The sequence below is a fragment of the Aeromonas sp. YN13HZO-058 genome (assembly GCF_001921245.1).
Taxonomy (GTDB): Bacteria; Pseudomonadota; Gammaproteobacteria; order Enterobacterales; family Aeromonadaceae; genus Aeromonas; species Aeromonas allosaccharophila.
Genome location: NZ_MQSY01000017.1, coordinates 1 through 52367 on the forward strand (window position 1 = coordinate 1; position 52367 = coordinate 52367).

45 protein-coding genes and 3 tRNA genes are annotated in these 52367 nt (G+C 61.1%); 27 read left to right on the plus strand and 21 right to left on the minus strand.

Features of this window, described 5'->3' with window-relative positions; all coding sequences use genetic code 11:
- Positions 1-148: 148 nt before the first annotated feature.
- The 4 genes from glpC to BSP75_RS02700 form a co-directional block, all read right to left on the minus strand.
- Entirely contained in the window at positions 149-1351 is a 1203-nt protein-coding gene (glpC, locus tag BSP75_RS02685; protein WP_058051589.1) for an anaerobic glycerol-3-phosphate dehydrogenase subunit GlpC, read from the minus strand.
- Between the two features lie 51 nt (positions 1352-1402).
- On the minus strand, positions 1403-2668 hold the full coding sequence (glpB, locus tag BSP75_RS02690; protein ID WP_075112126.1) for a glycerol-3-phosphate dehydrogenase subunit GlpB: 1266 nt from the start codon (positions 2666-2668) through the stop codon (positions 1403-1405).
- Positions 2658-4331 carry an anaerobic glycerol-3-phosphate dehydrogenase subunit A gene (gene glpA, locus BSP75_RS02695; protein ID WP_075112127.1) on the minus strand — a complete coding sequence of 558 codons (1674 nt, stop codon included), beginning with the start codon at positions 4329-4331 and terminating at the stop codon, positions 2658-2660. Before glpA ends, glpB begins: the two co-directional genes overlap by 11 nt.
- Positions 4332-4570: 239 nt before the next feature.
- A complete protein-coding gene (locus BSP75_RS02700) occupies positions 4571-5026 on the minus strand; it encodes a YchJ family protein (protein WP_075112128.1) in 456 nt (151 codons plus the stop codon).
- A gap of 123 nt (positions 5027-5149) precedes the next feature.
- Between BSP75_RS02700 and BSP75_RS02705 the strand changes: the two genes are divergently transcribed.
- From BSP75_RS02705 to BSP75_RS02720, 4 genes are all read left to right on the plus strand, one after another.
- Positions 5150-6817 carry a methyl-accepting chemotaxis protein gene (locus BSP75_RS02705; RefSeq protein ID WP_075112129.1) on the plus strand — a complete coding sequence of 556 codons (1668 nt, stop codon included), beginning with the start codon at positions 5150-5152 and terminating at the stop codon, positions 6815-6817.
- Between the two features lie 130 nt (positions 6818-6947).
- Complete coding sequence (locus BSP75_RS02710; RefSeq protein ID WP_075112130.1) at positions 6948-8159, plus strand: ROK family transcriptional regulator; 1212 nt, start codon at positions 6948-6950, stop codon at positions 8157-8159.
- A gap of 174 nt (positions 8160-8333) precedes the next feature.
- Complete coding sequence (locus BSP75_RS02715; RefSeq protein WP_075112131.1) at positions 8334-9089, plus strand: tRNA-uridine aminocarboxypropyltransferase; 756 nt, start codon at positions 8334-8336, stop codon at positions 9087-9089.
- A 203-nt stretch (positions 9090-9292) separates the two neighbouring features.
- A complete protein-coding gene (locus BSP75_RS02720) occupies positions 9293-10069 on the plus strand; it encodes a TSUP family transporter (RefSeq protein WP_021231324.1) in 777 nt (258 codons plus the stop codon).
- A 77-nt stretch (positions 10070-10146) separates the two neighbouring features.
- Here the strand turns inward: BSP75_RS02720 and BSP75_RS02725 are convergent, their stop codons facing one another.
- Together BSP75_RS02725 and BSP75_RS02730 are read right to left on the minus strand one after the other, a co-directional pair.
- On the minus strand, positions 10147-11013 hold the full coding sequence (locus BSP75_RS02725) for a LysR family transcriptional regulator (RefSeq protein WP_075112132.1): 867 nt from the start codon (positions 11011-11013) through the stop codon (positions 10147-10149).
- A gap of 59 nt (positions 11014-11072) precedes the next feature.
- Positions 11073-11990, minus strand: coding sequence for a DMT family transporter (locus tag BSP75_RS02730; RefSeq protein ID WP_075112133.1), 918 nt, complete (start codon positions 11988-11990; stop codon positions 11073-11075).
- 175 nt (positions 11991-12165) lie between these two features.
- On the opposite strand from BSP75_RS02730, the gene BSP75_RS02735 reads away from it, so the two are divergent.
- From BSP75_RS02735 to BSP75_RS02745, 3 genes are all read left to right on the plus strand, one after another.
- A complete protein-coding gene (locus tag BSP75_RS02735) occupies positions 12166-13044 on the plus strand; it encodes an AraC family transcriptional regulator (RefSeq protein ID WP_075112134.1) in 879 nt (292 codons plus the stop codon).
- Between the two features lie 262 nt (positions 13045-13306).
- Entirely contained in the window at positions 13307-14944 is a 1638-nt protein-coding gene (locus BSP75_RS02740) for an ATP-dependent endonuclease (protein ID WP_075112135.1), read from the plus strand.
- Between the two features lie 198 nt (positions 14945-15142).
- Positions 15143-15862 (plus strand): hypothetical protein, encoded by a 720-nt coding sequence (locus BSP75_RS02745; RefSeq protein ID WP_075112136.1) that lies wholly within the window; start codon positions 15143-15145, stop codon positions 15860-15862.
- Positions 15863-15982: 120 nt separating this feature from the next.
- On the opposite strand, the gene glgX is transcribed toward BSP75_RS02745, so the two are convergent.
- Entirely contained in the window at positions 15983-18046 is a 2064-nt protein-coding gene (glgX, locus tag BSP75_RS02750; RefSeq protein WP_075112137.1) for a glycogen debranching protein GlgX, read from the minus strand.
- A gap of 196 nt (positions 18047-18242) precedes the next feature.
- Between glgX and BSP75_RS02755 the strand changes: the two genes are divergently transcribed.
- The 5 genes from BSP75_RS02755 to yjjG all read left to right on the plus strand — a co-directional run bounded on the left by BSP75_RS02755 (position 18243) and on the right by yjjG (position 21028).
- Positions 18243-18319: transfer RNA gene (locus BSP75_RS02755), tRNA-Met, on the plus strand.
- A 94-nt stretch (positions 18320-18413) separates the two neighbouring features.
- Positions 18414-18490: transfer RNA gene (locus BSP75_RS02760), tRNA-Met, on the plus strand.
- Positions 18491-18578: 88 nt separating this feature from the next.
- Positions 18579-18655, plus strand: a tRNA-Met gene (locus BSP75_RS02765).
- A gap of 178 nt (positions 18656-18833) precedes the next feature.
- Positions 18834-20333, plus strand: coding sequence for a leucyl aminopeptidase family protein (locus tag BSP75_RS02770; protein WP_075112138.1), 1500 nt, complete (start codon positions 18834-18836; stop codon positions 20331-20333).
- A 14-nt stretch (positions 20334-20347) separates the two neighbouring features.
- Positions 20348-21028, plus strand: coding sequence for a pyrimidine 5'-nucleotidase (yjjG, locus tag BSP75_RS02775; protein WP_075112139.1), 681 nt, complete (start codon positions 20348-20350; stop codon positions 21026-21028).
- A 93-nt stretch (positions 21029-21121) separates the two neighbouring features.
- Here the strand turns inward: yjjG and BSP75_RS02780 are convergent, their stop codons facing one another.
- The 3 genes from BSP75_RS02780 to dusC form a co-directional block, all read right to left on the minus strand.
- A complete protein-coding gene (locus BSP75_RS02780) occupies positions 21122-21859 on the minus strand; it encodes a transporter substrate-binding domain-containing protein (RefSeq protein WP_075112140.1) in 738 nt (245 codons plus the stop codon).
- 125 nt (positions 21860-21984) lie between these two features.
- Positions 21985-22353 carry a TraR/DksA C4-type zinc finger protein gene (locus tag BSP75_RS02785; protein WP_042657497.1) on the minus strand — a complete coding sequence of 123 codons (369 nt, stop codon included), beginning with the start codon at positions 22351-22353 and terminating at the stop codon, positions 21985-21987.
- A gap of 97 nt (positions 22354-22450) precedes the next feature.
- A complete protein-coding gene (gene dusC, locus BSP75_RS02790; protein ID WP_075112141.1) occupies positions 22451-23395 on the minus strand; it encodes a tRNA dihydrouridine(16) synthase DusC in 945 nt (314 codons plus the stop codon).
- Between the two features lie 123 nt (positions 23396-23518).
- Here dusC and BSP75_RS02795 point away from each other — a divergent pair, with 123 nt between their 5' ends.
- The 5 genes from BSP75_RS02795 (at position 23519) to BSP75_RS02815 (ending at position 28247) form a co-directional block, all read left to right on the plus strand.
- Positions 23519-23896, plus strand: coding sequence for a YbaN family protein (locus BSP75_RS02795; protein ID WP_075112142.1), 378 nt, complete (start codon positions 23519-23521; stop codon positions 23894-23896).
- A gap of 134 nt (positions 23897-24030) precedes the next feature.
- The gene (gene apt, locus BSP75_RS02800; RefSeq protein WP_042058966.1) at positions 24031-24576 is read left to right on the plus strand and encodes an adenine phosphoribosyltransferase; all 546 of its coding nucleotides are present in this window, start codon (positions 24031-24033) and stop codon (positions 24574-24576) included.
- 172 nt (positions 24577-24748) lie between these two features.
- Positions 24749-27283, plus strand: coding sequence for a DNA polymerase III subunit gamma/tau (gene dnaX, locus BSP75_RS02805; RefSeq protein ID WP_075112143.1), 2535 nt, complete (start codon positions 24749-24751; stop codon positions 27281-27283).
- Between the two features lie 114 nt (positions 27284-27397).
- A complete protein-coding gene (locus tag BSP75_RS02810) occupies positions 27398-27727 on the plus strand; it encodes a YbaB/EbfC family nucleoid-associated protein (protein ID WP_033113565.1) in 330 nt (109 codons plus the stop codon).
- Between the two features lie 295 nt (positions 27728-28022).
- The gene (locus BSP75_RS02815) at positions 28023-28247 is read left to right on the plus strand and encodes a DUF3955 domain-containing protein (RefSeq protein ID WP_075112144.1); all 225 of its coding nucleotides are present in this window, start codon (positions 28023-28025) and stop codon (positions 28245-28247) included.
- A gap of 177 nt (positions 28248-28424) precedes the next feature.
- On the opposite strand, the gene BSP75_RS02820 is transcribed toward BSP75_RS02815, so the two are convergent.
- Complete coding sequence (locus BSP75_RS02820; protein ID WP_148140598.1) at positions 28425-28703, minus strand: hypothetical protein; 279 nt, start codon at positions 28701-28703, stop codon at positions 28425-28427.
- Between the two features lie 154 nt (positions 28704-28857).
- Here BSP75_RS02820 and nfo point away from each other — a divergent pair, with 154 nt between their 5' ends.
- Positions 28858-29700 (plus strand): deoxyribonuclease IV, encoded by an 843-nt coding sequence (gene nfo / locus BSP75_RS02825; protein ID WP_075112146.1) that lies wholly within the window; start codon positions 28858-28860, stop codon positions 29698-29700.
- Positions 29701-29803: 103 nt separating this feature from the next.
- Here the strand turns inward: nfo and BSP75_RS02830 are convergent, their stop codons facing one another.
- Positions 29804-30709: a LysR substrate-binding domain-containing protein gene (locus BSP75_RS02830; RefSeq protein ID WP_075112147.1), complete on the minus strand. Its 906-nt coding sequence runs from the start codon at positions 30707-30709 to the stop codon at positions 29804-29806.
- Positions 30710-30811: 102 nt separating this feature from the next.
- On the opposite strand from BSP75_RS02830, the gene BSP75_RS02835 reads away from it, so the two are divergent.
- The 4 genes from BSP75_RS02835 (at position 30812) to BSP75_RS02850 (ending at position 35247) form a co-directional block, all read left to right on the plus strand.
- Positions 30812-31804 carry a TDT family transporter gene (locus BSP75_RS02835; RefSeq protein ID WP_058051570.1) on the plus strand — a complete coding sequence of 331 codons (993 nt, stop codon included), beginning with the start codon at positions 30812-30814 and terminating at the stop codon, positions 31802-31804.
- A 255-nt stretch (positions 31805-32059) separates the two neighbouring features.
- Positions 32060-33049, plus strand: coding sequence for a lauroyl-Kdo(2)-lipid IV(A) myristoyltransferase (lpxM, locus tag BSP75_RS02840; RefSeq protein WP_075112148.1), 990 nt, complete (start codon positions 32060-32062; stop codon positions 33047-33049).
- A 151-nt stretch (positions 33050-33200) separates the two neighbouring features.
- Positions 33201-34196, plus strand: coding sequence for a lauroyl-Kdo(2)-lipid IV(A) myristoyltransferase (locus BSP75_RS02845; RefSeq protein WP_075112149.1), 996 nt, complete (start codon positions 33201-33203; stop codon positions 34194-34196).
- Positions 34197-34389: 193 nt separating this feature from the next.
- Entirely contained in the window at positions 34390-35247 is an 858-nt protein-coding gene (locus BSP75_RS02850; RefSeq protein WP_075112150.1) for a PA4780 family RIO1-like protein kinase, read from the plus strand.
- A 44-nt stretch (positions 35248-35291) separates the two neighbouring features.
- Here BSP75_RS02850 and BSP75_RS02855 read toward each other — a convergent pair whose 3' ends face one another.
- The 3 genes from BSP75_RS02855 to BSP75_RS02865 form a co-directional block, all read right to left on the minus strand.
- Positions 35292-35822: a GNAT family N-acetyltransferase gene (locus tag BSP75_RS02855; protein WP_075112151.1), complete on the minus strand. Its 531-nt coding sequence runs from the start codon at positions 35820-35822 to the stop codon at positions 35292-35294.
- Entirely contained in the window at positions 35819-37057 is a 1239-nt protein-coding gene (locus BSP75_RS02860; RefSeq protein WP_075112152.1) for a GGDEF domain-containing protein, read from the minus strand. Before BSP75_RS02860 ends, BSP75_RS02855 begins: the two co-directional genes overlap by 4 nt.
- A gap of 263 nt (positions 37058-37320) precedes the next feature.
- On the minus strand, positions 37321-37815 hold the full coding sequence (locus tag BSP75_RS02865) for a prolyl-tRNA synthetase associated domain-containing protein (protein ID WP_075112153.1): 495 nt from the start codon (positions 37813-37815) through the stop codon (positions 37321-37323).
- 165 nt (positions 37816-37980) lie between these two features.
- Here BSP75_RS02865 and BSP75_RS02870 point away from each other — a divergent pair, with 165 nt between their 5' ends.
- Positions 37981-40407 carry a DNA polymerase II gene (locus tag BSP75_RS02870; RefSeq protein WP_075112154.1) on the plus strand — a complete coding sequence of 809 codons (2427 nt, stop codon included), beginning with the start codon at positions 37981-37983 and terminating at the stop codon, positions 40405-40407.
- Between the two features lie 74 nt (positions 40408-40481).
- Positions 40482-40733, plus strand: coding sequence for a DinI family protein (locus BSP75_RS02875; RefSeq protein WP_005333426.1), 252 nt, complete (start codon positions 40482-40484; stop codon positions 40731-40733).
- A 175-nt stretch (positions 40734-40908) separates the two neighbouring features.
- On the opposite strand, the gene BSP75_RS02880 is transcribed toward BSP75_RS02875, so the two are convergent.
- From BSP75_RS02880 to dcuC, 5 genes are all read right to left on the minus strand, one after another.
- A complete protein-coding gene (locus BSP75_RS02880; protein WP_083617026.1) occupies positions 40909-41772 on the minus strand; it encodes a DUF2927 domain-containing protein in 864 nt (287 codons plus the stop codon).
- A gap of 26 nt (positions 41773-41798) precedes the next feature.
- Complete coding sequence (locus BSP75_RS02885) at positions 41799-42302, minus strand: M48 family metallopeptidase (RefSeq protein WP_075112155.1); 504 nt, start codon at positions 42300-42302, stop codon at positions 41799-41801.
- Between the two features lie 146 nt (positions 42303-42448).
- On the minus strand, positions 42449-44092 hold the full coding sequence (locus BSP75_RS02890) for a hypothetical protein (protein ID WP_075112156.1): 1644 nt from the start codon (positions 44090-44092) through the stop codon (positions 42449-42451).
- 189 nt (positions 44093-44281) lie between these two features.
- Positions 44282-45928 (minus strand): bifunctional UDP-sugar hydrolase/5'-nucleotidase, encoded by a 1647-nt coding sequence (locus tag BSP75_RS02895; protein ID WP_075112157.1) that lies wholly within the window; start codon positions 45926-45928, stop codon positions 44282-44284.
- A gap of 90 nt (positions 45929-46018) precedes the next feature.
- Positions 46019-47371, minus strand: coding sequence for an anaerobic C4-dicarboxylate transporter DcuC (dcuC, locus tag BSP75_RS02900; RefSeq protein WP_058051558.1), 1353 nt, complete (start codon positions 47369-47371; stop codon positions 46019-46021).
- 324 nt (positions 47372-47695) lie between these two features.
- Between dcuC and BSP75_RS02905 the strand changes: the two genes are divergently transcribed.
- Both BSP75_RS02905 and BSP75_RS02910 read left to right on the plus strand, forming a co-directional pair.
- The gene (locus BSP75_RS02905) at positions 47696-48031 is read left to right on the plus strand and encodes a hypothetical protein (protein WP_253186603.1); all 336 of its coding nucleotides are present in this window, start codon (positions 47696-47698) and stop codon (positions 48029-48031) included.
- Between the two features lie 183 nt (positions 48032-48214).
- Positions 48215-48811 carry a DUF922 domain-containing protein gene (locus BSP75_RS02910; protein WP_075112159.1) on the plus strand — a complete coding sequence of 199 codons (597 nt, stop codon included), beginning with the start codon at positions 48215-48217 and terminating at the stop codon, positions 48809-48811.
- A 104-nt stretch (positions 48812-48915) separates the two neighbouring features.
- On the opposite strand, the gene mnmC is transcribed toward BSP75_RS02910, so the two are convergent.
- Positions 48916-50934 carry a bifunctional tRNA (5-methylaminomethyl-2-thiouridine)(34)-methyltransferase MnmD/FAD-dependent 5-carboxymethylaminomethyl-2-thiouridine(34) oxidoreductase MnmC gene (mnmC, locus tag BSP75_RS02915; RefSeq protein ID WP_171971576.1) on the minus strand — a complete coding sequence of 673 codons (2019 nt, stop codon included), beginning with the start codon at positions 50932-50934 and terminating at the stop codon, positions 48916-48918.
- 90 nt (positions 50935-51024) lie between these two features.
- On the opposite strand from mnmC, the gene fabB reads away from it, so the two are divergent.
- Positions 51025-52236, plus strand: a complete 1212-nt coding sequence (fabB, locus tag BSP75_RS02920; RefSeq protein ID WP_075112161.1) for a beta-ketoacyl-ACP synthase I — start codon at positions 51025-51027, stop codon at positions 52234-52236.
- The last annotated feature ends 131 nt before the right edge of the window (positions 52237-52367 follow it).

A 52367-nucleotide genomic window follows, 5' to 3' on the forward strand; every position in this document is an offset into this window, starting at 1 on the left:
AATCCGAAACCAATCAACAGGTTTCGGATTTTTACACATCAGCAGGATCGGTCAATGGATCCTTAACTGATCGGCATTACGGCAATTGCCGGCTCTTTGTTTATCTCTGCGTGGATTGTTTTTTATGCGGCCGCAAGAGCCGGGGGATTCAGGCCAGCGCCTGGGCCAAAAGGTGGATCGGATGTTCACAGCGGAAGCTGGTGCTCATCTCAATCTGCCATTTGCAGGTCTCGCAATCGGTGATCACCAGATCGGGGGCCAGGCGGTTGATTTGATCAAACAGCCCCTCGCCGATGGTCTGGCTGGTTTCGTAGTTCTCCGACTTGAAGCCGTAGGTGCCTGCGATACCGCAGCACTGGGACTCCAGTACCGTCACCTTGACTCCGGGAATGGCGCGCAGCAATTCGAGGGTGTAGATGACGCCCCCCATCTTCTCCATGTGGCAGGGGGTGTGGTAGGCGATGTGCAGATTGAGCGGCTTCATCGCCGGTTTGTTGCCCTTGTAGAACTCGTTCCACAGGAAGCGGGTCACCAGCGAGATGCGATCGCGCACCTTGTGGTTGTCCTGCTCCAGCAGGTGAGGATATTCATCGCGCAGGGTGAAGCCACAGGTGGAGGAGGTGGCCAGCAGTGGCATCTCGTTGCCGAGCAGGGAGTTCTCCATCTGCTGGATGTTGAAGGCCGCCTGCTGTTTGGCCTTGTCCATAAAGCCGTTGGCAATCAGCGGCACGCCGCAGCACTTCTCCCGCTCCAGCAACTGCACGCCGATGTTCATGGCGTTGAGTACCTGCACCAGTTCCTTGCCGAGCTGCGGGTGGTTGTAGTTAACGTAGCAGCCGTGGAAGTAGGCTATTTGGCGCGCAAAGCGGGCCTGAGTCTCTTTCTGCTTCTTGTACCAGCCGCGGAAGGTGCCTTGGGAGTATTTGGGCAGGTCGCGGTGGGAGGAGACCCCCAGCGCCTTGTCCAGCACCAGTTTCATCGGCTTGAGGCCGGTGGTGAAGTTGACCACCGGCGCCATCAGGGTAGACATGCTGCCCATCAAGTCGGTGTGGGAGAGCACGAACTCGCGGATCCCCGGCTTGAAGCCGCTGTACTGGTGCTTGGCCTTGGCGATGATGTCGCCGATGCGTACTCCGCTCGGGCAAGCCACTTCGCAGCGTTTACAGTTGGTGCAGTGCTTGAGGGCGCTGTCAAACAGCTCCGGACTTTTGATCCGCAGCCGCTCCCCATCCGGGCCCGCCTGTTTCGGGCCAGGGTAGGCGGGGTTGGCCTTGGCCACCGGGCAGTAGGCGGTACAGACGGTGCATTTGATGCACTGATCGAAAGTTTGGTTGGCGTGATCCAGTAGCATGTCAGTTCTCCTCCCGGCGATGATGAAGACACGGGATATGGGACAAAGTAATCATTGGGCCGCGCCCAGAATATGGCCGGCGGCTTGCCAGCCGGTGGCAACGGCAACACCGGAGCCGGAGCCTTCACGAATTGGATCGTAATGGGCCAAGACACTGCCGGCACCATAGAGGTTGACCAGCGGCTTGCCACCGCGCAGCACTCTGAGCTTGTCGTCGGTTTTGACCCCGAAGCCCATGAAGGGGTGGTGGTCAAACAGGCGGCGACCGGCCCAGGCATCACGCTCCTCCAGACTCAGCACATCGGCATCGAAGATGGGCTCGCGAATGCCGCGCAGACGTGATTCCAACCCGCGACTGAAGAAGCTGCCAGAGGCGAGCACGAAGTTATCCGCTTCAAACAGCTGATCGTCGCCATTCTGGCTGTGTACGCCGATGACGCGATCACCCTCGTAGCGGGCGCCCAGCACCCGTTCACTGGTGAGGAAGGTGCCGCCAAGGGCCATAAAGCGGCGTTTGAGCGCTTCCTGCATCCGCATGCCGATCAGCGACGGCGGCATGGTGGCCACCTCCTTGATGGTGCAACCGGTGCGCTGCTCCAGCTCCGCCAGACGCGGGCCGACCAAACCAAGGGACAGGCAGGCGGGCAGCACGATATGGCGGCAGCCCGGTTCGCCACACTCCAGCACCATGCGGCTGATCTCGCGGGCCAGGTCCGCTACCAGATGGTGTTTGTCGCATAGGCGGGCGATGTCGGCGGAGCGAAACTCGTGGGGGTTGCGGCTGAATTCTGCCAGTTGGGGCAGGCGTACTTCGCCGGTCAGAATGCGGCAGTGGGCGAAGCGGGGATGGGTCGCCAGATTGGCGGCCGCCAGCGTCGGATGAAAGTCACGAAAGCCCTCGAGGGTGGCCAGCAGCAGTACATCCGGGATCGGCGCATCGGTGACGCAGGCACAAGTACCGGGGGAGAGCCAGGTGCGCTTGAGGGTGCCGATGGGGGTCAGGCGCTGGTGGTTGGTCTCGTGGCGAACCAGCGGCAACCCCTGCTCGGCGCAGTGGCGCTGCAGATCGGCAAGGCTCGCTTCGATATTTTGCATTCCGACTTTGCTGTAGGGGTGATCCGGATGGGCGGCCATAAAGGCGGGCAGGGCGGCGCGGGGATCTCCCTCGCTCTCCAGCAGATCGATCGAGCCGGAGGAGAAGTGCAGGGCACTCTGGCCGGAGGCCATCAGCAGGGTCTTCTGGCCCGCCTCTACCAGCCGCAGGGCGGCCGAGAGTCCCGCCATGCCACCGCCGATAACGATATTGTCAAACTTCATGACGGCTCTCCTTGTGAGTGGTCTCGCTGGTTGGGCCGCGAGGCGTATCGGCAACCAGCTGCGGCGCCGTCCATTCTCCCAGGCCAAACAGCCCTTCGTAGATCCAGTAGGTGAACTCGGCCTCGCGCAGGGCATCGCCCCACAGGACGGGGCGGGTCCCCTTGTAACGCTCCTCCAGGAACTGGCGCAGCATGACGCAGGCCTGACGACCGTCAGCCTTGCCATACTCCTGCATCAGACCTGCGGCGCGGTAGGCGCACAGCTCGCCCTGACAGGGCCCCATTCCCAGACGGGTGCGGCGGCGCAGGTCGATGAGGTTGTCCACATCCAGCTCGCGCAGGGCGTATTCGATTTCGCCTGCGGTGACCATTTCGCACTCGCAAATGAGGGCGTTGGCTTTCGGATTGTCACGGAAGAAGGCGATAACCCGCTCGCCGTGGCGGTAGTGGGCAGAGCCTTCGACCGGCACCGAGAGGCCGGGAGCGGAGACCTTTTCCGGATCCCGCGAGCCGGGCAGGCTCAGTTCGGCGGTCTGGCAGGGTTTGCTGTTGCCGAGTTTCTTGGCCAACAGATCGGTGGCCCACTCAGCCATCAGGCGGTAGGTCATCAGCTTGCCGCCGGTGATGGTGTTGAAGCCCTTGAGGCCGTCGCGCTCGGCGTGATCGAGCAGCACGATGCCGCGGCTGATGTTGCGGCCGGTGTCGTCACCGTCCACCGCCACCAGCGGGCGTACCCCTGCATAGGCGCGCAGCAGACGGGTGCGGGCCATAATGGGAGCGAGCTTGATCCCCTCGCGCAGCAGCACCTCGACCTCTTCGGGTTCAACGGTGAGCTGGTCAATTTTGTTGTAATCGATGCGACTCGACGTGGTACCGATAAGGGAGATGGTATCGCCCGGCACCAGAATGTCCGCATCCGCCGGTTTGCGGGCGCGGTTGAGCACCAACTGGTTGATGCGGTAATCCATGATGAGCAGGGAGCCCTTGGCCGGGAACATGCGGATGCCGAGATCGGCGTATTCGCAAATTTGCTGGCCCCAGATGCCGGCGGCGTTGATCACCTCCTGACACTCCACCTCGAACGCTTCGCCGGTGCGGGTGTTGATGGCCTTGACCCCGTGCACCCGATCCTGAGTACGCAACAGCCCCAGCACCTTGCTGTGGGTGAAGATGCGGGCGCCATGCTCTTTCGCGTCCAGCACGTTGGCGGCGGCGAGGCGGAACGGATCGACCGTGCCGTCCGGCACATGGATGGCGCCGATCATCGCCGGGTTGGCGTTGGGTTCGAGCAGCAGTGCTTCGCGGGGATCGAGCTGGCGGGTGTCGATACCGGCCAGGGCGCAGGCATCCATAAAGGTGCGTTGGAAATTGATGTCATCTTCCGGCAGGGTGAGGAAGAGGCCGCCCGTGTCCTCGACACAGTGGCTGGCAATCCGCTTGAGGATGCGGTTTTCCTGGATGCATTCGCGGGCGGACTCCTGATCCGTCACCGCGTAGCGAGCACCGGAGTGCAGCAGGCCGTGGTTGCGGCCGGTGGTGCCAGCGGCGATATCATCGCGCTCGAGCAGGATGCAGTCGATGCCGCGCAGTGCGCAATCGCGCATGATGCCGGCCCCTGTGGCACCGCCGCCTATGATGACGACTTGTGTGGTTATTCTTTTCATTGTGGCCCGTCTCATCTCTTCCAGATGAGGCCAGTGTGGCGCACTTCTGAGTGGAAATGTTTGATATGGGCCAAATTTGCGTTCGCAAACGCTCATTTTCTCGCGCGTTAATGAGCATTATGTGACATTTGTCACGCTTGTCATCGCATCGGTTTGTGGGCTGGTGGCGAATAAGAGGCACAAAAAAGGGCATCGGATGCCCCTTGTCACTGTTTGGCGAGTCTGGTGGGAGGGACGCGTCAGCCGCAGCACTTCTTGTGCTTTTTGCCGCTGCCACAGGGGCAGGGATCGTTGCGGCCGGTTTTGAGCGGCAGGGGATCGATCTCCCCTTCGGTGTAGACCCAGCGCCCCTGATAACGCACGAAGCGGGAGCACTCATGCAGGCAGTGGCGCTTATCCCCCTCCAGAAACCAGGCTTTGAACTCCACCATCCCGGTTTCATCCTGCGGGCCGCCCTGGCTGGCGATGATCTCGAGACCATCCCAGTGGGTATCTGTTTGGGAAAGCTCTGCCGCCGTGAGGCCGCCGAGGTGGGCCGGATGCCAGCTATGGACCAGATACTCCCCCAGCCCGAGCACGAAGGCGCTGTAGCGCGAGCGCATCAGCTGCTCCGGGGTGTCAGCCACAGCGCCACTGTGAAGTGAGCCACAGCACAATTCGAGAGAAAGGGTTGAGCCGCAAGGACAAAGATTCATGATTTTCACATTCTGGCCGATTTGTTTAAGTGAATTGTAACGAAAGGGGGGTTCGCCCTGCCAGCACCTATACTGATGAGTAGGCTAGGAATTCCAATAAAAACAGCTGCAAGGATGTGAAAGATGACGCTAAAACAGAAAATCCTGTTACTGGGTGCAGTACCCGTACTGCTGATGGCCCTGGTGGTCAACCTCAGTAACTACATGGTCTCCAAGAGCGCTCTGGAGTCTGAGCTGGTGGTGGCGAGGGAAGATGCCATCAAGGAGCGCAAGGCGCTGCTCAGCAGTTACATCATGATGGCCAAAACCGCCGTCGATGCCGTATATGCCCTGCCGGATTCACCGGAAAATCGTCAGAAGGTCAAAGAGTTGCTCAGGCCACTGCGTTACAGCAGTGACGGCTACTTCTTTGTCTATGACTTTGAGGGCAACACAGTACTGCTGCCGACCCGTGCCGAGCTGGAGGGAAAAAACCGCTGGAATGACAAGGATGCCAAGGGCAAGTTGCTGATCCAGGACATCCTCAAGGTGGCCCGTCAGGGGGATGGGTTCTCCGAGTACTGGACGGCCAAACCCTCCATCGGTCGTGATGCCCCCAAGCTGGCCTTTAACATGGTGCTGGACAAGTATCAGTGGGTCATCGGGACCGGTTTTTATATCGATGATATCGACAACGATTTGGCCGCCCTGCGCGCAGAGCGCGAGAGCAACATGTATGCGTCGCTGCAGAGCAGCGTGCTGGTGATCCTGCTGATCCTCGGTATCACCCTGGTCGTGACGGTGATCGTGGGTAACCGGGTGACCAAACCGCTGGCGGATGCGGTGTCGGCGCTCAATGACATTGCCGATGGTGAGGGGGATTTGACCCAGCGTCTCAAGGTGCAGAGTCAGGACGAGATTGGCCAACTGGCCAGCGCCTTCAATCGCTTCGTCGAGCGGATCCAGTCGGTGGTGAGCCAGGTGGGCGAGACCAGCAATCACCTTTTTAGCGCCGTTGAGAAGCTGCACAATCTGAGCGAACACTACGATCATCAGATGCAAGGCCATAGCCGCGAGACCGATCAGGTGGTGACCGCGGTGACCGAGATGAGCTCCACCGCGCAGGAGGTGGCGGCCAGCGCCTCCAATGCCGCGACAGCAACCAGCGATGCGGCCCGTGAGTCTGACGCGGCGCGTGGTGTGGTGAGTGGGGCCATCAACAGTATCAACCGGCTGGTGGGCGAAGTGCATACCGCCTCCGGCGTTATCGAGCAGCTGGCGCAAGAAACCGCCAAGATTGGCTCCGTGGTGGAGGTCATTCGCGGCATTGCCGAGCAGACCAACCTGTTGGCGCTCAATGCCGCCATCGAGGCGGCCCGGGCTGGCGAACAGGGGCGCGGCTTTGCGGTGGTGGCGGACGAAGTGCGCTCGCTAGCCGGCCGTACCCAGCAGAGCACCAAAGAGATCAACGAGATGCTGCAACGGCTGCAGGGCGGGGTGAAGCAGGCGGTGGATGTGATGCAGGCGAGCGAGGATCGCAGCCAGGAGACGGTGCAGGAAGCGGGACACATCGCCAGCTCCCTCGACAGCATGGTGATGGCGGTCAGTACCATCAACGACATGAACATCCAGATCGCCACCGCCGCCGAGGAGCAGCATGCGGTGTCGGAGGAGATCAACAAGAACCTGGTGGCCATTCAGCAGATCGTCAGCGAGCTGACCGATGCGGCGGTGGAATCCAACAGCACCACCCGCGATCTGGCCAATACCGGTGACAAATTGCGCAAACTGGTCTCCCAGTTCCGTTATTGATCCTGTCAGGGCCCGTGATGACAACCACAAGATGCGGTCTGAACTCCGGTTCAGGCCGCACTTTATTTGGGGATTGCCCAATAATGTGTGAAAATTGGCGGCCCCTGTGTCAGCCCTTAATCCATATCCTATGAATGAGATCGTGAAAGGCAGTATCGACTTGATCCGGCAGCTCAACTACGGCCTGGTGTACGCCAGTCTGGAGGAGCACAAGGAGCTGTCACGTACCGATCTCTCCCGCCTGACCGGCCTCTCGCCTGCCAGCATCACCAAGATCACCCGTGAACTGCTCGATGGCGGTCTGGTGGTGACCTGTGGCGAAAGTTCGGTGGGGCGCGGTCGTCGCCAGACCCTGCTGCGCATCAACGAGCGCCGCTTCCAGTTTCTCTCCATGCGTCTTGGCCGTGGTTACGTGGATATGGCGTTGTTCGACTTTTCCGGTCGCTCGCTGGCCCGCCAGCGCCACCTCTTTACCGAAGAAGAACGTGCCGATTTGCTGGGTAGTCTGGTGCACGCCATCAAGGTATTTTTGCCGAAAAAGTCCCTCAGTCTGGCCTGTATCGCCCTCTGTCTGCCGGGTCAGGTGGAGCGTCACTCCGGCATGGTCAAGCACTTCCCCTTCTACGATCTGCGCAACTGGCCGCTGGGGCCCACGCTGCAACAGGCGTTCTCGGTACCTGTGCTGGTGAGCGGTGACGTGCGCACCTGGATCCAGGCCGAGCGGGAGTGGGGGGCTGCCAAGAATTGCGCCGATGCGGTGCTGGTGTTTGTCCACAACGACATCGGGGTCGGCATGGTGGTCAATGGCCAGCTGATCGAGAGCGAGAATGCGCTGCTCGGGGATCTCAGCCACCTGCAGCTCGAGCCTTACGGCCAGCGCTGCTACTGCGGCGGTTTTGGTTGTGCCTGCACCCTGGTGACCAATCAGGCGCTGGAGGCGCAATACCGGGATCTGCGCGAGCGGATGCAGGAGCACGACTTGCCCGAGAGCGTCACCATCCGCGAGCTGTGCGAGCTGGCGCTGGCGGGCAACAGCCTCTGTCAGGATATTCTCCATCAGGCGGCGGGCCGCCTCTCCAAGGTGCTCTCCAACCTCATCTGCCTGCTCAATCCGGGCAAGTTGCTGCTGGGGGGCGAGATCACCCGTGCCGATCGGCTGCTGTTCCCTATGCTGCACCAGTCGCTGGCCAGCCAGTTGCCCGCCGAATATCTGGTGCGGCTGCAGATTGAATCCACCCACTTCTACGAAGATCCCACCAAGCCCACCTCGGTGCAGGTGCACAAGGCGCTGCGCGATGGCAGCCTGTTGCTGGAGCTGCTGCGCAGCTGTCAGGAGTCGTAAGGCAAGAGAGTTTGGCACTGTGTCTGGCGAAAGGGGCAGGGATTGCTGTTCCGCCAGCGCGTAACTCGGTACAATCTTGCGCTTTTCCGGCAGCGCCCCTGTTATTTGGCCCTGTGGCGCCGTGACATGTTGGCATTGCTGCCGTTCCTGTTTTGACTCCAGTTGTGAACCTAGATGAAGCCTGTTCCTGATCACGCCGTCAACCGCCTGCGGGCCTGGCGCAAGAGTATCTCTACCCGACCATTTCTTGCCCGTGGCGGCACCCTGGCCCGCTGTCCGGCCTGTCAGCTGCGCGAGGACTGGTGTGCCTGCGAGTGGCGCCCCGAGCTCAAAGCGGAGGCCGGTTTCTGCCTGCTGATGTATGACAGCGAGCCGATGAAGCCCTCCAACACCGGCCGCCTCATTGCCGATGTGTTGCCTGACACCACCTGGGCGTTTCTCTGGTCGCGCACCCAGCCCCATCCCGAGTTGCTGGCCCTGCTGGCCGATCCGTTCTGGCAGCCCTATGTGGTCTTTCCCGCCTGCGAGAAGGAGCCTGCCCGCCTGACCGGCGAGGTGACGCTGGCTCCCGGTAAAAAGCCGCTCTTTATCCTGCTCGACGGCACCTGGCCGGAGGCGCGCAAGATGTTCAACAAGAGCCCCTATCTGGACGGTTTTCCGGTGCTCGCCATCAAGCCCGATGCGCTCTCCACCTACGGCATGCGAGTGGCCAACTGCGATGAGCACCTCTGCACCGCCGAAGTGGCGGCCTGCGTGCTGGAAGTGGCGGGGGAGCTCAAGGCGGGGCAAGCACTGCAGCACTGGTTCAATCTGTTCAGCAGCCGCTACATGGCCGGTCGGGTCAGCCGTTTCCCCGGTGCCGATGAGGATCATCTGTGTGAGGCGCTGGCGGCCATCAAGGAAGCGGAAGTCCCGTCACCCGCGCTGTAACGGGCCCTCTGAGGGTTGGGGCAGGGGCGTGGCAGCGCACATCAATGAAAATCAGGAATCAATTGGCTGCCACTGTTTCGTTAGATTCATCGACGGTGTCCCGCTAGGATAGCGGACAGCCTGTGCAGCCCCTGCACAACCCCGTTTTGGTTATCTCCGGTTGCCCAACCCCTTCGGGCAACCCACTCTCGTGAGGTCTATGGATGGAATTGGAATTGGTTACCTTGTTTGCCCTGTTTGGTGTGGCGCTTGTCGCCGGCTTTATCGATGCCATCGCCGGTGGCGGCGGCCTGCTGACGGTGCCAGCGTTGCTCGCCACCGGCATGCCGCCCGCGCTGGTGCTCGGCACCAACAAGCTGCAGAGCAGTTTCGGCTCCTTCTCCGCCACCTGGTTCTATGCCCGCAAGGGGTTGCTGGAGTGGGCGATGATCTGGCCTGCGGTGATCTGCACCTTTATTGGTGCTGCCATCGGCACACTGGCGGTACAGACCATCGATGCCGCCATTCTTGAGCGCCTGCTCCCTTTCCTGCTGATGGCCTTTGCCTGCTACTTCTACTTCTCGCCACGGGTGAGCGATGCCGAGAGTTCCCGCCGCCTGACTCCCATGCTGTTTGCGCTGCTGGTGGGGGGCGGTGTCGGCTTTTATGACGGCTTCTTCGGGCCGGGCACAGGATCGTTTTTTGCCATCGGTTTCGTGGCGCTGGCGGGCTTTGGCATGGCGCGTGCCACCGCCCATACCAAGTTGCTTAACTTCACCTCCAACATCGCCTCCCTGCTGTTCTTTGCCCTCGGTGGCAAGGTGGTGTGGAGTGTCGGTTTTTGCATGGCGCTGGGGCAGTTTATCGGCGCCCGTTTTGGCTCCAAGATGGTGCTAAAGCAAGGGGTGAAGCTTATCAAGCCGCTGCTGGTGACCGTCTCATTGCTGATGTCTGCCAAGCTGGTGTGGAGCCAGTATCCCGAGCTGTTTGCCTGGATCTGAGCCGCGGCGGGTGGGCGACAAATCGGATGTTTACGGGGCCCTTGGGCCCCGTTGTCACATCTGGTGGGTTGAGACAGCTAGCGCGGCGTGCTGCTGCAGTGGCGAAAATGTTGCTGCAGGGCGCTGACCAGCTGGGCAATTCGCTCGCGCTTGAGACTGCTCTGCCGGTAGACCAGATGGAGGGGACGACCCAGTCCGGGCAGTGGACGGGCCATCTCCCCCTGTTCTCCCACCAGCGCCAGCAGGCCGGCGGGGAGTAGCACAGGGCCAATGCCCGCCTTGGCGAGTTCGATGAGCGCCAGATAGGAGTCGAGCTCCATGGCGGGCTCCAGCCCCATCTCTGCCAGCGGTGCGCGTAGGTAGCGGTTGGAGGGGTTCTCCAGATCCATGGTGAGGATCTTGCGCCTGCTTTCTGCGCTGGCTGGCGGCAGGCTCTGCTGCGCCTCGCCAACCAGATAGAAGGGCTCTTCCATTAGCAGCTCGGCTCCGAGGCCATGGCCGGGAGGGAGCCGACCGGCGCAGATGCCGAGCAGGGCATCACCGCTGCGCACCCGCGCCAGAATGACCGGGGTGTGGTGAGTAGAGAGGGCAAGATGGGGATCGCGGCCCAGATAGTCGCGCATAAAGTGGGCGAGGTAGCCCGCCAGCAGGGTTTCGGAGCAGGCGATGGGGAGGGGGCTGTGATCCGCCAGATCCTGGCTATCGGCCAGCACCCCCTTCATCTCGGCCAGACTCGGGGCCACTCGCTCAAGCAGCTCCTTTGCCTGCGGGGTGAGCCGGATCTGGCGCCCCTCCGGCTCGATCAGCTTCTTGCCAAGGCGCAGCTCCAGCTGGGCAATCCGCTTGCTCACCGCTGACTGGCTGATGTAGAGGCGACTGGCCACCTTGGCCATGGTCCCTTCGCTCGCCAGCAGGCTCAGCGTCTCCAGCCCTTCCAGTAACATCTCGCCCCTCGTATCGCCGTCATGCCTATCGAATGGCGCTACCTTAGGGGCTGACTGGCTCAGGAGCAAGGGTCGTTTGCTGCCTTGGCCGGGCGAATGCGCCATTCGCTTAAGGGCGGCGCGAAGATCAGCAGATTGCCAATGAGGCTCACCACCACCCCGGCCACCGAGACCGGCTGCCAGACAAAGCCTTCGTAGAAGGTGGAGAGGGTGAGCGCTACCAGCGGAAAGAGCACGGTAGCGTAGGAGGCCTTGCTGGCACCGATGCGCCCCACCAGGGTCAGGTAGGCGGTAAAGGCGATCACCGAGCCAAACAGGGCGAGATAGACCATGGCCGCCAGATAGTGGCTGTCGGTCGGCACCACCAGCTGTTGGCCGAGCAATGTGACCCAGCCCAGCAACAGCACCACGCCGTAAACCATGCCCCAGGGCACCAGTTGCAGTACGTGATAGCCGTGGCGCTGGCCCCGGGCCGAGACCAGATTGCCCAGCGAAAAGCAGAAGGTGCCGCCACAGGCGAGCAGCAGCCCCTTCCAGCCGTTTGCACCCAGTTGCGCATCCGCCAGCACCGGCCAGAACAGCAGCAGGGTGCCCAGGAGCCCCAGCAGGGAGCCTTGCAGCCAGCGCAGGGTGGGGCGCTTGCGCTCGAACAGCCAGAGGTTGAGGCCGTTGAAGATGCTGGCACTGGCAAAGATCACCGCCGACATGCCACTCGGGATGTAACGGGTGGCGTGGTAGAAGCAGAGAAAGTTGGTGGAAAAGAGCAGGGCACCGAGCAGTGCGGCATAGCGCTGGCCGTGCCAGGGGAGGCGTGGAAAGCGGCCGCTGGCGGTGAGCAGGGCAAACAGTGCCACCGCCGCCAGCAGGAAGCGGTAGAGCACCGACACCTCGATGGGGATGGGGCCAAGTTGCCAGGCGATAGCAATCCAGGTGCTGCCCCAGATAAGCACGGTGGCAAGATAGAGCATCAGGTTCATCACAGTTCCGGTGAGTCAGGGAGGATATGACCCACTATGGGGCGAGTCCTGATGGCTGGATTGCACCATCTTGCGGTTTTTCATCGTCACGCGCTGTCATCTGCGGGCGCGGTCGGTAAGATGGATGACAGGCGGGAGAGCCCGCGCAAATAACCGGAACAGGTGGCAGGGGCGAATGAAAACAGCAGGGGTATTTGATGCTCTGGTCAGCACCGGCGCCCGGCTGGAGGACGCCTGCTGGCTCGAACCCGGGCTCGGGGTGGCCAGCTGGCGCAACTGCTATGACCAGACCCGCTATCACAAGCCGGGCCACCATACCCTGAGCGTCTATTTGCAGGGGGGCGAGCAGACCGAGCGACTCGATGGGCCGGGTGGCCACGGCGGCACCGGCAAGGTGTGCATCATGCCGGATCACCACAGATCCGAGTGGCTGGTGCGTGAAGAGTTTCGCTTCTTTCATCTCTACTTCACCCCGGCTCACCTCACCCGTATCGCCGAGGAGGTGTGTGACAAGGAGGGGCGCCACCTGCAACTGGTGGACAAGACCTTTATCGACGATCCGCAGGCGGCCGGGTTGGTGCAGCGCCAGCTGATGCAGCTGGAGTGGCAGCACGGGGTCGATCGGCTGGCGCTTTCCCACGGCGCCTGGATGCTGATCCTCCACGCCTATCGCCACCACACCGAGGAAGCCCCCGGCCTGCCACCCCTGCGCGGCGGATTGGCACCGGTGGTGATCAAGCGGGTGCAGGAGTATCTGCAGGCCCATCTGGCCGACTCGGTCACGCTGGCAGAGCTGGCGCAGCAGGCGGGGCTGAGCGAGTACCACTTCGCCCGCATGTTCGGCCAGAGTCTCGGTTGCCCGCCCCACCGCTATCTGCTGGGGCTGCGGCTCAAACGGGCCAAACAACTGCTGGCTGGCCCGGAGCCGCTGGCCAGCATCGCCAGTCAGTGCGGCTTCTCTTCCCAGGCCCATTTTGGCAACCGTTTTCGCGAGGCGTTTGGTTTGACGCCGGGACAGTGGCGGGCGCAATTGTCATCTTCCTGTCACAGATAACCCTGAGACTTTGGGCAAAAGAGGTGTACTCTCTACCACTTATCCATTGAAAGGAATGCCCATTGAATTATCGCAAACGTCAAACTCGTACTCGTCACCTCTGGTTTAGCCACTGGAATGCTCCGCAAGATCGCACCGCTGTTGTTACCCCTCCCGAACCTGCAGTGCCTCACAGTTCACGTTGAAATCCCCCCGCCTGCGATAGGATTTTTCCGGTAATTTTGCCACTATTGCCCCATCACAATGATGTGGACATGGCCGGATGTTTCTGGAACGTATTGAAGTCAAAGGTTTTCGCGGTATAAATCGCCTGTCGCTCGGGCTGGATCACACCACAGTGCTGATCGGCGAGAACACCTGGGGTAAATCGAGCCTGCTGCGCGCCCTCTGGTGCCTGCTGGGGCAAAATGCCGAGCCCTATCAGTTCACCGCCGAGGATTTTCACCAACCGGAAGATCCCGAACTGGCGCCGGCGCGCCACCTGCAACTGGTGCTCACCTTCAGTGAGCACAGACCCCAGATGTGCCAGCACTCCCGTCGCCTGGCGCGTCTCAGCCCCTCCTGGGTGCTGCACAAGGACAAATTCCACCGCATTCACTATCGCGCCAGTGCCGAGCTGCAGGCGGATGGCGCTGTGCTCACCATGCACGACTTTCTCGACGGCGTGGGCAAGAGCCTGCCCATCGCCAATGCCCATGAGCTGGTCTCCATGCTGATCACCATGAACCCGGTGTTCCGGCTGCGCGATGCCCGCAGTGCCCGCAACGGGGTGGAGACCCTGCAGTGGGGAGATCTCTCCGAACATCGCCTGAGCGAGCTGGCGGACAAGCTGATCGACGAGCCCCAGCGCATCGGTGAGCCGGAGCTCAAAGAGGCGTTGCAGGCGGTGCGCCAGCTGATGGATCACTACTTCAACGCATTGGCCCCCATCAAGAACAAGCCGCGCAGTCAGCGCGACATCATCAATCGCCCCATGACCCTGCGCAATCCGGGCAATCTGCATACCCTGCTGCGCCGCGCCGACAACCGCGCGCTGCAACTGGCGATGGCGGGGATGGCGGCCACCCTGTTGCAGGCGCGGGGCAACCGCGAGCTGGAGGAGGGGGCCCGCCCCATCATTATCCTGGAGGACCCGGAGAGCCGGCTGCACCCGACCATGCTGGCGCTGGCGTGGGGGCTGCTGGAACAACTGCCTGGCCAGAAGCTGCTCACCACCAACTCGGGAGATCTGCTCTCTTCCCTGCCGCTCAATCAGGTGCGGCGGCTGGTGCGCCGTCAGCAGGATATTCTCTGTCACCAGCTGGGGGGCGAGCGCTACAGCAGTGACGATCTGCGCAAGATCGCCTTCCATGTGCGGATCAACCGCCCCATGTCGCTGTTTGCCCGCTGCTGGCTGCTGGTGGAGGGGGAGACCGAGATCTGGCTGCTCTCCGAACTGGCCCAGATCTGCGGTTACAGTCTGCGGGCCGAAGGGGTGCGGATCATCGAGTTTGCCCAGTGCGGCCAGTCGCCGCTGATCAAGGTGGCGCGTGACTTTGGCATCGAGTGGCACCTGCTGACCGATGGCGACGAGGCGGGGCTCAAGTATGCCGCCTCGGCCCGTGGCCAGCTCAAGGGCGAGCGGGAGCGGGACCGACTGACCCAGCTTCCTGCCACCGACATCGAGCACTACCTCTATCACAACGGCTTTGAAGCTGTGTTTCGCCGCGAGGCCGGGGTGGGCGGGCGCGCCATGTGGAGTGCCAGTCACATCATCAACAAGGCGATCCATCACCGCAGCAAGCCGGGCATGGCGCTGGCGGTGGTGGAAGAGGCGGAGCGGCTCGGTGCCGAGCATATTCCGCCGGTGATCCGCCAGATGTTTGCCCGGGTGGTGGCGCTGGCCCGCGGTCAGGGCTGAAGCCTGCGCCGCATCCCGGCACTATGGGTATGGCTGCCAGCAGGGCGCCCTTCAAGGTGCATTGTGCTGGCGGCCAGTGCCCCGGATTGTTTGCCTACGATTGTTTGTCGTGATTGGGGATAGCAGCCGGTTTGGGTATACTCGCCCCCTCTCTGGCGCCCCGGTGGCGCACCTCGAATCTTTACTGCTGGAGGCGTCGTGTTCGTCCAACTCCCTTTTTGGCTCTTTCCCCTCACCGGATTGATGGCGCTTGGCGCCCTGATCGCCCTCGGTATCGTGCTGTGGCGCGGTGATATCTGCCCCGGCCAGCGCTCGCGCATCAGTCAGCAGCTCTTCTCCATCTGGGTCATTACCGCGCTATCTCTGATGCTGGCGGTAGAGGCCAAGGCAGCCAGTTGGCTGATCTGGAGTGGTGGTGTGGCACTGGTGCTCGGGGTCGGCTTGTCGCTGGCCCAGTCACGGCTGGAGGGCAAGCGTTCCGTCCCCTCAACGCTGCTCTGGCTACCGGCGTTGCCGCTCGCTGTCTATGGCTTCGGGCTGCTGCAACTGCAGGGCTGGGTGAGCGGTCTGCTGCAGATGGCGATGCTGGGGGCGGCCTTTGCCCACCTGATGCTGCTGCGGGCCCGTCATCGCCTCAAGGCATTCAACACCCTGTTGCCGCTGGCCGGTCTGGTGGGGGCGATGGCCAGTCTTATCTGGCTGGCGGTGCTGGTGGGCTGGCAAGGGGGCGAGGCCAATCTCGATGCGCTGATCCCGGCGGTGGTGACCCAGGCGGCCCTGCTGGTGGCCTCTCTGCTGCTCTGGTTCAGCCCGCTCTACTTGCAGCGTGATACCGCGCCTGTGGTGGTCTCCACCTCCCTGTGTGGCCTGCTGATCGCCCAGATTGCCGCCACCAGCGTGTTGCACCAGCTGGTCTGATACCTGCGCCGAAAAGAAAGCCCCGAGCCTTTGCTCGGGGCTTTTGCCTATCTGGCTTGCCGGTATCGCAGCCATCAATTAGCAGCAATCCATTAGCAGCAATCAAGCCGCAGTTATCTATCAATAGAAGTCGTCGGCCCCACAGATAAAGAGGCAACTGCTGCGCGGCTGGGCGAGATACTCACGGGTCAACCCCTCCAGCGGCATGCCGAAGGTGCAGATATCTTGCGGCGAGGGGAGGGCAGTATCGAGGATCCGCCGCCAGTAGCCGCCAACCCCCTTGGGCGGGCTCGGCAGATTGAAGGTGAGGGGCTCCCAGTAGGCGTTGAACAGCACATAGAGTGCCAGCTTGGTTTCGCTCGACAGCGCCGACATGGCGATGGCGTGGGAGTGGGGGCTGAAATCCGGTTGTCCGGCGTTGACCCCGTGCCAGCAGATCTCGCTGTGGCGCAGGATCTCGGTGAGCGACAGCGGCATGCTCTCCTGCTCCGGGCGCTGGAACAGGTGTTTGCGGTACTGGATCAGCTCCTTCATGAAACGGAACATCTCCTGACCGCGGGCGTTGGGTAGCCAGTTCATCCAGCAGGTGGCGTTATCCTGACAGTAACCGTTGTTGTTGCCCCGCTGGGTGCGCAGCAGCTCGTCTCCCATCAGCAGCATCGGGGATCCCACCGAGAGCAGGGTCGCCACCATCATGTTCTTGGCCTGCCGCATCCGCAGGGCGTTGATCTGGGGATCTTCGGTGATCCCTTCATGGCCGTGGTTCCAGCTGAAGTTGTGATCGCAGCCGTCACGGTTCTCCTCCCCGTTGGCTTCATTGTGCTTGCCGTTGTAACTGGCCCAGTCCCACAGGGTAAAGCCATCGTGGCAGGTGACGAAGTTGATGCTCTTCTCGGGGTCGGCGTGGTGGTAGTGGTAGATGTCTGGGCTGCCGCATAGCCGCTCGACAAAGGTGGTGACGCTGTTGTCATCGCCGCGCAGGAAGCGGCGCACATCATCCCTGAACTGACCATTCCATTCACGCCAGCGGGCCCCGGCGAGCGACCCCACCTGATAGAGTCCCCCGGCATCCCAGGCTTCGGCAATCAGCTTGATGTCGGCAATGTTCGGATCGGTATCTATGGTGCGCAGGGTGGGCGCATTGGCCTGGGGCTGGCCCGATTCGTCCCGCGACAGAATGGCGGCCAGATCGAACCGGAAGCCATCGACGTGCATCTCCTGACGCCAGAAGTGGAGGCTGTCCATGATCATCCGCAGCACCACCGGATGGGCGCCGTTGAAGGTGTTGCCGCAGCCCGAATAGTTGGTGTCTTTCTGGTTGTTGTCGAGGATGTAGTAGGCCTCGTTATCGATGCCGCGAAACGAGAATACGGGACCATCATCGCCCCCCTCGGCGGTGTGGTTGTAGACCACATCCAGGATCACCTCGATATTGGCGCGGTGCAGCGCCTTGACCATGTCGCGAAACTCGGTGAGAGGGTCATCGCCGCAGGCGTATTGCGCGTGTGGGGCAAAAAAGGACATGGGGCTGTAACCCCAGTAGTTGGAGAGCCCCTTTGGCGCATCCTGGGGATCGAACTGGAACACCGGCAGCAGCTCGACGGCGGTGACGCCGAGGGATTGCAGATAGGGGATCTTCTCGATAAGCCCGAGATAGGTGCCGCGCAGCGCCGGATCAACCCCGGAGCTGGGGGATTTGGTAAACCCCCCCAGATGCAGCTCATAGATCACCGAGCGGGAGAGAGAGTGGGCGGGCAGCTTGTCCCCTTCCCAGTTGTAGTGACGGGTATCGACCACCCGATTCTTGGCGCAGCAGGCCAGATTGCTGCCTGGCCGGGCCGCCGCCCAGCGGTCGTAGTTGGCGCCCAGCTCGATGCTGCGACCATAGGGATCGAGCAGTATCTTCTCGGCATCGAAGCGGGTGCCGCAGTAAGGGCGCCACGGGCCCTGAATGCGATAGGCGTAGCGTTGACCGACAGGTAGCCCCTCAATATGGATATGCCAGTAGTAGGCGGTGCGGTTGAAACGGGGCGAGAGCGGGATCACCTCTGGCGTGCGGTCCTCGGCGCTGGCGAAGAGCAGTAGTTCCACCCGGCTGGCCAGGCGGGCCCAGATCGCGAAGTTGACGCCGTGGCTGTCGGGTGTGGCCCCCAACTGACGGCAATGACCGGCGGAGATGCGCATATTTTACCTACCCAAAATGAGGAGAGTTCAGCTTATTGAGTGTAGTGCCGGATGCTCGACAAGGACTCGATTGCCTGAAAAAACAGCATGATGCTGTTAATGACCGCACTCTTTGTCCGATTAATCTACGAATAAACTTTTTTTGAGATATTTACTTGCAATCTGTGCGCTGGCGCCTATTATTGGCGACCTCAGACGCGGGGTGGAGCAGCCCGGTAGCTCGTCGGGCTCATAACCCGAAGGTCGTCAGTTCAAATCTGGCCCCCGCAACCATCTGAGAACCTGACCTGTCAAACAGCTGTAACGGATTGGCAGAAAAGGAAAAATCGAACTGGCTACTGCTCGGCCACTTCGAGAAAAATTCGGACGCGGGGTGGAGCAGCTCGGTAGCTCGTCGGGCTCATAACCCGAAGGTCGTCAGTTCAAATCTGGCCCCCGCAACCAACTTTTTCGTCAGCATGCGATTGTGCGAACAATCGAAAGCAGACAAACGCCATCAAGCCACTGCTCGGCTTGGGGGTGACAATTCGGACGCGGGGTGGAGCAGCTCGGTAGCTCGTCGGGCTCATAACCCGAAGGTCGTCGGTTCAAATCCGGCCCCCGCAACCAACTTCTGATCGTTCCCTTCTTGTATTGCTACTCTTTCTTTCATTGAACAATCATCCTTGATGCCCGTCGCCTGCTGGTGATTGCTGCTATTTCTGACGCTTTTTCAAGACCAAAACTGGTCGCATCAACCATTTGTTAGGTATCATCAGGTATCTCTTCATGGATGAGGCGCTCTCCTGTGATCACACCCTTCACCTATCTTCCCCCCGCTATCGAGAGTCAGGATGCCACCCTGGCCGAGGCCCTTGCCATGGGATTGCCGCTGCAGTTGCTGGTGATCGCCGAAGAGCAGAAAGAGGCGTTATTGGCACAGCCCCAGTTTGCCGATGTCAAAACCCTGCTTGCCCTCGGACAAAAGTCCCCCTTTACCCTGATGCATGGCAATACCCTGTTGCAGGTGGTGTTTGTGGCCAGCAGTGTGACGCGGGATCACCGTCTCTATAAGCAGGTAAGAAACTGGATAGCACCGCTGTCGGGGCTAAAACTGGAGCGGTTCGGTCTGCATCTGGAGGGATTTTCCCCTGCTGAACGAGTGATGCTGGCCGAGTTGCTACTCTCTGCCCTGTTGGCCGCCAATGTGCCGCTGCCGACCAGCAAGAGTCGCAACGAGAGCGGTTGGACCTACCAGCAGATCATTGTCTCTCCCGCGGTGGTGCTTGATCTGGCGCGCCTTTACAGCGAGGCGGGGGGCAATGGATTGGCTCGTCATCTGGCGGTGTTGCCCGCCTCCGAGCTCACTGCCGCCAGCTATCGCGAGTTCGTCAGCCAACTGGCGCAAGATGAGGGGTGGCTGTGTCAGCATTATGATCAGGCGCAGTTGGCCGAGCTGGGGGCGGGGGCGTTTCTGGCGGTCGCCAGTGGCTCGGAAGACAATCAGGGGGCCATGGTCAAGCTCAGCTACTACCCGCCCAAGCCGGTGCGCCGCATTGCGCTGGTGGGCAAGGGGATCTGCCACGACACCGGTGGCTACAACCTCAAGGTCTCCGGCAGCATGTATGGCATGCATCTGGACATGGGGGGCAGCGCGGTGGCGCTGGGGGCCCTCTACGCCATCAGTCGAGCCCAGCTACCCTACGAGGTACACTGCTGGCTGGCCATTGCCGAGAACCATATCGGCCCTCATGCCTATCGCCCCGGCGAGGTGGTGACCGCCATCAATGGCACCTCTATCGAGGTGGTCGATACCGATGCCGAAGGGCGAATGGTATTGGCCGATACCCTGGCGATGGCCGCGCAGGATACCCCGGATCTGTTGATCGACTATGCGACCCTGACCGGCGCCTGCAAGCGGGCGTTGGGCAGCCGCTACAGCGGCGTCTTTACCAACCGCAGCGAGTGGCTGGTCTCGCTGGTCAATCTGGGTCAGCGCAGCGGCGAGCGGATCTGGCCCTTCCCGCTCGATGACGATTACGACGACAATATCGAGAGCGAGTGGGCCGATCTGTTGCAATGCGCGCCGGGCAGTTCGCCGGATCACATCGATGCGGCCCGTTTTCTCGCTCACTTCGTGCCCGAGCAGACCCCCTGGCTGCATTTTGATTTGAGCGGTTTTCGCAACAAGGGGGGCAATGGGGTGGTCTCCAGCGAAGTGACCGGTTTTGGTGTGCGCCTAACCCTGGATCTGCTGGCCAGCCCGCTGGGTCGCATCGGCCGACATACCACTGATCCATCTGACTGATAACAAGGAGTTCTGTGAAACAACCAAGCTATGACTGGGTGCTGTTCGATTTGGATGAAACCCTGCTCGATTTCCCGGTCGCCGAGGCGCTGGCCCGAACGCTAACGATCTATGGTGTTGAGGCCGATGACGCCGCCATGGCGCAGTATCACACCATTAACCACGGGCTCTGGCAGCAGTACAACGATGGCGAGATCGATGCAACTGCGCTGCAGCAGACCCGCTTTGCCCTCTTTGCCCAGCAGGTTGACGCCGATCCCATGGTGATGAACAACACCTTTCTTGCGCAGATTGTCGCCCTGAGCATGCCCCTTGAGGGAGTGCTCGACACCCTGCAGCAACTGCGCAGCAAGGTACGGATGGGGATTATCACCAATGGCTTCAGCGTGCCCCAGCGCGGGCGGCTCGGAAAACTGGGCTGGAGCGAGTGGTTCGAGCCACTGGTGATCTCCGACGAGATCCGGGTGACCAAGCCTGATCCCGCCATTTTCCAGCACACTCTCTCCCTGATGGGACAGCCGGATCCGGCCCGGGTACTGATGGTGGGTGACAACCCGAAAACCGATATCGCCGGTGCAGCGGCGCAGGGGCTGGCGACCTGCTGGTACAACCCCGAGCGGCAAGCGGGCGACAGTGGGGCCACCCACGAGATCCACCACTTTTCCCATCTTGCCGGGATTGTATTGGGGCACTGAGTGCTGTGGTGTCTGATGGAATAAGGGTCTGTCGCGAGAGGCGGCAAGCGTGTGGCAGACAGAAATAGAGAGGGGAGCCGAGGCTCCCCTCTCTTATGGATGTTGAGGGGTGAACCGGTAGCGATCGAGGATCTGCTGATAGTCGGGGCTCTGTTTCAGCTGTTCGATGGCCTGATTGATCCGTTGCAGGTGCGTCTCTGTGGTGCTCTCTTTGCTCAGCATCAGGTGAACCGGTGTCAGCTCGATACGCAGCAGAATATGCAGATCATCCGGTAGCTTCCCCTGATTGCGCCACTCCTGCAGTCCGTGGGGATCGAGAATAAATCCCTGGATCCGCCCCCCCAGCAACATTTTCAGTAGCTGCTCCAGCCGCAAGCGCATCTGCAAGCGGGGCTGCATGTCGGGTTGGGTCATCAATTGGCGGAAGGAGTCGCCGTAATCAAAACCTTTGAGCAGTCCGAGATGAAAGTCAGGGGTATTGGCAAGCTGGTCGAGGGTGGTGATCCCGCGCCAGCGTTCGGCATCCTGGCGGCGGACGACGATGACCGTCTCCTCTTCCCGATAGGGGTGGCTGAAGCGGGCGTATTGTTGCCGCTCGGCGGTCATATTGGCAGACATGCCAACCTGTATCGTGCCAAATTGCAGCTCGTGCAGCACGCGAGCCCAGGGCATTTCACTGAATCGTGCCTGATAACCGGCGCGCTGGAAGATGGCGTCGAGCAGTTCCACATCCAGTCCGCGAAGCTGCTGCTGTTCGTTGCGAAAGCTGAAGGGCTGCCAGTTGACCCAGCCGACGACCAATGACTCCTGTGCCAGCGCCTGGCAACACAAACACCATAACAACAAGAGTCGGTACACAACGCATCCCCTCGGGCAGGCTGATACGGTTGAGTATTGGACAGGAATGACGGAGTAACCAGTGCTGAGGGTTGAGCGGATGCACAGATGTGCATCCCTCACAGTTCGTGGGCGTGGAATCCCTTGCGATAGCGGGTTTCGCAGCGCGGGCAGCGTTGCAGGGTCGGATCCTGTTCCAGCTGTTCGATGGCCAGCGGCTCTTCACAATCTGAGCAGAGGCCGTAGATGCCCAGATCCATCTGGCAGAGTGCCGCGTCGATCCGCTTGAGGCGGGCCACGCTCTGCTCTACCTTCGGCAGATCCAGCCGGCTGGTCAGTTCTACCAGTTGATCCTGATCGCAGTGACCGACCTGCTCGGCCCACTCGTCACGGCGGCAGGCTTTCAGTTGACCGATCAGCGTTTCTCGTACTTGGGCCCAGTCGGACAGCAGGCGATTACGCCAGACAGTCAACTGTGCTTGCGTCATTTCACACACATTATCCCCCACAGGACAGACGACAGATTCGGGGCAGTATAGGGACCCGATAACTCTATCAAGATGATATGCGTCAAGTTAAACGTGGTTAGCCGTGGCTTTTGGCCGCTTGCAACAGGGCATCGCGGATGGGGTCGGTCTCTTTGAGTACCCTGATCTCCTGAAACAGCAGGTCCGCCTCGGGATATTCCCGCTTGAGGTAGCTGAACCACTGCTTGATGCGGCTGGGGTAGTAGTCGGCTTTTTCGCTGGCCAGATCCTGCTCGGTGTAGCTCACCATCAACTGCAGCACCTCGGCCCAGCTCATGTGCGGGCAGCCGGTTTTCATCACGTTAGCCAGATTGGGCAGGGAGATGGCGCCGCGCCCGACCATCAGGGCATCGCAACCGGAGACGCAGGCGCAGGCGAGGGCATCCTGATGATCCCAAATCTCGCCGTTGGCGGTGACAGGGATGGGCAGGGCGCGGCGGATGGCATCCACATACTCCCAGTGGGCGGGGGCCTTGTACCCTTCGCGCTTGGTGCGGGCATGGACGGCCAGCTCGTTGGCGCCCCCCTGGAAGACCGCCTGGGCGTTCTCCAGATAGAGATCCTTGTCATCGTAACCGAGGCGAATTTTGGCGCTCACCGGCAGATGGGCGGGCACTGCCTCGCGCACCGCCTTGACGATGCGGTAGATGGTCTCGGGCTCTTTGAGCAGCACCGCGCCACCCTTGCTCTTGTTGACCGTGGGGGCGGGGCAGCCGAAGTTGAGATCGACCCCGGGGGAGCCGAGCTCGATGGCGCGCACGGCGTTCTCGGCCAGCCACTCGGGGTGTTGCCCCAGCAACTGCACCCGCACCGGGGTTCCTGCGCGGGTCTTGCCATCTTGCAGCAGTTCGGGGCAGAGGCGGTAGAACACCTTGGCGGGCAGCAGCTGATCGACGATCCGGATAAACTCGCTCACGCAGAGATCGTAATCATTGACAGAGGTGAGGACCTCCCGCATCAGGTGATCCAGTACCCCCTGCATGGGGGCCAAAATAACGCGCATAACGGCTTTCCGACGAGAGTGGGGAGAAAAAAGAGCGCAGATTGTAGTGGGGTTGCGGCCCGCTGTCAGCACCCGCTCAAACTCTGTTAGGCTAGAGGGAGATAAATCAGGGGAGGAGAGGGAATGAAGCGTTGGTGTCTGATGGCGCTCGGGTGGTTGGCGTTTGTCACCGGTATTGTGGGTATTGTGCTGCCGCTATTGCCGACGACCCCGTTCATGTTGCTGGCTGCCGCCCTGTTTGCCCGCTCGTCGCCCCGTTTTCATCGCTGGCTGCTGACCCATCCCTGGTTTGGCCCGCCCATCGTGGATTGGCAACAGTATCGCGGTATTCGTCGTCAGGCCAGACGGCGTGCCATTATCTTCATTTTGCTCACTTTCTCGGTGTCGCTGGCGGTGGTGCCACTGCTGTGGGTCAAGGGGCTGCTGGTTGTCATAATGGTGATCCTGCTCACCTGGTTAATGCGCCTGCCGGTGCTGGAGCCAGTTGCAATGGCGAAGTGAAGTCCCTAAGCTATTGCAGCAATAATGCTATGGAGTCGGCCTGTCATTTTTGCGTGACAGGCTTTTTTATTTCCCGCAGAAGGGAATTGAGAAAAAATGGCCACCCCTGGGTCAAAAAAATAAGCGGTCAACACATGAATCCGGAAACCCTGAAATTTATCGAAGCAAGCATCAAGACCATTCCCGACTATCCGAAGCCGGGGATTCTGTTTCGTGACATCACCAGCCTGATCGAGAATGCCGAAGCCTTCAAGGCCACCATCGATCTGCTGGCCAATCATTATCGTGATCAAGGGATCACCAAGATTGTTGGTACCGAAGCCCGTGGCTTCATTTTCGGTGCACCGGTTGCCTTCGCCATGGGGCTGGGCTTCGTGCCAGTCCGCAAGCCGGGCAAGCTGCCGCGCGACGTGATCGAGGAGTCCTATGCCCTCGAGTACGGCACTGACACCCTGCAACTGCACACCGATGCCATCGTGCCCGGTGACAAGGTGCTGGTAGTGGACGATCTGCTGGCGACCGGTGGTACCGTCGATGCGACCGTCAAGCTGATCCGCCGCGCCGGTGGTGAAGTGGCCGATGCGGCCTTCATCATCTCCCTGCCGTCTCTGGGTGGCGATGCCCGCCTGACTGCCGCTGGCATCAAGGTGCTCTCACTGGTTGAACTGGCCGGCGAGTAATGCCTCTTCGGCCCGATCCTCTGCATCGGGCCAGCATGCAACCGATGCCCTTGCGGGCATCGGTTTGAAAATCAAGCGATCCCTCCCGCTCTGACCGATAGCCGATACAGCCAGCCCGCCATTTGTGTTAGCATCCGGCCTCAATGCCCTGTCTTCCCTGCATGATGGATTTATGAGCTATCAGGTTCTGGCGCGTAAATGGCGCCCCCATACGTTTGAACAAGTGGTAGGCCAGCAACATGTGCTGACCGCCTTGACCAACGCCCTGGATCAGGGACGGCTGCATCACGCCTATCTGCTGAGCGGTACCCGCGGGGTCGGCAAGACCACCATCGCCCGTATTCTGGCCAAGAGCCTCAACTGCGAGCAGGGGATCAGCAGTCATCCGTGTGGCGTCTGCGATACCTGCCGCGAGATCGATCAGGGCAACTTTGTCGACTTGCTGGAGATTGACGCGGCGTCCCGCACCAAGGTGGAAGATACCCGCGAGCTGCTCGACAACGTGCAGTATCGTCCGGCCCGTGGCCGCTTCAAGGTCTATCTCATCGACGAAGTGCACATGTTGTCGCGCCACAGCTTCAACGCGCTGCTGAAAACCCTGGAAGAGCCGCCCCCCTATGTGAAGTTTCTGCTGGCCACTACGGATCCGCAGAAGCTCCCCATTACCATTCTCTCGCGCTGCCTGCAGTTTCATCTGAAGAGTCTGGATCAGACCCAGATTGCCAAGCAGCTCGAATGGGTGCTGGATCAGGAGGGACAGCCCTTCGAGCCGCGCGCCCTGCTGGCACTGGCCAAAGCCGCCGACGGTAGTATGCGCGATGCCTTGAGCCTCACCGATCAGGCGCTGGCCCACGGCAATGGCAGCGTGCGCCTCGAGAGCGTACTGGCGATGCTGGGCACGCTCGATCACCGCCATCTGCACCAGCTGCTGGAAGCCATTTTGCGGCAAGATGCCCCCGCGACCATGGCCAAGATCACCGAGATCGCCACCCTGGGCCCCGATTTTGATCAGCTTCATGCCGAGCTGGAAGGCTTGCTCCATCGCATCGCCATGGCGCAGCTGCTGCCAGCCAGTGTGCAGGAGCAGGGGGCGGATGCCGATTCCCTGCTGCAACTGGCCAAGGCGATGAGTCCAGAAGAGGTGCAGCTCTGCTACCAGATTGTGCTGGGGGGTCGTAAAGATCTGCCCTGGGCCCCCGATGGCCGCACCGCACTGGAAATGACTTGCCTGCGAATGCTCGCCTTCTCGCCAAGGCGCGACGCCCTGCATCCGGCCAGCCTTACTGCGCTGCCCCCGTCAATGACGAGCAGTGCCACGCCGGTTGCCTCTTTGCCGGGAAAGCGCCCGGCCGCTGAATCGGCCGCACTGGCACCGATCAGCGGCGCCGTGCCCGCGGTTGATGCCTCCCAGCCTGCGATGGTGGATGACACTGCTAACGCTGCCAACAGCGAGGAGGAGGCGCAAGCCGCCGAGCTGTTCAGTCAGCAGGATGAGCTGCTGCGCGAAGCTGCGGGCATGGGGTATCAACCCGAACCTGCTCTGCCAAATGCGCAGCCCGATGTGCTTGCGCACTCAGCCGCACAGCCCGCTGATGCTGGCGAGCATGCCTCAGCCGATACGGACTATTCCCGTGGCGAGTCGCTGACCGCCGCCTTCGAGTCCGCGCTCGAACCGACAGCTGTGCCTGTTGTCGCTGCTGAACCGGTATCAGCGGTATCGAGCATGCAGAGCCTGCTGGGCAAGCGAAATATGCTGCGCAGCCGCCAGCGTGGTCAGGATGCCCCGGCGGCGCCCGCGCCGCGCGCGGTGCCGGTTGCGCCAGCTAAACCTGTGGCGCCCGCCGCTGCAACGGTCGTCACCCAACAGCCAGCTCCGGTCAGCCAACCGGCCGGGCAGGGGATGGCGGCGATGGGTCACTATGATGATCTGCCGCCGGTGGATCTCTATGGCGACGATTACGAGCCGCAGGGTGACAACGGGGAATACGAAGAGTACCTCAATCAGGGCTTTGCCGAGCAGGCCCCGGTTCTGGGCCACGCGCCTGTCACGGCTCCGGCCCAGCCAACCGATCTGCCACCCTGGGATCTCGATGGGCAGCCGAGCTATCGACCCGGTGAGCGCGGCGCTACGGCACCTGCGGTGACGCCAGCCTCAGCGACCCAGCCACCCGTTGCTACCACGGCGCTGGCTGCTGCTCCCGTGGCGCAGCGCGAGCCCGCCCAGCCGGTGATGGAGACCATCGATTGGGATGAGCTCGAGAGCGATGAGGAGCCGCAAGAGGGGGAGGCGACCCGCCTTATCCCTTCGTCACTGCTCAATGGTTGTGGCGACCCTTGGGCCGAGCTGATTGCCCACACTCAGGTGGGTGGACGGCTGCGCCAGCTGGCCATCAACTCGGTGATGACGCGGGAAGGGGACAAGGTACTGCTGACCCTCAAGCCCGAGCAGCGCCATCTGGTGAGTGACAAGGCGCGCGCCGATCTGGCCGAGATCATCGGCCCGGCGCTGGGGCAACCGGTGCAGGTCGAGGTGACGCTCGGTGTGGTGCCTGACAAGGAGACTCCCCTCGAGATCGAACACCGCCTCTATCTGGGGGTGCGCGAGCAGGTAACCCGGGATCTGGAGCAGGATCCCAACGTGCAGTTTTTAGTTCAGCGGTTTGGTGCCGTGCTTCATCACGAGAGCATCGAGCCCCTCAACCGCTAAATTCCGTGGCCGGGAGCTCGCTTCCGGTTGAAAAGCAGTTTGGCTGTCCCCATCTAGGACAGACAAGCCCACAGCCCGGCGCTGGATGCCGGATTTCAAGACGAGAGACGACATATGTTTGGTAAAGGTGGAATGGGGAACCTGATGAAACAGGCCCAACAGATGCAAGAGCGTATGCAGAAGGCGCAGGAGCAGCTGGCTCAGATGGAAGTGACCGGTGAAGCCGGTGCTGGCATGGTCAAGGTCACCATGACCGGTAGCCACAGCGTCCGTCGCATCGAGATCGACCCCTCCCTGATGGAAGATGACAAGGAGCTGCTGGAAGATCTGGTCGCCGCCGCGTGCAATGATGCCGTGCGTCGTGTGGAAGAGCAGAACAAGACCAAGATGGGCGAACTGACCGGTGGCATGCAACTGCCGCCAGGTTTTAAGATGCCCTTCTAAGGCGACTCTCCCCGCGCATTCTTGCTCCCTTGTCGCTGGCCATTCGGGCCACGGCAAGGGGGACGGCCGAGAGACCCAAAGACGCAGCCGTTATCGTTCAGGCGATAGGCTGCGTTTTTTTATGGGCGCCGCTCAAGCCCTTGTCTGCCTGCTATTGCTCACCCGCCGCTCAGCGCCGTCTTTTGTCGATCGCATCTGGTTGGCCGTCCTTAATCGAAAAGCCTCGTTCACTTCACCCTCCCTTCACATCGGGATGGAGAATGGGTGGCTCGTTCAAGATTAAAAGGCGTGTTTGATGATCATGACAATCATGATGCGTACCGGTGCCGTGCTGGCAGCCATGGGCGTGTGCTGTCTGGTGGCTTTTGAACTGATTGGTTCTACCGTCGGTGAAGATGGCACCTTGCATGAACCCTTCGGCTTGATCCCCATCGGTTTGTTGCTGCTCGGTGTGGCGATCTTGTTGCTGCTGGCCGGGGCAGTCAAGGGAGTGTGGCTGCGCCATCACGGCCGCACATAACGCCTTGGGATGGTGGACGAGGCTGCGGGATGCCTGATCCAGGCATCCCGCTGACTACCACTGTGCAGGAGGGAGGCAACCGTACATCGAGATGAGCAAAGGTGTGCTCGGTGACCTCATCGGTATGGGGTCTGGCCGGGCAACAGCCAGATGCGTTGTAAAAGGGGTGGCTTTCGCTTATTTGGCGTGCAGAAACAGCTCTTCAATGGACATCGGGGTGTTGAAGTAGTGCGTCACGGCATTGGCGAGATAGGGCAGCAAATCATCCTCCCGGATCTCGTCTGCCAGCCGGGTGTCCGGCTCTGCCTTGAAACGGGGCGCATGCACGGTTTTGCCCTGATTTTCGAGGAATTGGGCAATCCCTGCCGCTGACGCCGTCGCCCATTGGCGATGGGGGGGCATGGAGGCAAATTTCAGCAAGGGTTCTTTGGTGTTGTCAATCATCGGCAGGTTCATCGCAAGCTCCTCGGTCATGGAGTGAATATTATACAGCTCGGGCCTGAACGAATCCTTTTTGGCCCGTAAAAACGATCAGGCTTATCGACTATTCCGGTTTGGCGGGATTGGGCGGGATCGGCATAATGGTGGCTTGCCGTATTGAGGAGATTGTATGAAATATATCGGAGCCCACGTCAGTGCGGCCGGCGGGGTGGAGAATACCATCGCCCGCGCCCAGGCCATCGGGGCCAACGCGTTTGCCCTCTTTACCAAGAATCAGCGTCAGTGGCAGGCGGCCCCCTTGTCGGAGACCACCATCCGCGCCTTCAAGGTGGCCTGTGACAAGGCCGGTTTTCTGCCGGAGCAGATCCTGCCCCACGACAGCTATCTCATCAATCTTGGCCACCCGGATCCCGATGGTCTGGCCAAATCCCGCGATGCCTTTCTCGACGAGATGAAGCGCTGCGAGCAGCTGGGGCTCTGTTATCTGAACTTCCACCCCGGCAGCCATCTCAAGCAGATCCCAGAGGCGGCAAGCCTCAAGCTGGTGAGCGAGTCGATCAACTGGGCGCTGGAGCGCAGTGAAGGGGTGACGGCGGTGATCGAGAATACCGCCGGGCAGGGGACCAACCTCGGCTGGTCGTTCGAGCAGCTCGCCACCATCATCGAGGGGGTGGAGGACAAGAGCCGGGTCGGGATCTGTTTCGATACCTGTCACGCCTTTGCCGCTGGCTACGATCTGCGCACCGCAGAGAGCTGCGCCGCCGTCTTTGCCGAGTTCGACCGCACTGTGGGTTTTCACTATCTCAAGGGGATGCATATCAACGGCGCCAAGTGCACCTTCGGCAGCCGGGTCGATCGTCACCATAGCCTGCGGGAGGGCAATCTGGGGGAGGCGGTGTTCCACCACATCATGAATGATGATCGCTTCGATCGCATTCCGCTGATCCTCGAGACCATTGACGAGTCCATCTGGGGCGAGGAGATCAGCTGGTTGCGCAGTCTGGCGAAGTGATAGTCAGCGAGCGGATTAAAAGAGAGGGAGCCACGGGCTCCCTCTCTGCATGTTGCTTTCCGCCATAGGCGCTCTGGTTTGCTATCGATGATCTGGTCGGGGGTTAGTCCGGGCTGATCACCTCGGCCTCGTTCACCTGAGCCCGGCAGAAGTGGAGAAAGTGGCGCAGGGAGGCGGAGTGGTACTTCTGCTTGTGCCAGATGAGGGAGAGCTGGCGCGGGAAGCGGCGGGTGAGGGGAAGGGCCACCAGTCGGCCATCCTTGAGCCGATCGGAGACCGCCAGCCGGGAGATGAAGGAGATCCCCAGCCCCTTCTCCACCGCCAGCATTACCGCCTCCAGGGTGTTGAGCTCAAGCCCTGCCTGCCAGTGGGGCAGCTCGGGCTGGATCTGCTGGATAAACTGCTCGCGGCTGCCCGATTGCGCTTCACGCAGCACCCAGGTCTCGCCGCCCAGTCGGGAGAGAGAGAGCTCCGCCTTGTCGGCAAGCGGGTGGCCGGGGGGGGCCACCACCAGCATCTCGTCCTGCAGCCAGGGTTCGGCGAGCAGGTCGGGGTGGTGGTTCTCCCCCTCGATCAGCGCCATATCCAGCTCGAAGTTGGCCAGCGCATGGCAGAGCAGGTGAGTGTTGTTGATGGTCACCTTGGGGGGCAGCCCCAGCTCCTGTTTGCTGCTGGCGAGCAGGGTCGGCAGCAGGTAGTTGCCGATGGTCTGGCTGGCGCCCAAGCGAAGCTGGCCGCTTGGCTCGGCATCGGGGCTGAACAGGTTCTCGATATCCTGCATCCGGGTCAGCAGCTCTTCGGCGGCCGGTTGCAGCAGGCGCCCCTCGTTGTTGAGCTGCAATCTGGGGTGAATGCGATCAAACAGCGGGGTGGAGAGCTGGCGCTCCAGTTCCTGCAGCGACTGGGATACTGCCCCCTTGCTCAGGCAGAGCTCGTTGGCGGCAAGGCCAAGGTTTCCGTAGCGGGCAATGGTGGCGAACACTTTCAGCTGCTGCAGGGTCAGTTTCATGCTGTTTGGTTTTCCTGAACGATTGATTTAATTCATTTAGATATCGTAAACGATAAGGGGCCATTATCCTATCGCCATAGTCATCAATAGAAAGGTGTCATCATGATCGCAAGAACCCGTAAATCACTGGCTGCCGCCCCAACCCCCATGGCGGGTCTGGCGCTCGGCATCGCCAGCCTTGGTTGGTGTTGGGAGAATGCCGGTCACTTCGATGGCCGGATGCAGCTGCTGGGCGCCGCCGTTGCCGCCGTGTTGCTGGTGATCCTGACCTTCAAGTTTCTGCTTCACCCCCGTTTGTTGCTGCAAGATCTGGCTCACCCCGTGGTGGGCAGCGTGGTACCGACCTATGCCATGGGTACCATGGTGGTCTCCAAAGCGCTGGGGATGATTGCGCCGCAAGCGGGCGAGGCCCTCTGGCTGTTTGCCGTGGCGGTTCACCTGCTGTTCCTGGCCACCTTTATCTGGCATCGCGCCAAAGAGTTTGAAATCCACCACATGGTGCCGAGCTGGTTCGTGCCGCCGGTGGGGATCATCGTGGCGGATGTGGCCTTCCCGGGCGGTCAGTTTGCCCCGCTGGCCAACGGTCTGCTCTGGTTCGGGATCATCTGCTACGGCCTGATGCTGCCGCTGATGCTCTATCGCCTGATCTTCAGCCATGAAGTGCCGGATGCAGCCAAACCGACCATCGCGATCCTGGCGGCCCCTGCCAGCCTCTCTCTTGCAGGTTACCTGACCGTCAGCCAGGATCCTTCCTTGCTGCTGGTGGCTGTGCTGCTGGGGATCGCCATCCTGATGACCGGCATCATCTATCTGGCCTTCATCAAGCTGTTGCGTCTGCCCTTCTCGCCGGGTTATGCCGCCTTCACCTTCCCGCTGGTGATCGGTGCCACCGCCCTGTTCAAAGTGGCCCATCTGGTTGAAGGGTTTGCGCAAGCGGCCCACTATGTGGAGCAGATCAGACTGCTGGCCCACTTCGAGCTGGGGGTGGCTACCGTGATCGTCGGCTATGTGGCACTGCGTTACCTGATGTTCTTTCTGCCGCAGCGTGATACCGCAATGAACAACGGCATGGCTCGCCAGGGGGCTCACCGCTAACGCTTGACGAGGTGACATCGGAACATGGTCAAGCAGTGTGCTCAGAGAGCGACGGGATAAGCGACCAGTCATACGATGGATGGACAAAGAACCACCACTCTGGTTGTGTAATAAGCAAGATGCCCCGCAGTGCGGGGCATTTTTTTGTGGTTTTTTGACCTCGCGCTCGTGTCGGGTTGCTGGCCATGAAATTAACTGGTATTACCTGTCAGGATGACTACAATGCACCACAACTTTTTTGCTTGACCCCGAATCATGTCTCCCCAAGATCCCGTATTTAACTCCTCCTTTGAAACCCGTTTTCTGCATCCCCGTTACTGGTTCAGCTGGCTGGCCCTCGGCCTGCTGATGCTGCTGGCTTTTGTGCCGGTGCGATTGCGCGATCGTTTGGCCGATGCTTTGGCGCCGCTGGTGTTGCGTGTGTCCAAAAAGCAGCTCTATATCGCCAGAACCAATCTGGAGATCTGCTTCCCGGACAAGAGCCCGGAAGAGCGCGATGCCATTGCGCTGACCTCGATCCGGGTCGGCCTCAAGAGTCTGCTGGGATTTGGCGAGTTCACCATGCGCAGCCAGCGTTATCTGATGAGCCGGATGCAGGTAAGTGGCTGGGAACATATCGAGGCGGAGCGGGCAGCCGGTCGGCCGGTGATCCTGGTGGTGCCCCACACCTGGCCGGTGGATGCCGCCGGTTACTGCTTCACCCAGCGCGGGGTGCCCATGTGCACCATGATGAAACGGGCGCGCAATCCGGTGTTTGATTGGCACCTCAACCGGGCACGGGCCAAGAACGGTTGCCGCGTCTATGAGCGCAGCGCCGGGATTAAGGCGGTGATCAGAACTATCAAGAGCGGTCGCAGCTTCTTCTACCTGCCGGATCAGGATCACGGCCGCGAGAAGAGCATCTTCGCCCCCTTCTTTGGCCACCCCAAGGCGACCCTGCCTGCCTTGCCCCGTCTGGTGCAGGTCAGTGGCGTCAAGGCGGTGCCGTTGCTCGCTTGTTACGATGAAGCGAACCACTGCTACCGACTGGAGATTGACGCACCGTTCGACAACTATCCCACCGAGGATGTGATGGCCGACACCTGCCGGATGAACGACATGGTGCAGCAGCAGCTGACCCGTCATCCCGGCCAGTACATGTGGTTCCTCAAGATTTTTGATACCCGTGAAGATCAGGAGGGACCGGATGGCCTTTATGAGGAGGGCATCCAGCGGATCCGCAAGGGATTGTCGCCCCACGGCTGATCCTGAATTTGTATGCATTGAAATGGCCCCATGTGGGCCATTTTTTTGTGATAACTAGTCTGATCAGTGCCTTGCAGGCTGGTGGCCAGCCTCTTGAGGGTAGAAAAAAATGTCAGGATAACTACAATAACTGTTTGTTTTTGATGACTTGATGGCCGCCATGTCCCCGTTAGATCCGGTATTTGATACCTCATTTCATACTCGCCTGCTCCATCCCAAATGGTGGGGGAGCTGGTGCGCACTGGGGCTGCTCTCCCTGCTGGCATTTACCCCGGCGAGGCTGCGGGACCGTTTTGCCGATCTGGTCTCACCGACCCTGCTGCGATTCTCGAAAAAGCAGGCCTATATTGCCGATACCAACCTCAAGATCTGCTTTCCCGAACTGGATGCCGCCGGGCGCCAGGCGCTGCTGCTCAAATCGATCCGGGTCGGACTCAAGACCTTTATGGGCTTTGGCGAGCTCAGCTGGCGCAGCAAGGCGCGGTTGACCCGCCGTATCAAGGTCACCGGCTGGGAGCATGTGCAGGTGGAGCAAGACGCGGGTCGACCACTGATCCTGGTGGTGCCGCACACCTGGGCGGTCGATATGATCGGTCGCTACTTCTCCATGATGGGCATCAACATGTGTACCATGATGAAAAGCCCGAAAGATCAGGTATTTGACTGGTACATCAACCGCGAGCGGGCCAAGGCGGGCAAGGTGTATGAGCGCAGTGTCGGCATCAAGCCGGCGGTCAAGACGATCCGCGCCGGTGCCAGCTTCTTCTATCTGCCGGATCAGGATCATGGCCGCGAGGCGAGTGTGTTTGTTCCCTTTTTCGGCCACCCCAAGGCGACCCTGCCGGCGCTGCCCAAGCTGGTGAAGCTGACCGGGGCCAGAGCGGTGCCTATCTTCGCCAGCTATGACGAGGATGAGGGGCGCTATCTGCTGGAGATCGAGCCGCCGTTTGACCCTTATCCCACCGCCGATCTGCTGGCGGATGTCAATGCCATGAACCGGGTGGTGGAGATGCAGGTGGCCCGCCATCCCGAGCAGTACATGTGGTTTCTCAAGATCTTCGAAACCCTGGAGCATCCGGTGGGGGATGACGGCCTCTATGAAGCGGGGATCCGGCGCATTCGTCAGGGCTTGCCGCCAGAGCCTTGAAAGTTGGCCCGCTTGCGGGCCATTTTTGTTGCTTCAGCGGCGGGTTAAGGTAAGCGGCCGTGCCGTTTTTTCAGGCGCTCATCTGGACAAAAACAGCGCAAACAGGGGATAAAAGGGTGTCTTATGAAAGGGAGAGGCAGGTGAGCGTGCGCGGAGCTATCTTCGAGAGCGGAAATAGGGTAAAAGGGCGGCCATGAAAATTCCAAATCGAATCCAACCTCTGGTTGATGACGGCCTGGTCGATGAGGTCGTCAGCCGGTTGATGAGCGGCAAAGAGGCCGACGTCTATGTAGTGCGCTGCGGCGACGAGATCCGCTGCGCCAAAGTCTATAAAGAGGCCTCCAAGCGCAGCTTCAAGCAGGCCGTGGTCTATCAGGAGGGGCGCAAGGTGCGTAACAGCCGCAGCGCCCGCGCCATGGAGAAGGGCTCCAAGTACGGCCGCAAGCAGCATGAAGAGGTGTGGCAGAACACCGAGGTCGATGCCCTGTTCAAGCTGGCTGCTGCCGGTGTGCGGGTGCCGCAGCCCTATGTCTGCCTCGACGGCGTCCTGCTGATGGAACTTATCACCGACGAGGATGGCAATGTCGCGCCGCGCCTCAACGATGTGGCACTCACTCCCGAGCAGGCGGTCATCGATCACCACAAGGTGATCCGCTATGTGGTGCGCATGCTCTGTGCTGGCCTTATTCACGGCGATCTCTCGGAGTTCAACGTGCTGGTGGATAGTCAGGGCCCCGTCATCATCGACCTGCCCCAGGTGGTGGATGCCGCCGCCAACAACCAGGCCAAGGCGATGCTGGAGCGGGACGTCAACAACATGCGCAACTACTACGGCATGTATGCGCCCGAGCTGCTCAAGACCCGTTATGCCCAGGAGATGTGGGCGCTGTTTGAAGATGGCAAGCTCACCCCCGAGAGCGAGCTGACCGGCCACTTTGAAGAGAGCCGTGCCGCCATCGATCTCGATTCCGTGCTGCACGAGATCGAGAGCGCCGAGGAGGCCTATGCCCGCCAGGCCCGGATGAAGGCCGAGCAGGAAGACAGTTACTAACGGCTTGCCACTCTCGCCACAAGAGCGCCTTCGGGGCGCTCTTTTTATTGCTGCATCGACTGCGGCCGGGGGGCTAGCTGGTACATCTCCAGCCAGCGGCGATCCCCCGGATGGAAGCGCCGCCCCAGCAACACGCCACCGGCGGCCGTAATGACCTTGCGGGAGGCCAGATTATCTTCGCCGCAGCTGATCAGCACCGGTACCGCCAGCACCTGCTGTTGTACCCAGCGCAGCAGCACGGTTGCGGCCCCTTCACCACGGCGAGAGGGGCGGGTCTCGTAACCGATATGACCCAGCCACTGGCGGGTTGCCTCATTGTCGCCGTGACGCAGGCGCAGGGTGGCGATGATCTCCCCGCCATCGAGGGCAAAATAGGTGGTGGCAGGCAGATATCCGTCGGGCAGGTTGCGCCCTTCGGCGTGGTCCAGCAGGCTCTGTAGCCAGCCGTCCGGATCAAATTGCGCCACCTGATAGAGCGGCAGTCCCGCTTCGGCACATTCGGTGACATAGCGGCGGTAGGCCGGCGCATCTGCCAGCCTGGCCGGGCGGCACTGCAGAGCGGGAACCGATCTCATGACAGGAGCACGCTGGGCTGCAGCGGTTGCGGTTCGCTGTGGTGGTGCTCCAGCACGCAGGCCCGTTGCCTTCCAGCCTGCTTGGCGGCATAGAGTGCCCGATCCGCCCGCAGGTAGGCCGCTGCAAACCCCTCGCCAGGATGCAGCGAGGTGAGGCCGATGCTGAGGCTGATAGGCCCTCCCGCCAGCGCTCCGGTTGCCTCGGCGATCTGCTGCTGCAGGGCGTGGCAGTAGGTGGGCAGGGTCTGCGGGTCTGCCATCCGCAGCAGGGCCAGCTCATCGCCACCGAGCCGACCGGCCATCCCCTCGGCGGGCAGGGTATTGGCGATTACATGGCCCACGGCCCGCAACATGGCATCACCGGCGGGGTGGCCGTGGCGGTCGTTGATCTGCTTGAAGTTGTCCAGATCGATCAGCAGCAGCTGGCCGGGGTTCGCCATCTCGCGGGCGCGCAGGGTCACCTGGCGTTCAAAATAGTGGCGGCTGAACAGGCCGGTCAGCTCATCCTGATTGGCACGCCGCTCCAGCTTGCGTTGGGTAGCCAGCATGGCCTGCTGCTGGCGGGTGTGAACCAGACTCAGCAAGAGATAACTGCGGGCGATGGTAAAGAGCAGGCTGAGCAGGATCACCGGCCCGAGCAGCGGATCGGTGAAGGAGTTGGCCGCCAGCTCCGGCTGCCAGAGGTGTTTGGCGATCCGCAGCAGTTGCAACAGCAGTTGCAGGGCGAGCAGCAGGATGGCAAAGCGCAGGACCCGATAGACAGGGGCCAGCCGCTGGTAGCGCCAGAGCTGCCAGATAAGCAGCGCAATCTGCAGCGAGAGTACGCCGGAGAGCACGATGATCCGGCTGTGTACATCAGTGAGGGGCTGCTGCAAGGTCGTCAGGGCAAACATGGCGAAACCGCCGACGGTGACGGCGGGCAGCAGCCAGCCGAACGGGTCGGCTTCACGCCGAAAGAAGTGGCGCATCCCCCGTTCATAGAGCAGAGGGGTCGCCATCAGCAGCAGGTTGGTCAGCAGAATATTGGCGAGCGAGGCTTCGCCCTCAAGGGGGCGCAGCAGCAGACAGCTGAAGGCACCGGCGATGGCCAGCTCGCTCCCCGCCCAGTAGAGCAGCGCCCTGATCTGGCGATGGCTGTACCACATGGCGGCGAAAATGGTAGCGACCCCCATATGTGACAGCGTGACGAACAGCACCAGACTCAACAACTGGGCCGAGGAAAACAGACTTGGCATCGAGGGCTCTCTGGAACGGTCACCTGTGAACGAACGGGCGATGGGGTATCGCCTGCTGGCAGTGGCCGATCACAACATGAATTCAACCTATTATCAATTGGTTAAATGGCCTGATGTGCTTGCTCCCGACTTCATGCACGATAGCGACTGCTGACTCGATTTATCGGGTGGTATGGCGCCATTTTATTGTCTTGTCAGTCAATTGTGCTGCGAGAAATATGGCCGTGTTGGCGACAATGTTGCCCCCACCGCCAGCCCTCGTGTTAATCGCAGATTGCAGCTGGCAAGCGCATCACGGTGGCCTTCCGGCCCAGATGGGTCAGCAGACGGCGCACGTCGTCGAGGCGGATGATCAGGGTAGCGGTGTTGACCAGCGGATGGCACTGCACCTGTTCGGCTTGCCAGATGGCTTCGTCCACCACCAGCTCTACGGCCTGTTCGCTATCGCGCACCATGGCGAGCAGGGTCACCGAGCCCGGGGTGAGACCGAGCACCGCATCGAGCCGCTCGGGGGAGCCAAAGCTCAGCCGCTTGACCCCGAGCATGACTGCCAGCGCCTTGAGATCGACCCGGCGCTCCTCCGGACTCACCACCAGAAACAGCCGCTCGCTTTTCGGATCGCGCAAAAAGAGGTTTTTGGTCTTGGCGGCGGGCAGGTCGGGCAGCAGCCTGCTCGCCTCCTCACAGGTAAACACGGGGGGATGATCAAAACGCTGGTAGCGGATGGCCAGCTGATCCAGCAGGGAATAGATTGCCACAGAGACTCCTTTCGTCGGCGAAGAGTGGTCAGAACCGGATGGGCGGGAATAACGACCGGATCGAGCTTACCAGTTTGACTCCCGCCTCGCAGCCTGCGTGACGATTGCGAGCTGGCACTGTATGAACGTACAATAGTCCCATTCTCGGACAGCCCCTTTACCTTCATGACTGCAACCCAGCCCACCGTACCCGCCACCCCGCCGCTCGACGGTTTTATCCTGACCCGCCACGGTCGGGACGTGCGCGGCCGCAACGGGCACGCAGCTAGCACCGAAATCGTGATGTGGCTCTGGAGCGCGCAGGGGCCGGTGCGGGTGGTGGTGCCGGGACAGGAGCCGGTTTTTTTCCTGCCGCAGAGCCACATGGCGGAAGCCGCCGAGCTGTTCAAAGGCGCCGGGGTGAGGGGGCGGTTTCGCCGCCTGCCGATGCACACCTTCGACGGTCGCCCCGTGGTGGGTTGCTATTTCGCCACCCTGAGCGCCTTTCACCGCGCCATCGAGCTGTTGCTCATTCGCGGGCTGGAGCACTTCGAGGCGGATATCCGGCTGCCGGAGCGCTTCCTGATGGAACGTTTCATCACCGCTGGCGTGCGCTTCGATGGCCGGGCGGTGAAGAAGGGCGGCAAGCAGGGATACTGGGAGGTGAACGAGGCACGCTGCGCACCGCAGGCGGTAACGCCAACCCTCTCCTGGGTGTCCCTCGACGTGGAGTGCGCCATGGACGGGGCCCTCTTCTCGGTCGGTCTTTACAGCGAACAGGATGCGCGGGTCATCATGATCGGCACCCCGGAATCGGATGCCGAGAGCTGGGGCACTCAGGTCCAGTGGGTAGAGGACGAGAGCGCCCTGCTGAGTGCGCTGGAGAGCTGGTTCAGCCTGCATGACCCCGATCTGGTCATCGGCTGGAACGTGGTTAATTTTGATTTTCGCCTGCTGCTACGCCGCGCCGAGCTTAACAAGCGGCGTCTGCGGCTCGGACGGGGGCGCGAGCTCTGCTTCTGGCGCTCATCCCGCAATGATCCCCAGACCGGCAACGTCATCATCCCCGGGCGCATGGTGCTCGATGGCATCGACACCCTCAAAAGCGCCACCTGGCAGTTTGCCAGCTACAGCCTAGATGCGGTGGCGAGCGAACTGCTCGGCCGCGGCAAGGATATCGAGGATGTGGCCAATCGGGGGGAGAAGATCACCGAGCTGTTCCACTCCGACAAGGAGGCGCTCGCCCGCTACAACCTGGAAGATTGCAAGCTGGTGTGGGAGATCTTCGACTACTGCCACCTCATCCCCTTTGCCATCGAGCGTGCTTCCCTCACCGGCCTTGAGCTGGACAGGGTGGGGGGCTCGGTGGCGGCTTTTACCAACCTCTATCTGCCGCGGCTCCATCGTGGCGGCTACGTGGCGCCCAATCTGCCTGCCGACGGCGGGCTGGCGAGTCCCGGCGGCTATGTGATGGACTCCAAGCCCGGTCTCTATCGCCATGTGCTGGTGCTCGATTTCAAGAGCCTCTATCCCAGCATCATCCGCACTTTTTGCATCGATCCCATGGGGCTCATCGAGGGGCTGCAGCATCCCGAGCTCGCCATTCCGGGCTTTCGCGGCGCCATGTTCTCCCGAACCCGCCACTTCTTGCCGGATCTCATCGCCACCCTCTGGGCGGCGAGGGACAGAGCCAAGGCTGCCAGCAACAAGGCGCTCTCCCAGGCCATCAAGATCATCATGAACTCTTTCTACGGCGTGTTGGGGTCGGGGGGCTGCCGTTTCTATGATCCGCGCCTAGCCTCATCAATCACCCTGCGTGGCCACAGCATCATGCAGCAGACCCGCGAGTGGATTGAGGCGAAGGGGTTCGAGGTGATCTATGGCGACACCGATTCCACCTTTGTCCATCTGGGGCGCGAGACCAGCCCCGATGAGGCGGACGAGATCGGCCAGCGACTGGCGCAAATGATTAACGATAACTGGGCTGCACTGATCAGGCGCGAATTCGATCTGCCGAGTTATCTCGAGATCCAGTACGAGACCCACTACCGCCGTTTTCTGATGCCCACCATTCGCGGGCTGGAGAAGGGGAGCAAGAAGCGCTATGCGGGGCTGGTTGGCAAGGCCAGCGAGGGGAGTGAACAGCTGGTGTTCAAGGGGCTCGAATCGGTGCGTACCGACTGGACCATGCTGGCCAAGCAGTTCCAGACCCGCCTCTATGAGCTGGTGTTTCACGACCAAGATCCCAGCGGTTATGTGCGCACCATGGTGGATGAGACCCGGGCCGGTCGCCACGACGATCTGCTGATCTACCGCAAACGGCTGCGCCAGAAGCTTGAAGAGTATCAGAAGAATGTGCCGCCCCATGTGCGGGCGGCGCGGCTGGCCGATGAGGAGAACTTGCGCCGCGGGCTGCCCCAGCGCTATCAGCATCGGGGCACCATCGCCTATCTGATGACCCTCAATGGCCCCGAGCCGCTGGAGTACCGGCGCAGCGCCATTGATTACGAGCACTATATCGACAAGCAGTTGCGGCCCATTGCCGACGCCATCCTGCCCTTTATAGGCGAGTCGTTCGACCGGATCTGCGGTCAGCAGCTGGATCTTTTCTGATTGGTGCAAGTTGGCACTTTACTTCCCATGAATACTGGATAAAAATACAGTTATAAATCATGGAGAAGTTTCCTATGCGTCTTGAAATCATCATCGACAGAAAACATCAGATCCCGACCTCGACCATGGAGGCGCTGCGTCAGGAGCTGCTCAAGCAGCTTGGCGAAAAATTCCCCGACATCCATGTGCGGGTCGCGCCGGGCAGTGCCATGGCTCTGACTGTCAGCCGTGCCAGCAAGGAAGACAAAGAGCTGGCCGAAGCCATGGTGCAGGAGGTGTGGGAGAACGCCGAGAGCTGGATGCCGGAAGAGAACGTCGCCTCCTGATCCCGCACTGTCAGTGGATAACTCGGGCGTTGGATACATGGGCGGCGGATAAACGGGCATGCCCGCTAACGCACCGTTGATCCCCGGACAACAAAAAACGCAGCCAGGTGGCTGCGTTTTTTGTTGGTGGCCAGTGGCGAGCGGTGGTTTCTGGCTCTGGATTGAGCCAGGTCCGTTATAGCCCCGCCCAGCTTTTCAAGCTCTGCTGCTGCACCCGGCGGTTGGCCTCGCTGATCTCCCCTTTGGCGCGCAGCTCCTTGATTGCGAGCGGCAGGGCGGCGCGGATCTCGTCACTGCTCATCCCGGCTTTGAGGGCCGGGTGATAGGCGAGCTTGAGCAGTACATAGTCCAGCCCGGTCAGGAAACTGTCGATGCTGTTGTCATTGAAGATGGAGGGAAACACCTTGTCCGAGTCGTTGGGCAGCCCCATCACCTGGGTGAACTCCTCCACCACGCAGTCAAGAAAACGCCCTTTGGCCCGGCTGTAGTCCACCGGAATGATGATGGTGGCACGGCTGATCTCGTGTTTCGCATTGGTTGCGAAGTTGGCCAGGCAGAGCCCCTCCTTGAGTGCCATCCCGACCGACGGATCGCCCCCCATGGTGCGGTTGGCCCAGCTCTTCATCTTGCTGTAGTCGGTCATGATCAGAGTGAGGTTGGGCTTTGCGGCCACCATGCTGATGGAGTGGCCGGTGATGCGAGCCAGATGGGCCGCCTGTACCTTCACCACGTCGGCCTGCAGCGGCTTGTCACCCGATTCGTTGATAAGTTGCAGCCGGATCGGCTGCTGCCAGCGGGCAAAACGGGTCTGCCTGGCTTCGCCATACTCCCGCTCCATGGCGATGGCCATAAAGCTCTCGGTGAGATAGCTGTCGCTCTGCCAGCGCGCATCGGCACGGGCGCTCTGGCCCGCGAGCAGAAGCAGCAGGGCCAGCAGCCCACGTGACGCGCGGCGGGGATAGTCAGCGCGGCCCAAGCTGGTCATTACCAAAGTGGCAATAAAGCGGGTGGCACAAAAGGAGATGGCGGTAAATGGCATGTTTCCTCCCTGAAACGGTTGTCAGCCTAGCGGCTGGCCTTGTCGATATCGCGCCAGGTGAGCCAGAGCCTGAGATCAAACTCCAGTTGATGATAGTCCGGCTCCATATGCTGGCAGAGCTGGTAGAAGCTCTTGTTGTGATCCTTCTCTTTGATATGGGCCAGCTCGTGCACCACGATCATTTTCAGGAACGGGGGCGGCGCCTCCTTGAACAGGGCGGCGATGCGGATCTCGTTCTTGGCCTTGAGCTTGCTGCCCTGTACCCGGCTGACGTAGGTGTGCAGGCCGAGGGCATCCTTGATCACGTTGATCTTGCCATCGAACACCACCTTTGACAGGGGCGCCGAGCTCTTGAGGTAGCGGTTCTTCAGCTCCATGGTGTAGGCAAGCAGCGCCTTGTCGCTCTGGATCGGGTGGCTTTCCGGATAGCGTTTGGCCAGCATCTCTCCCAGCTTGCCTGCCGCAATCAGCTGCTGTACCTGTGCCTTGAGAGGGTCGGGATAGCCGCCCAGATAAGTCAGTTCCGCCATGGTGTCACTCGTCACATCAAAAAGAGCGTCATTGTAGTTATCTCGGGCGGGCTTGCCTACTGCAGTAGCCCGCTGCAAGGGGCTCTGACGCAAGAAAAAGGGGCGGCCATTGCAACAATGGCCGCCCTGTTGAGCGCGATGGATGATCAGCGTCGGCGATAGAGACCCGGATCCACCTCTTCGTAGTGGCTGGTCAGGTATTGATAGAAGGCGAGGTGGGAAGGCGAGCTGGGCTTTTTAAGCTCCTCATTCACCCGATCCGGCTTGGCGATGATGAACTTCGGATTCTGGCGCTGGATATCGGCCAGTACCCGCTCGCGCACGTCGTAGGGGGGATTGACGTTGGCAAAGAAGAGGTAGGCGGAGGCCGGCTGGCGATCGGTCCAGAGATAATATTGCGGCTGGATGCCATCGACCCAGATCTTGTCGCTCGGGCTGGTCTCGGCCTTGATGCGATCAACCCGCACCTGGGCGGCGGGATTGAAGGGGCGACCCTTGAGGGTTCCTTCCCAGGCGTTGTTGATCATCAGCAGCAGCATGGCCAGCGTCGCCAGCCAGGGGGTGGCACTGCGCACATCCCAGGCGCGCCAGAGGGGGATGAGAATCAGCACCGGCAGCGCCCACAGCAGGCTGGTGCCGAGCACTTCGTTAACCCGCTCGAGGGACCACTCCTTGGTGCTCCAGCCAAAGGCGAGCTGCTGGGCCAGCAGCCAGCTGGCGGTCAAGACGACCAGCGAGATGCAGAGCAGGCCGATGGCATCTGCCTGCTGTTCGCTGCGATCCAGCAATACCGCCAGCGGCAGCAGAGCCAGCTGCAGATAGAGCACGTCGTAGTGATCGAACACATGGCCGGAGACCGAGTTGGCGATCAGGGTAAACAGCACCCCAAACAGGGTCGCCAGCAGGGCGGGCAGATACCACTCCTGACGGCGGCTCAGCATCAGAATAATGAAGGCGGGCAGCAGCATCACAAGGCCGGTGCGCAGCAGGCCGACGGCGCCCACCATGGGGGAGAAGCCGTTGCCGTAGCTCCCCTCGAAGAAGATGTCGAAGGCGTAGTATTTGAAGGCCGCCAGCAGATCATGTTGCTGGAAGTAGGCGTAAAGCGGGCCGCCAATCAGCGCCAGTCCCAGCAGGCTGGAGATGAGCAGCAAGATGGCATCGCGCCACTTTTCGTGTAGACACCAGTGGCAGAACAGCACCAGATACCAGGCGCCCCAGAAGGCGCCGTTGTTGGTGCGCATCCAGGCAACGATGGCGAAGGTGAAGGCCGCCACCAGTGCGGGCCACCAGCGAAATCCCTTGTCCAGCAGCAGGGTAATGAAGGCCCACTGGGCGATGAGGGCGAGGTGGAAGGTCCAGTCCTCGGTCATGTTGCCGTAGTAGTAACGGGTGCCGTAGAGGGCCAACACCGCCAGCATGGCGCCGAGCCGTGCCTTGAACGAGAGGCCAAGCTGGGCAAAGGCCTGCCAGCTGGCCAGCAGTCCGAGCCAGCAGAGCACCCACTCCAGCGCCCAGATCCCGACAAATCCCCCCATTCCATAGCCCAGCGCATCGAGGGCGAAGATCATCGGCCCCTTGATGTCGATCATGTCGCGATAGAGCACCCCTCCTTCGCTCCACATCTTGCCCATCACCGCGAACAGCGAAGCATCAAAGCCCGGCGCCATGGCGTGGAAGAGCGGGTTGCGCAGACAGAAGAGCAGCGCCAGCAGGGCAGTCAGCAGCACGATGGCTGGCTTGATGCCCGGGTTGACGCGAGGAGGGGTGAAACGGATGGAGTGATTCATGAAGTCGCCTGTTCCTGCAGCTGGTCTTGAAAGCGGGCCTATCTTGCCGAGCTAGTGAGTGCGATGCAATGGGGCGGGCCCGTGTGGGGCAAATATTCTCGAAAAAGCCCGGTTCTGGAAGGGAACCGGGCGCTGGCTGCGGCAATATTGGCCGTCAGGGGGATGTGGCAAAGGCATCCCCCCTCTGCATCAACGGATGTACTCAAGCAGGGGCGGCTGCGCTTCCAGCGCTGGCAGATGGCGAGCCCAGCGGATAAAAGCATCGGCCAGGGTGATGCCGAGCTCCTGATTGTGCTGGGTCAGGGTACGCGCCAGTGCGGTGTAGCCCTCCTTGCCGGAGGCGGTATAGGCGCTCGACACCCCGCGATAGACCTGTTCGGCATTAACCGCTTGCCACTGGCCGGGGGCGGCTTCCCACTCCAGTCGGGTGATGCGCTGGCCCTTGGGCATATTGGCCTGATAGGTGAATCGTATTCCCGCGGTGTAGGGGAAGCTGCCGTTGCCATTGCCGATCACGCCGTTGTTGGTGGCGTTGTCGATGGCGTTCTCCAGCGCTTCCGCCAGCTCGTGGCCGTGCACCCGATAGAGGGTGAGCGGAATGGCAAAGGGCAGCAGGCGACCGGCGATATCCGCTTCGCTCAAGGGGCCTGGCTCCAGTGAGCAGCGCACGCCACCGGCGTTGTGCAGGGCAAAGTCCACCTCACCCACCTGTTCACGGGCGGCGGTCAGCATGGCGCGGGCCACCAGCGGGGCGAGTTGGCTGCCGTGGGGCAAGGTGGCATCCGGCAGCCGCTGATGGGGCAGTGGCGCCGCCAGCCGGGTAACGATGCGCTGGCTCATGGTCTCGATTTCTGGCCGATAGCGTTTGGCCAGATGTTGTTCAAGTTGTGGATCCGGCTCGCAGAAGGTGAGCCCGGCGGGTGGGGGGGAGGCGAATGGCCAGGGCTGCCAGGGGAGCCACTCCAGCTGCCCCTCACTTTGCACGACGCGGCCCGCCTTATCGAAGGTGAGCTCGCAGACACCGAGGCAAAGTGCGCTGTGGCCAGCGTGCAAAATGGCCACCCCGTTGTTCATCAGCGGATAGCTGCCTTCGCTTGGCAGACCCAGCGGCGCGAGATCCCCCAGCAGGCTGTGGGTATGGCCGCCGATGATGAGGCTGAGCTCGGGGAAGCGCTCGGCCAGCAGCTTGTCCTGATCCAGCCCGAGGTGGCTCAGCAGCACGATATGCTGGATCCCTTCGCTCTTGATCTCCCGCAGCACCTTGGTGAGGGTGTCGGCCACCGCGTGGAAACGGGTGTGGGGATCCGGGTTGGCGATGGCGGCCATCTGGGCGAGGGTGATGCCAAGCAGCGCAAAGGGAACCCCGTCGATCACCCGGCGATGCCAGGGCTGATGGGCATCGTAGAGGTGGGGGATATCCCACAACCCGAGCGGCGTATCGGCCGGCTCCTGGCTGTTGTCCAGATTGGCGGCCAGCACCGGAAAATCGAGTTGGCGCAAGAACTCCACCAGCGGGCCATTGCCCAGATCGAACTCGTGGTTGCCGAGCACCATGGCATCGGGGGCCAGCATGGCGAGCAGGTCGGCGTTGGCGCGCCCTTTGAAGCGGTTGAAATAGAGCGAGCCCTGAAAGGAGTCGCCACCGTGCAGAAACAGAAAACGCTGGCCGGCTGCTGCGGCTTGGGAACGCAGTTGGGTCAGACGGGTCAGGATCCGGGCATAACCGCCGCACTGGGTGCGCCACTGGCTTTCACCGACAGGGGAGAAGCTCATGGGCGCGCCATCGAAGTGGGAGTGGCAATCACTGAAATGGGCAAGTTGAACCGTAATACTCATCTCGGTCCTCCTTAGGGGAAAATGAGCACCGAGTCTACTGCAAAGGGGGGGGAGGATACCAGCCCGGCAGGGTGCCGGGCTGGTCAGCGATCAGGCGGGCACCATGATCTGGGTGGCAATGATCACCACCAGCAGGCCGACGCCCACCGGCAGGGAGGTACGTTTAACCACCTCGAACGGCGAAAGTTTGCCCATCCCCGCACAGGCGACCACCACACCGGAGACCGGCGAAATGGTGCGACCCAAGTTGGAGGCTTGCAGCATCGGGATCACCAGATAGGCCGGGTTGATGCCCAGGCTGCTGGCCAGGTTGGGGATCAGCTCCACGAAGGCGTAGAAGGGGGCGTTGCCCGAGCCAGTGGTGAAGGCGGCCAGGGTGGTGATCACCACCAGTGACAGCATCATGATCATGCCACCCGAGCCGAGATCCTGGGCGTGGGTCAGCAAGGTGTCGATAAAGCCGATGGTCATCAGACCCTGGGCGAAGACACCGGCACCGACCAGCAGCATGACCACACCGGCAAAGGCGTCAGCCATGTTGCGCCAGCAGACCTGCAGACCGTCCAGCAGCTCCTTGCCATTGCGGATACGCACGAGTTCCAGCAGGCTGGCCAGCACCATGCACATCACGATGATGGTGACGATATCCAGCTGCGGGCCCCATTTGCCGTCAAATATCAGCACCCCGATGATGGGGGTAAACGGCAGGATGGCGTAGAAAGCGGGGGCGGTAGTCACCAGATCGCCCGGTGCAACCGGCTCGTTGTGCTCGCCGGATTTCTGATCAAGGTAGCGCTGCCAGAAGAAGTGGGTCACCGCCATACAGGCGATCGCAACCAGCGAGATGGGCAGGGTCAGCTTGAAGGCAAAATCCAGCAGTGGCATGTTGGCGGCCTGGGCGGCCATTACCACGTCACCGGAGGTCGGTGCCAGAATGATGGCGGCTGGCGAGGCGCACACGGCTGCTGCCGCACCACGGGAGATCCCCATGTTGACCATCAGCGGGAACAGGGTCGCCATCAACAGCACGCCGAGGCCGGTGGCAGAGCTCACCGCCAGCGACATGGCACAGGCAACCAGATAGGCGGCCACCAGCAGGATGTAGGGGGACTTGATGATGCCGAGCGGTTTGCTGGCCAGCTTGACCAGAATGGTGTTGGCGCCGATATGGCTCATGTAGCCGGCGAAGCCGCACAGCACCATGATCAGCATCCCCAGTCCACCGCCACGATCGTTGAGCAGGAAGCGGATGTATTCGAAGATATCGGTCGCAATGTAACCGGTGCTGACCACCTTGCTCGGCAGTACCGGCTTGCCCATCATGGCGGTGACGACCAGCAGCAGCAAGCCACCGCTCAGCAGCACCCCGGTCGCGGAGTATCCTTTGAAAATGGCACGGCCCACCACCAGGGTGACCAGGGTGCCAATAATGAGTTCCAGCATATGTTGCCTTCTGATTGGATGAGAGTGGAGGGAGTCTATTCCGATAGGGGTAGGCTGGCGACCGGAAACCGGATGTTGTGTGAGCTAAATCAACGTTTCACCCCGTGAACAGAATTAAAGAAAGGTAAAGGCACTTTACCCAGCGGGTTTGGCTACCTACCCTTGCCAGCTTTGGGTATCTTTTGAGGCTTTTATATGGCAATGGGTGATTTTATAGGCGTTAAACGCTGTCTTTTCCTGCTTTCGCTGCTATTTTCACCTACTTGCGTGTTTGCGGTGACCAATGACGGTTTTCATCAAACCGGCCCCCATCAGGCGGTCGCCATGCGGCGTCTCATGGCACCCCACTCTTACGGCGTACTGGTGGTCGCCGAGGGGAACAGACCCCGTTTTGCCGCGCTGGCATCCAAAACCACCGAAGCAAACTGCCTGGCTCGTCACGCCATCCGGGTGGATGGGGTCGCGCTGCTGGCCACCCCGCGATTTTATGGCAAAGAGGGAAAACGGGGTCTTTGCGAGCTGTGGCTCAACGAGGGGGCAGATCAGGACTTTTTTGCCAACCGTCTTAAAAATGATCATTTTATTCAGATAGATGGTCATGACATCAATGTGAAAAATTACCACCTCGACTGGCAGCGGATCAGCCGCCATGCTCAATAAAAATACAGTTTTGGCCTTGTGCCATACTCTGCTCACGCAACCTGTGAGCGTGCTCTGATTTCTGGGCCCATCATTGTATTGCGCCGCTTCGTCGTCACACATAGGCTATACCCGTCATCTGTGTGGCGGTGGGGTTCACCAAGGTTGGTACTCCGCCCGTGCAATCAAGGAAGGTAGTCTGGCATGGTCAGCAAGGTTTATGGAGTAGTGGGGGTCGGGTTGTTGCTGTTGCCCCTGATGAGTCAGGCTCAGCCGAGCCGGCCGCAAGTGGTGCCAGAGTCCCGCATCAATGTCCGTTTTTATGAGGTCCATGCAACCAGCCCGGACCAGCTTGCCCGTGCGATTGCCCAGAGTGCCCCCAAGGTAAATGGCAAGCCTGTACTCGGCAAGGCGAGTTATCAGATGGACTGGCAGCTGGAAACCGAGCAGGGGCAGGGGCTGTGCCAGCTTAAACGGGTGACGGTCACCACCAACGCCACTGTGTTGTTGCCCCGTTGGCGTGAGAGCGCGAGCAGTAACGATCCTGCCCGTCAGCGCTGGGGACGGCTACTCTCCAGCATGTTTGACTACGAGTCCCGCTTCAAGGAGATGGTGCTGCAAGGTGCCAATCAGGTGGGCGGGGCGATTGCGGCGCTACCCGACCATGCCGATTGTCAGGCGCTGCGCTATGCCGCGTGGGCGGCGGGCAGTGGCGAGCTGAGCAAGGTCAAGGGGCGACTCGAGGATTTTCAGCGTCAGACCGGCTACGGCGAACAGCTCGGGGTGCATTGGCCCAAGTGAGCGCTATATAGGGCCCGATATCCTGACCTCCTCTATATCGCAAGATTTGATAAATAGAATGGCCGCCCGATGGGCGGCCATTCTATTTGTTTGCAGAGTCCGGTTTAGGCCAGCGCTTTGCCCTTGAGCAGCTTGCGCACCCAGTAACGGGCAGGGTGGAGCGCCTCCAGCAGATCGGCGGCCAGCGGCAGGGGATCGCCGCAGATCTCGCTGGCGAGCAGCTCACCACAGAGCGGCGCCGAGCAGAGGCCCCGTGAGCCGAGCGCCCCCAGCACATAGAGGCCGGGGTGAAGAGGCAGCGGCGGGGCGTTGTGCTGATCACTCTGCAGATGAGCATAGTGATCCGCCAGCCCCTGCAATCTGGCGACTGGCCCCACCACCGGCAGGTGATCCCGACTGGCGCAGCGCACCCCGACCCGTGCCTCATTACCACTCACATCCACTTCGGCGGGCCAGGTTTGCTCCGGCAGACAGGCTTGCAGCCGCGCCTGATTCTGGGTTTGCTCCTCGGCACGAAACTCGAGACTGCTCTGGTTGCGGCCATAACTGGCGCCGATGCAGTGCTGCTCGTTGTGCATCGGGGTGAGGTAGCCATCGTAACAGAGCACGGTCTTGAGCTGACGCAACGTGGCCGTGGTCGGCACATGGCTCACCTGACCGCGCACCGGATAGAGCGGCAGTTCGGCAAAGGGGAGTAGTGCTGGCAACTGGTAGCCGGCGGCGACCACCAGATTGGGGGTCTGCCAGTGGCGGCCATCTTTGCTCTCTACGTGCCAGCCATCTGCCTGTTCGGCAATGGTGCTCACCTTTGCGTGGTACTCCACCTGCAACAGGCCGCTGGCTTGCGCCTCTTTTAGCGCTGCGCGGGTGAGATCGGCCGGACAGAGCCAGCCCCCCAGCGGATAGCTGACACCGCCATGTCCACTGGGCAAGCCAGATATCGCTTTTGCCTCTGCGGCGGAAAGGGGTTGCATCAGCTCGGGCGGGAAGGGGCCCTGACTCATCTTGGTCAGCTTGGCGCGGGATTTGTCGTCATAGCCCAGCTGTACCACACCGCATAATTCGAAAGCGATGGGATGGTGCTCGGCCAGTGCCAGCAGCCGTTGGCGGGCATAGCCAAAGGCGAGCGAATAGAAGCGCGACAGCGCATCGTGCTCGCCATTGAGCAGTGGATAGAGCGCGCCCTGGCGGTTGCCTGAGGCGCCGGTGGCCGGTTCGCCATCTTTGCACAGCAGGGTCACCTTGCGACCCCGCTCCACCAGGGATAGTGCGGTCATGGCCGAGGCGACGCCGCCGCCGATGATCACAATCTCGCCATCCTTGCCTACCGGACGCGCATAATGGTTGGCGATCGTCTGCGCGGGAGCCTTGTCACAGCGCTCACCGATCAACATGGCCCACTTGGTGCCGTGGCCCTTGGTTTTTTTCATCGCAAAACCGGATGCGATCAGCCCGCGGCGCACAAATCCGGCGCAGGTAAAGGTAGAGATGGTCGCATTCTTGCGAGCGAGACGGGCCAGCCCGTCAAACAGCTCCTGCGTCCACATCTCGGGGTTCTTGGCCGGGGCAAAACCATCCAGATACCAGGCGTCGACCAGACCCTCTGCCCGGTGCGGTACCAGCGGCAGCATATCCTTGATGTCGCCGAACCAGAGATCGAGGCGAACGCGACAGCCCGCAAAGTGCAGGCGATGACAGCCGGATACCGGCAGCGGCCACTGGGCGATGAGATCCTGGCTCAAGTGGCCAAGTTCGGGCCAGGCGGCCAGCGCCTTACGCAGATCGCCTTGAGTCAGGGGATATTTCTCGAAACTGATGAAGTGCAGACGGGAGCCGTTGCCGGATTGGGGCGCCTGTTCCAGGAACGCTTGCATTGTCGCCAGAAAGTTAAGACCTGTGCCGAAACCTGTTTCACCTATCACGAAAGTGTCACTATCGTGGTGCGAAAATCGCGCAGGTAGCCGGTTTTGCTGCAAAAAGACGTAGCGGGTTTCACTTAGACCGTTATTATTGGAAAAGTACACATCCCCGAAGTCACTGGAGACAGGAGTTCCCGCTTCATTCCAATCCAATCGGGCATGATGTAAGGATGTTTGACTCACGTTTTCCTCGGCTCGCGTCACAAAATCGCGGGCATTCTACGTGAAAGCAGACCAGTTTGGCAGCCGAAAGCGGGTAGACTTGGCGCCAGTTTTTCCAGACGAGATGAATTAATGAGAAGAGCAGTGATCACCGGTATCGGCGTCATCTCCAGTATCGGCAACAACAAGGAAGAAGTGCTGGCCTCCCTGAAAGCAGGTAAATCCGGCATCACCTATTCCGAGCAGTTCGAACAGCACAACCTGCGTAGCCGTGTCTGGGGTAACATCAAACTCGATCCGTCTGAACTGATCGACCGTAAAGTCATGCGTTTCATGGGTGATGCGGCGGCGTACGCCTATCTCTCCATGCAGCAGGCCATTGAAGATGCCGGTCTGCCGGAAGATCAGGTCTCCAACGAGCGTACCGGCCTAGTGGTCGGTTCAGGCGGTGCCTCCGGCAAAAACACCTCCGAGTCTTGCGATATCGCTCGCGAGAAAGGGGTCAAGCGGGTAGGCCCTTACATGGTGCCGCGCACCATGTCCTCCACCACCTCTGCCTGTCTGGCAACCCCGTTCAAGATCAAGGGTGTCAACTACTCCATCAGCTCTGCCTGCGCCACCTCTGCTCACTGCATCGGTCACGCCATGGAGCTGATCCAGCTTGGCAAACAGGATGTGGTGTTCGCTGGCGGCGGTGAAGAGCTGGACTGGTCCTCTACCATCCAGTTTGACGCTATGGGCGCCCTCTCAACCAAGTACAACGACACGCCGGAAAAAGCGTCCCGTACCTATGATGCGGACCGCGACGGTTTCGTTATCTCCGGTGGTGGCGGCATCCTGGTGATCGAGGAGCTGGAGCATGCGCTGGCTCGTGGTGCTCACATCTATGCCGAGCTGACCGGTTACGGTGCCACCTCCGATGGCTATGACATGGTTGCTCCGAGCGGTGAAGGCGCCGTGCGTTGCATGAAGATGGCGATGCAGGGTGTGGGCAAAGTTGATTACATCAACACCCACGGCACCTCCACACCGGTCGGTGATACCAAAGAGCTGGAAGCAATCCAGACTCTGTTTGGCACCAACGGTCCCAAGATCTCTGCCACCAAGGCGATGACCGGCCATGCGCTGGGCGCTGCCGGCGTGCATGAGGCTGTCTACTCCCTGCTGATGATGGAACACGGCTTTATTGCCCCCAGCATCAACATCGAGAATCTGGACGAGAAGGCCGTGGGTCTGCCCATCGTACGCGAGTACGAAGCGGCCGAGCTCAACACCGTCATGTCCAACAGCTTCGGCTTTGGCGGTACCAACGCCTCTCTGGTGTTCAGTAAGTTCAAAGCCTGATCATCCGGTTGATATGAAAAAAGCGCCTCAGGGCGCTTTTTTTGTTTTCTGGCTTTGTCATCAATGCTGCAGAGCAGAGCAGAGCAGAGCAGAGCAGAGCAGAGCAGAGCAGAGCAGAGCAGAGCAGAGCA

Coding starts and splice junctions, on each gene's coding strand:
- glpC (WP_058051589.1), bottom strand. CDS start 1,351: ATGCTACTGGATCACGCCAACCAAACTTTCGATCAGTGCATCAAATGC.
- glpB (WP_075112126.1), bottom strand. CDS start 2,668: ATGAAGTTTGACAATATCGTTATCGGCGGTGGCATGGCGGGACTCTCG.
- glpA (WP_075112127.1), bottom strand. CDS start 4,331: ATGAAAAGAATAACCACACAAGTCGTCATCATAGGCGGCGGTGCCACA.
- BSP75_RS02700 (WP_075112128.1), bottom strand. CDS start 5,026: ATGAATCTTTGTCCTTGCGGCTCAACCCTTTCTCTCGAATTGTGCTGT.
- BSP75_RS02705 (WP_075112129.1), top strand. CDS start 5,150: ATGACGCTAAAACAGAAAATCCTGTTACTGGGTGCAGTACCCGTACTG.
- BSP75_RS02710 (WP_075112130.1), top strand. CDS start 6,948: ATGAATGAGATCGTGAAAGGCAGTATCGACTTGATCCGGCAGCTCAAC.
- BSP75_RS02715 (WP_075112131.1), top strand. CDS start 8,334: ATGAAGCCTGTTCCTGATCACGCCGTCAACCGCCTGCGGGCCTGGCGC.
- BSP75_RS02720 (WP_021231324.1), top strand. CDS start 9,293: ATGGAATTGGAATTGGTTACCTTGTTTGCCCTGTTTGGTGTGGCGCTT.
- BSP75_RS02725 (WP_075112132.1), bottom strand. CDS start 11,013: ATGTTACTGGAAGGGCTGGAGACGCTGAGCCTGCTGGCGAGCGAAGGG.
- BSP75_RS02730 (WP_075112133.1), bottom strand. CDS start 11,990: ATGAACCTGATGCTCTATCTTGCCACCGTGCTTATCTGGGGCAGCACC.
- BSP75_RS02735 (WP_075112134.1), top strand. CDS start 12,166: ATGAAAACAGCAGGGGTATTTGATGCTCTGGTCAGCACCGGCGCCCGG.
- BSP75_RS02740 (WP_075112135.1), top strand. CDS start 13,307: ATGTTTCTGGAACGTATTGAAGTCAAAGGTTTTCGCGGTATAAATCGC.
- glgX (WP_075112137.1), bottom strand. CDS start 18,046: ATGCGCATCTCCGCCGGTCATTGCCGTCAGTTGGGGGCCACACCCGAC.
- BSP75_RS02785 (WP_042657497.1), bottom strand. CDS start 22,353: ATGACGCAAGCACAGTTGACTGTCTGGCGTAATCGCCTGCTGTCCGAC.
- dusC (WP_075112141.1), bottom strand. CDS start 23,395: ATGCGCGTTATTTTGGCCCCCATGCAGGGGGTACTGGATCACCTGATG.
- BSP75_RS02795 (WP_075112142.1), top strand. CDS start 23,519: ATGAAGCGTTGGTGTCTGATGGCGCTCGGGTGGTTGGCGTTTGTCACC.
- apt (WP_042058966.1), top strand. CDS start 24,031: ATGAATCCGGAAACCCTGAAATTTATCGAAGCAAGCATCAAGACCATT.
- dnaX (WP_075112143.1), top strand. CDS start 24,749: ATGAGCTATCAGGTTCTGGCGCGTAAATGGCGCCCCCATACGTTTGAA.
- BSP75_RS02810 (WP_033113565.1), top strand. CDS start 27,398: ATGTTTGGTAAAGGTGGAATGGGGAACCTGATGAAACAGGCCCAACAG.
- BSP75_RS02815 (WP_075112144.1), top strand. CDS start 28,023: ATGATCATGACAATCATGATGCGTACCGGTGCCGTGCTGGCAGCCATG.
- BSP75_RS02820 (WP_148140598.1), bottom strand. CDS start 28,703: ATGAACCTGCCGATGATTGACAACACCAAAGAACCCTTGCTGAAATTT.
- nfo (WP_075112146.1), top strand. CDS start 28,858: ATGAAATATATCGGAGCCCACGTCAGTGCGGCCGGCGGGGTGGAGAAT.
- BSP75_RS02830 (WP_075112147.1), bottom strand. CDS start 30,709: ATGAAACTGACCCTGCAGCAGCTGAAAGTGTTCGCCACCATTGCCCGC.
- BSP75_RS02835 (WP_058051570.1), top strand. CDS start 30,812: ATGATCGCAAGAACCCGTAAATCACTGGCTGCCGCCCCAACCCCCATG.
- lpxM (WP_075112148.1), top strand. CDS start 32,060: ATGTCTCCCCAAGATCCCGTATTTAACTCCTCCTTTGAAACCCGTTTT.
- BSP75_RS02845 (WP_075112149.1), top strand. CDS start 33,201: ATGGCCGCCATGTCCCCGTTAGATCCGGTATTTGATACCTCATTTCAT.
- BSP75_RS02850 (WP_075112150.1), top strand. CDS start 34,390: ATGAAAATTCCAAATCGAATCCAACCTCTGGTTGATGACGGCCTGGTC.
- BSP75_RS02855 (WP_075112151.1), bottom strand. CDS start 35,822: ATGAGATCGGTTCCCGCTCTGCAGTGCCGCCCGGCCAGGCTGGCAGAT.
- BSP75_RS02860 (WP_075112152.1), bottom strand. CDS start 37,057: ATGCCAAGTCTGTTTTCCTCGGCCCAGTTGTTGAGTCTGGTGCTGTTC.
- BSP75_RS02870 (WP_075112154.1), top strand. CDS start 37,981: ATGACTGCAACCCAGCCCACCGTACCCGCCACCCCGCCGCTCGACGGT.
- BSP75_RS02875 (WP_005333426.1), top strand. CDS start 40,482: ATGCGTCTTGAAATCATCATCGACAGAAAACATCAGATCCCGACCTCG.
- BSP75_RS02880 (WP_083617026.1), bottom strand. CDS start 41,772: ATGCCATTTACCGCCATCTCCTTTTGTGCCACCCGCTTTATTGCCACT.
- BSP75_RS02885 (WP_075112155.1), bottom strand. CDS start 42,302: ATGGCGGAACTGACTTATCTGGGCGGCTATCCCGACCCTCTCAAGGCA.
- BSP75_RS02890 (WP_075112156.1), bottom strand. CDS start 44,092: ATGAATCACTCCATCCGTTTCACCCCTCCTCGCGTCAACCCGGGCATC.
- BSP75_RS02895 (WP_075112157.1), bottom strand. CDS start 45,928: ATGAGTATTACGGTTCAACTTGCCCATTTCAGTGATTGCCACTCCCAC.
- dcuC (WP_058051558.1), bottom strand. CDS start 47,371: ATGCTGGAACTCATTATTGGCACCCTGGTCACCCTGGTGGTGGGCCGT.
- BSP75_RS02905 (WP_253186603.1), top strand. CDS start 47,696: ATGCGGCGTCTCATGGCACCCCACTCTTACGGCGTACTGGTGGTCGCC.
- BSP75_RS02910 (WP_075112159.1), top strand. CDS start 48,215: ATGGTCAGCAAGGTTTATGGAGTAGTGGGGGTCGGGTTGTTGCTGTTG.
- fabB (WP_075112161.1), top strand. CDS start 51,025: ATGAGAAGAGCAGTGATCACCGGTATCGGCGTCATCTCCAGTATCGGC.